This is a genomic window from Deinococcus aquatilis DSM 23025 (assembly GCF_000378445.1).
GTDB classification, from domain to species: Bacteria; Deinococcota; Deinococci; order Deinococcales; family Deinococcaceae; genus Deinococcus; species Deinococcus aquatilis.
The window spans coordinates 1-53,105 of record NZ_KB899730.1 but is presented as its reverse complement, the minus strand read 5'-3'; the positions used below and the strand labels follow the sequence as shown (position 1 = coordinate 53,105).

Below are 53,105 nucleotides of genomic sequence, written 5' to 3'. Positions count from 1 at the left end.
CCGACCTTGGGGGGTCAAAAACCTTAACAGGCTTGATGGCTCGAGGGGGAGTGACAAGCACAGCTTCCCACAGCTCTGCTCAACACACAAAAACCCTCTGGCAAAAAGAAGCACAAAAGCAATAGGGTTTTGCAACAAGAAAATACCGTGTCCATCACAGCCCTCTCGCCTTTGCAAGTGCCTTCCCTTTTGCACGTTTGCTCTTCTCTGAATCCGGCATTGATAGTGCTCAGGTCGAGAGCTCATAGTTTGACGCCCTTGACCTGTGTCCATGAAATCCAGCCATTCTTGTGATCGCGGGCATTGACAATCAGATAGCGCTCTTTCCGAACCGCCTTGATGCGGTGCAGCAGCCACCGCCCTTTAAGCCGAACCAACACAATGATCTCCAGCGATTCATCCGCCTGTACAGGGTGGAGAGTCACTTGCCCTCTATGACGGATGAGCAAGGTCACCAATTGCCCACTGGGCCGGGAGATCGTTTGGTGCCCTTGAGTGAGCTGCTCAGCAATGTGATTAATGGAAGCTCCTCGGAACAGGGGGCGGGCCTCGTATTCCCCCGCTGACACTTGACTGGGTTGAACAAGGAAATGAGGGCGTCCCTGACGTCCCATTCCCCTGTTCTCATACCAAACAGCTCTCTGAACACGGACCAACAGCTTCAGCCCTCCGTCAAGACATCATGGAGGGTCTGCCGTTCCGCTGGAGTCCAATGAGATTGGTAGAGCCCGGCCTCCATGGACAACAGGCAGGACGCTCTATTCTCTGGTCCCCACAAGCGTCGCTTTGCCCGTCTGGTCCACACGCTGGTGAAAGGTGCATCTCATTAGGTGACGCTGATCTGCACCTTGCCGCTCACCTGTGTGATCTGCCCTCACCGGCGAGCTTTTAGTCAGGCCTTCACACTGGAAGTCGCCTCTCCACACAACCCTAACAATAGAAGTTCATGACAGAGTTACCGGCTCAAACCGCGCAAGAAGGAGCAGATGACGCTCAGTGGCGTGAGACTCGTCTGGCTTTACCTGCGGTCCTTGTTCTGGAATGGGCAAAGTTGCATGGACATCCGCGCTCGACCGCGCTCAGGTGGGCGGCAGAGGGCCAACTCGGGGCGTGGCGCAGCATGTCAACGTGGCTGTGCAAACCAGATGCGCCTACCCCTTTGACGCCATCTGTTAATCGACCTCAACGATTAAAGAAGTGAACGGGAGCCGCTGGACTAACAGACTCAGCCTGAGCGTGGAACTGAAACTACACATGGGACTCGCTGTACTCCCAGTTGGTGCGGTCAAGACCCAAAAGCCATTTCCCTGGGAAACACGGGTCAGGAGGAGTGTCAGAAAAACATGCATCGTGAGTTGCTCGTCCCCGAGGCCGCGTTATACGCGTCGTCTTTTAACTCCCACACTGCTGTTCCATGGCATGGGGGGAAATTACGTTTTGGGCAGTGATCATCGCCAAGACAATGTCAATCAGGCGCTGGAAAGTGTCGATACAGAGGCAAGGAACCATACGCCTGAACTGGACGGCAAGTTGGGTCCTGTGGGGACAGGCAGGGGACGGGGTCTGCACATCTCCAAGACTCCCGCCTGTCCAAGTTTCCATCGCAGTCAAGAGCTCAAATTTGCGAAAGTTGCCGCCTGGAGCGACGTAGAACATAAGTGGTCGACCACTGAATTCTGAGCAGGAACGGTCAGCAAGCGTAAGACATAAAAAAAGACTGACTCTCAACTCCACAGTGAGAGTTTTGCGACTGGATGGATATTTAACACAATCTGTAAGCTAGGTGTAAGAAGTTCGACATTAACGTGGTTGAAGTCACTCGACAGTCCAGTGACTTATTGACCTTATGAGATGTCAGCCCGTCATCTGGTGGAAAAACTGTCACCGTAGTTTTTTTATCTACAAAATTCTATAGAGTCAGCTGAAAAGGTATACCGGGCTGAGTGTTAATAAACGCTCCTTGCTTCATTCTTCCAAGTTCGTAATGAACAGTTCCCGCTTAATTCGTTTTCTGCTTAAACATTGAGAGCGATGGAGGGCAAGTCACCTTACCAGGTGGCAAACGCAATGACGACTGTATTCGTACTTTCTGTAAGGCGCAATTAACCGTACAGAATTGCCTCCCTCATAAGCAATGCAAAGGAGTACTTGATGAACCGCCTGACCACCACTCTGCTGATTACCACCCTGAGCATGGCTGCTGCTGCGGCCACCCCCCCCCAGCCGCTGCTGACCATCCGGCAGGTGCTGACCAGCATGGTCGACGGCAAAACCGTGGAGCGCCTCGTGGACGTCAAGAACGCCGCTCCCGGCTCGGTACTCCAGAGCAGCAGCGTCCTGACCATCCCCGAAACTGCCCGCGACGGAGCGCGCTACACCGTCCCTGTGCCTCTCAATACCACCTTCATCGCCGGCAGCGCCAAAGCCAGCCGCAGCGGCGTCGCCATCACCTACGCCTTGAAGGCCACTGGCCCCTTCAGCGCTCAACCGCTGAAGACGGTCACCGTCACCGAGAACGGTCAGAGCGTCACCAAGACCGTGCCTGCCCCCGCCAACGAGTACCGCGCCGTCCGCTACGACTTCGGCACGCTCAAAGGCGCCATCACCATCTCTCAACGCATCCGCGTCAACTGAGGTTTTCATGCGCAAATTTCTTCTCACCGCCCTCCTCGTCTCTGGTCTCGCGTCCGCCGTCGGCACCCCCGTCGGCACGCAGATCAGCAACATTGGCACCCTCGAACTCAGCGACACGGTGGGCGGCACGACCACCACCACGCTGAGCTCCACCCCCGTTGTGATCAACGTGCAGCAGGTCTACAACGTCAGCATCACCCCGGACGGCACCACCGCCGCGCCCGGCCAGACGGTGGGCCTCGCCCCCGGCCAGACCGGCTTCCTGACGTACACCGTGACCAACACCGGCAACGGCACAGATGCCATCAACCTCGCGGCCATCACCGCCAACGCCACCGCGCAGGGCGCCAACATCTTGGGCATCTACCTCGACAACAAAGCCACCGGCACCGTCGGCAGCTACGACGCGGGCGACACCCTCGTGACCAGCCTCACCAACGTCGCCGCCGACGCCTCCAACACCGTGTTCGTGCGTTACAGCATTCCCTCAGGCACCACGGGCGGCAGCGCGGCAGGCAGCGCCCACCAGCTCAACCTCACCGGCACCAGCGTCGGCGACGGCACCAAGACCGACACCAACAACGTCGGCCAGTTCACGGTCGGCAGCGTCATCGACATGACCCTCACCAGCACCCAGAGCAAGACGGTCGCCGCGGGCACCACCGTGACCTTCACCGACGTGCTGACCAACACCGGCAACGTGACCCTGCTGGCCACCGACGTCACCGCCGCTGTGGTCGCCACCGCCACCAACAAGCTCGGCACCACCATCACCAACACCTTCACGACGTCCTACACCGTCACGGGCGGCCAGGGCGGCACGGCCACCGGCACCGATCTGGAAACGGTCCTGAACACGGCCATCGGCACGGGCCTCCTCAGCGGCAGTGCCCTGACCATCACGGTCACGAACACGCCCGCCACCGGCACGACCCCCGCCACCGGCGCGGCGGACGGCGACGTCCTGATCCTGAGCCTGGAAACCTACAGCCCCACCACCGGCGTGACCAACAACGCCCTGCAGGGCGACGCGCAGGGCCGCATCACCAACACCACTACCGTGCAGCGCGGCGTGGGCACCGTCACCAAAAAGCTGGCGCTGTGCACGACCACCACCACCTGCCCGGACTTCAGCGCGGCCGGAACCACCACCATCAACGCCAAACCCGGCGATTACGTCGTGTACTACCTTGAAGCCCTCAACACTGGCACGGGCAGCCTGTACAACATCCGCCTGAGCGACGCCTTGCCCGCCAACTTTGTCCCCGTGCGGATCGGCGCCTCCACCACGGCGGCGGCGGCCACTGCCCTGCGCTTCAGCACCAACGGCACCACCTGGAACAACGACGTCACCACGCTCGGCACCCTGACGGGCGGCACCTCCAGACTGTACGTGGCCGTGGAGAACGGCGGCACCGCCACCACCATCGACAGCAGCGACACCTTCAACGCGGGCAACTCCCTGCGCCTGCGGATCGTCGGGTACGTCCGCAAGGACGCCGTGACGGGCGGCACGGTCACGCGCGAAGACATCGGCATCAACAACTGAGTCTGACCGTGTAAGAGATCTGTCAGGCCAATTGAACGATCTGATACTTTTTGCGCTTCAGCCCCAGCTTGCCGTCCCCAAGCCTTGCCCGGACCCTCCCAGACTCCCCTTGCAGGTGCAGGTCTTGTAAGGAAGTGTTGGGAATCCGGGCTCTACCATGAACACCAGATGAAGAAGAGGGCAGCGTCCCCGTTCTTCTTACTACAGCCCCAGGAGATCCAATGAAGAAACTGTTTATCAGCACTATCCTTGCCCTGAGCAGCGCTGCCTTCGCCGCAGGCACCCCTTCCGGCAGCACCATCAGCAACACCGGTTTGTTCGAATTCACGGAAGCCAACGGGACCAGCACCCCCATCCCCACCACGCCCGTCGACATCACGGTCGCTTCCGTCTACCAACCCAGCATCACTCCTGACGGCACGGTCGCCAACCCCGGCCAGACCGCCATGGCCCGCCCCGGCGAAACCGCCACGCTGGTCTACCAGGTCACCAACAGCGGCAACGCCACCGACACCATCAACCTGACCGTCACCAATGCCCAGGGCGGCGCGCCTCTGGCTGCCAGCATCTACCTGGACAACAACAACGACGGCGTCGTTAACGCCGGCGACACCCTGGTTACCAGCCTGGTCGGCCTGAACGCCGACGAAACCCGTCAGGTCCTGGTGCAGTACACCGTGCCTGCCAATACCACCGGCGGCGCGAGCACCTATGTCAACCTGACCGGCACCAGCGCGGGCAACACCGCCTCGGTCGACAACAACAACGTCGGCGAGATCGCCGCCCGAAACATCCTGCGCTTCACCCTCGCCAGCGACAACACCGTCACGGCGGCCCCCGGCGTCACGACCATCATCACCCACACGCTGACCAACACCGGCAACACCACCCTCTCCGCCGCCACCCTGGTGTTTGATGCCACCGCACCTGTGGGTTACGCCGTCTCCTACACGGTCACCAACAGCTCCACCGGCCAGAGCTCCACCAGCACCGTGCTGCAGACCGCCGTCACCGCCACCGGCGACCTGGACGCCGGCGACACCTACAGCATCAAAATCTCCTACACGCCCGCCGCTAACACGCCCGACGGCGTCACGATCGTGCACTCCATCGCCGGCTACATCAACTTCACGGACACCGTGGGCACCGACAACCAGGTCGAGTTCAGCCAGGTCCGCTCCAACACCGACACCCTGAACGTCAAGCGCGGCGTGGCGAGCGTCGGCAAAGTGGCTGACAACTGCGGCGACGACGCCACCTGCGCCGACCCCCTGAAAGTCATCCTCAACACCCCCAACGCCAAGCCCGGCGACTACGTGCGCTACACGGTTTCGGTCCTCAACACCGGCACGGCCGGCCTGGCGTTCCCCACCCTGCGCGATTACGTGCCCCAGTTCACGAGCTTCGCCAGCGTGACCGGCAGCACCAGCCAGAGCGGCGCGAAAGTCGTGTTCAGCAGCGACCGCACCAACTGGAACATCGCCGCCCCCACTACCCTGGCCACCACGACCAACCCCGCCAACGGCCCCTTCGTGTTCGTGGGCCTGGACGGCGCGGATGCTGGCGACAGTGTCACGACCGCTGACGAACTGGCCCCCGGCGAGAGCATGAAGCTCGTCATCATCGTCAAAGTCAACTAAACCCCACCCCCCCCTCGAATGACAAGGCAGGGAAGGCGTCCCCACGTCCCCCTGCCTTCATTCTCGGAACCCAACCTTTCACCGCTGCCCGCCCGCCAGCGCCCCTCTGGAGTCTCCATGAAACGACAGGCCTCCCTCTGCCTCCTCAGTGCCTTGATGATCTCCGCCGGAACGCCGGCAGGCGTGGTCATCGAGAACACCGCAGTCTACGAGGATGACCTGATCCGCATCCCCAGCAACACCGTCCGCGTCACGGTCACGCCTGTCTGCGCCGCCGACCTCGCCCCCACGCTCACGGAACGCTCCGTCCAACCCGGCGACACGGTCACCACGCCGTTCGTCCTGACCAACACCGGCAACAGCACGCAGACCTACCCCGTGACCCTGGGCACCAACGACCTCGGCGCACAGGTGGTTGCGGACCTGAACGGCAACGGCCTGCCCGACGACGCTGCCACCAGCAGCGTCACGCTCGACCCCGACGGCCGCGTCACCCTGCTCGTCACCGCCACCGCCCAAACCTCCGGCCTGCACACGGTCACGCTGACCACCGGCTGCGAAGGGAACCTCACGGCCACCCTGAAACTTAACAGCCGCCACATCGCGCCGCTGATCACCAAGACGGTGCTCGGCGACAACACCATTGAAGAGAACGCCACCGTGCAGTACCGCATTACTGTCACGAACCCCGAGCGCGTTGCCATGCCTGACGTCGTCATCGAGGACGAACTGAACATGGCCCTCGAGTTCGTCGAGGTCAACCCCGAATCTAGTGTGAGCGTCTCTGCCATTGACGGTGGACGCACCCTGTTGCGCTGGCGCACCGACCTGGCCGCCAGCGAAAGCAAATCGTACGTCCTGACCGCCCGCATTCGCCGGGGCATTCCCGACGACACCGAAGTCACCAACACCGCCAACGCCACCAACGAAGGCGGCACCGCCATCAGCACCCCGCCCGCCATCATCCGTGTGTTCACCAGCCGGATCCTGGTCAGCAAAGCCGTCGAGCCCGTGCTCGTGGATCCCGGTGGACAGGTCACCTACACCGTGACCGTATTCAACCCGTCCACCACCACCATCACCGACACCGTCATGATCGACACCCCCGACCCGGTGCTGAGCGTGGACCTGAACAGCGTCACGGTGGGCGGCAAACCCATGCCCGCCACGCTTGAGGGCCAGACCCTGCGCGTGCCCCTGGGCAGCCTGAACAGCAACACGGGCGTGACCGTCCGCTACACCGCCCGGGTGCCGCTGCAGGCGGCGGGCCGTCCGGTGGTCAACTCCGTGGTCGCGTCCGCGCGCGGCCGTCAGGGCACCGTGATCGCCACCATCGTCAGCAATCTGGCCGCCGCCAACGTCGTCATGCGCCCCAAGCTCAGCGCGTCGGGCAACGACCTGGTCGGCCGCGTCTACGTGGACCGCAACCGCAACCAACGCTTTGAACAGGGAACAGACACGCCCCTCCAGAACGCCCGCGTCCTGCTGGCCGGAGGCCGCGAGGTCACCACCGACAGCAACGGGTTGTACGCCTTTGCCAATGTGCCCAGCGGCATGCACGCCGTGCGGCTCGATCCGCAGAGCGTGCCGTACAAGCAGGCCGTCAATGCCGACAGTCTGCACGGCGCGTTCGAGGCGGGCAGCGCCGTCGTTCAGGTCAATGCCCTGACCGTGCAGGACTTTCCCCTGCTGCCGAACGTGGCGGGCGTGAGCCTTACGTCCCGCTGGACCGGGCCGAACACCACCGTGGCGTTCACGGCCGCGCCCGACATCATCTTGACCGCCGCCAACCGCAGTGACCGGGCCGTGTGCTTGCTGATCGGCAGCCAACGCGTGAACCTGAACCCCCGGCAAACCCTGAGCACACCGCTGCTGCCGTCCGGCCAGCCCACCGCTCCCACTCCCCAAGAGGTCACCTGCCCATGAACCGCAACACCGCTTTCCTGCTCGGTGCCCTGCTGCTCAGCGGCGCAGGTGCCCAGGACGCCGCGCCGGTGTCCACGCCTCCAGCCGACACGAGCGCCGCGCCAGCGACCGACCTTCCCGTCACCCAGAACATCCTGGCACTGACCCCCGCCGTGCTGACAATCGACCTGCCGGAACGCGTGCAGGAAGTCCTGATCAGCTTGCCTGCCGCCAGCCTGGCCGAACCGACCCTGAGGATCAACGGCACCGATGTCAGCGGCACGGCCCAGGATACGCAGGTTCTCTTCCGGGTCCGCACCCCGGCACGCGTCCTGAACATCACCTTCACCGGCCAGGTCTCCAGTGCGGCAGACATCGGCGTGGCCGTGCTGTACGACACCCAGCTCACCGAAACCCTGAGCGGCACCCTGAAATTCAAGGCCAGCGGCGCCCTGACCGCAGAATCCAGCCTGACCCGTGAGGGCGTCATCCGCACGCCGGTCAGCGGCAACGTCCAGCGCGGACGCTCCAGCACCAACGTCACCACCGTCAGTGGTCTGGACGAACCCTTCACCCTGCTCGTTAACGGCGCAGCGGTGCCCGATACCCTGGTCGGCCGCCGCGTGGACGACCCGAACACCAACTTGACCACCCGGGAGTTCATCGGCGTGCCGCTGCAACCCGGACGCAACGTCCTGACCGCCGTCACACCCGCTGGGGAAGATGAGGTCACCCTGCAGGTGGCCGGTCCCGCCGCTGGCGTGCAGATCACGGAGCAGCAGTTGATTGCCGACGGCTTCTCGCCCCTGAGCCTGACGCTGGACGTCACCGACGTGGACGGCCGTCCCACCGTCCTACCGACGATTACCGTCGAAGACGCGGGTCGCCTGACCCTCGCTACGCCGGATGCCGATCCCAGCCAGGCCGGACACCAGATCGCGGCCGTGAACGGCGTGGCGACGCTGCGCTTCGCGCCCCAGAGCACGCCACTGACCACCGTTCTCAAGCTGGACGTCAACAACCACGCCGTGACCCTGCCCGTGAACGTTCAGCCTGCCCGCAAGCGGACCGTGATTGCGATGGCCAGCGCCACGGTCAGCGGCCTAGGCAGCGAATATGAGGTCAGCGGCGCCCTACGCGCCACCGTCGAAGCGCCCATCCTGGATGGGCAACTCACCGTGCATGCCGACAGCGGCGGTGCCCACACCGACACGCCTGCCGAAACGCGCAATCCGTCTCTGGGAGACCGCAGCCGTGAGTCCCGCCCGCTGGAAGCCGACGGCCCCATCGCCGCCCGCTTCGATCATCCCAGCCTGACCGCCACCTACACGCGCAACGCTGCCGTGGATCCCGTCTTCGGCCAAGCTGACAGCGGCGACGCTCTGAACGTCATCACCACCGGCGACACCCGGGTCAGCGCGTATGTCGCGCCGTTCGCGGGCAACAGTCAGGACTTCGACGTGCCGTTGACCGGCACCCGCTTGGCCCGGTTGCCCGCACAACTGGATCCAGGCCGCGCACAGCTGTTCCTCCGCACCACCACAGACGGCGTCACGACCACCGTGGAACTGGTTTCCGGCCGGGATTACGCCATTGACGAGACCGGCCTGATCACCTTCAACCGCCCCCTGCTGAACAATCCAGACCTCAACGTCAGCGTGCAGCTGATCGCGCGCGGTCCCGTGCAGAGCGGCGTGCTGACGCCGGGCGCTCAGCTGGCCGTGACCCGGCAGTTTCAGACGGGCGAGGCTGCCAGCAGCCTGAGTGCTGGTGTTCACGCGGACGCTCAGGGCCTGACGTACGGCGTACGCTACCTGGCTGTGGATACCCGCGGTTCAGGCACCTACAACGTCGATGCCCGCGCAGCCGTCAGTGGAACGGGCTCGCAGGCGCAGGTCATCGCTCGGGGCAAGCAGGACCAGACCAGCTGGGCCGTGACCGGGCAACATGAAACAGCAGGCTACGCTGGACAGGGCGCCATCAGCACCGCCGGTCAAACCCTGACGGCGAGCGTGCAGCGTCCCCTGAATGACCGCTTTGGTGTGCGGGCCGAAACGCGCCTGCGCAACGACGCCCAGGGATTCGGTGGACGCGTGTCGGCAGAAGGGGTCTACAGCCCCAACGACCAGAGTCAGTACAGTGCAGGCCTGTTCACCGGATTCGGAACGCTGGACGGTACGGGGGTCAGTGGCTCAGCGCGCTGGAAGGCGGGGCCCTGGAGCACGGTACTGACCGCTCAGCAGCAACTGACGTCGCCCACTGGCAGCTACAGCGCCCAGGTGACCCGGCGTGTCCCGCTCCCGGAGCGGCTGGGCACCAGCTCGGAACTGGCGTTCGGCGTCAAGGCCACCGCCACGCTCGCCAGCGGCGCGTTCAGCTACCGCGCTGGCGCGGTCATCAACGGACGCAGTGGCCCGTACACTGCCAGCCTGGAGTACGGCCTGCCCACCACCCCCGACAGTGTCGGCGAGATTCGTGGCAGCGTGCAGGCCACCTTCCCGGTGACCCAGAACCTGAACGTTGGCGGCGCGCTGCTGGTCACGCCCGACACGCAGTCGCTCAGTGCTGACGCCCGCTATACCACACCTGCGACGGTGGCCACGCTGGGTGCTGACCTCACGCACGCGGAAGACAACGGATTCAGCAGCTCGGTGAAGTTCTCCGTGTCGCACACATTGCGCGCCGATCAGACTCCCTTCGGCGTGACCGCCGATGGCCTGAGCACCTTCAGCGCCAAGGGCAGCGGTCACCGGTACAGCGCGGGCCTGACCTACCGGGGTGAGGACTGGAACACCGCGGCGTACCTGCGCTACCGCGCGGGCCTGCTGACCAGCACCCTGACCGGGCAGGAACTTACGGGCGAACTCAACAGCACGTACCACACGCCCCGCTGGCAGACCCGCTTTGGGCTCGCTGCACAGGCCCGGCCCAACGACGCCCAGAGCCTGACGCTTCAAGGCCTCTTCGCTTCCCGTTACTGGCTCACCGAAAACGCTGCTGTGGGGGTCGCCTACCGCGGGCTCTACGCACCGGCCCAGCAGAGCTTTGCCCATTCGTTCGGCGTCGAAGGCACCTATAAGGTGTACGATACCGCCGCCGTGAGTTTGGGGTACAACTTCGGCGGCTTTGATTCACTGACCGCCGAACCGACCCGCAGTGGCCTGTATGTCCGGCTCGACGTGCTGCTGGATGACACCAGGAGGAACACCCGATGAGCCGCTTTTCCTTCCGCACGCCGCTCCGCCTGGCTGGGCTCGTTGCCCTGGCCCTTGGCAGCCACGCTGCTGCACAGGCCGCAGGTACCTCTGGCTGCACCGCGCTGTACGCCCTGGCCGGCGGCAACATCACCTACGTCAGCCCCGCTGGGCAATCGTCACTCGTTGTTGCCAGCGGCGGCACCACCGTCAACGGCGCAGCGCTCGATCCAGTGTCCGGCAACGTCTATTTGATCGACCGTAGCAACACTGGAACCACGCCGGCCCAGAATGACCTGAAAGTGCTGAACACCGACACCGGCGTGGTGACGACCGTGGGAGCGATCACACTGCCTACCGGCAACCCACAGGTGGTCGGTGCAAGCTTTGACAATACCCCCGGGAACTCACGCCTGTTCCTGCTGTACAGCAACTACACCCTTCAGGAAATCGACGAGGCGACAGGGACGGTCGTCCGGAACAACATCGCCATCACCCTTCCAGCCACCTACAACAATCAGGCCATGACGAAATCTACAGCCACCTCGGGTGACATGGTCTTTGACGGCGCCACGGGCAACCTCTATGCGGTTCTCAACGGCGTCGTGAACAGCAACGACAACCCGTACATCATGAATCTGGGAACGTTGCCAGGTACCGGCACTGCCGTCACGGCGACAAACCCCGTCCAGATGACCTTCAACGGACCGCTCGTCCGCTCCACCGTCAACGGCATCGCCATCAACCCGGTCCCTAATCCTGACGTCGTCTACGTCACAACCTCTGCGACGACTGCGACTGGAAACGCGGGTTCAACCCCCGCTGGCATCTTCACCGTCGACCTGGCAACCGGGGTACTGACCAACCTCAACGGCAACGGCACGGGCTACACCGACCTGTCGGACTGTGCCGTTGCCCCAGCACCGCCCACGGTCACCAAAGCCTTCGGCGCCAGCACCATCCGCATGACCACCACTGCAGTTCCGACCACCACGACGCTGACCATTACCATCAGCAACACCAATCCCGGGGCCTACTTCACCACAGCGCCCATCGTCGATACCCTCCCGTCAGGTGTCGTCATCGCGCCCAACCCGGGCCTCTCGACCACTTGCGTCCTTTCCAACAGCACCACGGCCACACCGGTCGCCGCTGTCCCCAGCGCGACCGCCGGGGGAACAACGGTGACCCTTCCGAAAGACGTGCGGATTCCCGGGCCTGGAAGCTGCACCGTGACCGTGTCCGTGACCGGCACGACCCGTGGTCTGAAGACCAACGTCATCCCCGCCAACACCGTCAGTACCACTGCCGGGTCGCCGACCACCGACGCCACTGCGACGTTGACGGTCAACGGCGTCGAGGCAACCATCAGAAAAACACAGAGTGTCCCTGGCGGGACGGGCGCAACGAGCCCACTGAACCGCAAGCCCGGCGAAGAAATCGAATACTGCATCACGGCCACCCATAAGGGAGCGCTTTACCCCGACGCCACCGCCGCGGCGATCAAAGACACGCTCGCCAATACTCTGGAATTCGTTCCCAACCGCTACAACGGCGCAACCCAGGACGTCCAGCTGATTCGCGGCACCGCCGCCCCCACGTTTTTCAAGTACGCCACAACCGTGACAGGGCAAACCCTGAGCCTCAGCATCATGCCGTTTAACGCCGCGAACCCCACCGCCCAGGTGTGCTTTTACGCCCGCGTACGGTAAGCATAAATCTTTTAGGAGTTCTGTTTATACAATGAAGGCCGCCTGGGAGCACCGTGCTTCTGCGCGGCTTTCATTTTTCCCTTTCCCCTGGAGACCTCTGCGTGCCTGCCTTGGCGCCACCGAGGCTGAGGCTCCAGCGGATGTGGCCCGGCTGCTCAAAGACCGCAATCTGACCGCCGTACGCATCAACGCCACCAAGGCCAAAGCCCGGGGCAGCCGCGTCTGGAGTGCCCCCCGAAAACTGGACGATCTGAAGTAGAGACGAAAGCTCGCCACCCCAGCCATCAGCCAGCGTTGAAGGGATCTCAAATTGGCGCGGTGAGCTCGAAACGTGGCTGCGCTGTGCTTCGAGCCTTTCAGAAACATGGAGGGGCAAAGGCGCGTAGATTCGGGCCTTCCCTTGGTGAAACCCCTAGGCGCTTCCCAGAGGTGTACCGAGGTGTGCCTTGCCCTGTGCAACAGTCAGGGTAACGTCAAAATCTCTGAAAACCGGTGCTCACGCTCATCTTTTGGATCCTTTCGTACTTCCGCCTCTTAGGACTCTATTGATTGTTGCATTCATCTGGGAAATAGAGGGGTAAAGGCGTCTGACACGTGTTGAGACGATGTTGGCGACTGTTGCGTCCTCCCTGCTGAGGGGCCGGTTTCCCTGTCACTTTGACGCCGATCCATGGCTAGGAGGAGCGACCAACTCAGGTAGGTTCTTTAGCTGGCAGCGGTACGGCGTCTGTTCGGCGGTAGAGACCACAGAGGTGTTCACGGTCGCCCGTGCGCAGGTTGAAGAGGGCGGCGACGGGTTGGCCGTCGGCAGGTTGCCGGCCTTCCAGCTTGAGGGCCTCAATAGTAACGAGGTCAGGGGGATGGGTGTGGTGGTAGCTGGGAATCTTGTCTTTGGGCATCCAGGTCGTGCTCCGTCCGCTGGAGCCGAGGCGGGGGCGGGGACACCGTCTCCCTCAGGGGACAGGGGCAGGCCAACGCTGAGGAAAGTGGGAGCTGGGGTGGTGATGCATCCGTTGGTTATTCCCAAGTATTAGCGCCGGGCTCATGGCATGCTGAAGGTTTGAGGCTGCTGAGAGCCTCCATTTGGCACAGTGCTGAGCCAGGCCGGAGCTCACCCCAGACTGGGAATACCCGTCCAGCAGTGTTGGCGAGCACGCCTTCAACACGTCGATGCCAGTGGAACCCTGCCGTCCTAACGTCCAGCAAAGAACTCTTGCATCCGTTGCAGGTCGTACTCGAGTAACCAAGGGCCAAATTCGGTGTACAACTCAGAGAGCACTTGGACGCCTGGTCCGATCACATCCAAGCCACGGTCGTCATACGGATGAAGCAACACGCCGCGAATCGGATCCGCCAAATACAGCTGCCCGAAGAGCCGAGGCCGCACACCAAGTTCCTGAGCAAGGACGCCCCATAACAGTCTGGGCACGACGTCCTGTTCGACCTCAAAGGCGACCAGTGAGCTTTCTGAACCGTCAGAGCCGCTGTCGGGTGGGATGGTTGCCCTTTCCCAAAGGGCAGGAAGAGCCACACCACATGAGCGAGCCGCCCGGAGCATGGCAGCGTGTTTCTTGATGCCGGAGCAAGCCAAAACAACCGTGACTTGTGGGGACGTTCTGAAAGCGGCCGTGGCGAGCTGCCGAGCACGGTCGTAGGCTTGAGAAAATTGATCGACTGGGACATCTCCGCCCGACAGCTCAAACCGTAACGCCGGGGAGTGGCTGTAGAACAAGGCGTGTCCGAGAGCGGCTGCCCCGAAGAGCTCGTTGATCTGGTGCAGGGACATGGAAGGACAGTCTAGTGATCCGAGAACGGATGCACTGGCCAACGTTGATGTTGAAGTCGTGCTAGGCGGCGCGGGCTTTGGGCCTCACCCCTACCCTTGAGGGTGAAATCTGACGCAGGGCCTCCAGCAAGCCACAGTTCCGCAGTTCGTTCACCACCAATGCACCGGGGCGCAGAACCGAGCGGTTGCGCATGGATTCGTCGTGTTTAATGTCGTGCAGGACGCGGGAGAGGATCAGTGCAATGTCATCGCTCCAGTCCTGGCCCTGATCGAAGGCCCGCAACACTTGCCACGTTAGCCACAGCCAGAAGCGCACGTTCTGATGGTCTTCAAAGGCCACTGCCAATTGCTGGGCCAAGGCTTCCACCGCTGCGCCCCGTTCGCGGCGGGACAGGCTGGTCAGCAAGGGCAGGGTATAGATGGCGTCTCTGCCGCTCCCGAGGCCGCGTGAAACAGTCAGAGTAACGTCAAAGTTCTCAAAGAACGGGGCCAACGCCCATCTTTTCAATTCTTCTTTGCTCACTGCCTTCAGACCGTCTAATGATTGTTGCACGACCTGCTTTTTCCGGACTGGGGGCGGATTTTCGGCCCGGGTCTTCGCGGCGTTGGCGGTGGCCGCGGCCCGGCCTCTGAGGGGCTTCTCTCCACGCTTGCGTGCCGCCTCACGGTCTTTGGCCCTCGCAGCAGCTCGTAGTCGCTCTTCGGCCTTCTTGTCGGCTTTGGCTTCGCGCTGCGCTTTCTCCAACGCTTGCTGCGCTTCGGTGCGGGTGGCACTGTAGGCCGTGCGGCCCTTGCGGGCGTCGGCATCCAGATCCCGCCACTGGAAAGCCAGATCATCTTTGGTCACCCGCACATGGGGGGCTTTGCCAGCCATCACCAGAGCCGGAGCGAGGCTGATGGCCCAGATCTTGCCGCTGATGGCCGTCGCCCCTCTGAGGGTGTCGTAATGGTCGCGATTGGCCAGAATGCCCGCCTCAATGAGGGGCTTGAGGTTCCGCCAGATCGTGATGCGCGAGACCTCCAGATGGGAGGCCAACAGTTCGACCGGCAGGTGGAAGACAGCCACATCCGGGCGGGTGGGCAAGTTCCGTGCCCGCACCGTTTCGAGCCCCAACTCGAAGAGGGTCTGGAAGATGCTCCGGGCCGTGGCCGGGCACTCGGCTTCCCTGAGGCAGGCCGTGAGGGTCTCGAGAATAGTGAAGGACAGTGCTACCCGGGGTGCAGGCGGCTGAGTGAAATTGCTGCGGGTGGTGTGGACTGCAGGGGTGTGGTGAACCGGACTGGGAATCGGAGCGGGCAACAGCGGGCGAAAGGTTGGCGCGGTCTGCGGCTGAGACTGCTCGGCTTTCGGCGTGATGCGGATCAATGCCTCTTTGAAGGGTCCTTCTGTTCCCGAGGCCTCTACGCGGGTGAACAGAGACGGCCCAGCGTTCAGTGGGGAGAGCCTACGCGGAAGGGTTTTGGCTTGTGTGGGCGCGGGTGGAGAGACTGGCGCCGCAGACTGAGGCTTGGGGTTGAGCGGAGCGTCTTGGGGACAGGGTAGGGGAGCAGGGCTGTCCCGATGCGGCCCCTGCAAAGTGTCTTGTGCTTTAGCCAGGAAATAAAGGGTGGTTGGGGTGACCGCGTCAAGCGGTCGATCATATTCAGACATGAGGGTTCCCTTCTTGCAACACAGGGGGGTGACCCGGTACACTGCCTTTATCTTCGTTAGGCACATACCGAACTTCTCGCTCTGAACTCCCGCCGGCTAGCGGGGGTTCTTCACTTGTGGATTGGTCGAACGCGTTGGGATGGGTGGGTGTAGACCTCCTGAGAGTTCATCATAGTATTTTTGTTCACCGTGTGCCGAGCAACGTAGCCGCGCGCTATGACATACAGCTTGGGAAGATCGCCTCTCCCCAAGTCGATGGTGCCCCTGCATTGGGTTTTGGCTGCGAGCCGACGCAGCGCCATGTCGTAAAAAACTTAAGAGCATATTATGTAAGCAGTTAAAAAATCCCAAAACCCATCCTGCAAATAAGCGACTAAAACGCATTATTTATCCAAGTATTTAAACTATATACATAATTTAGCTTACCTTGATACTTCGAGGACACCATGAGTCCGTCGAAGAGTCATAGGTTCCAGAGGGTGAGCGACTCATAGGGAATCCGGATGACACACGGCACAATGCACTTGTGAGTGATCTGCATTTCCTGGGACTCGGCGGCACCGACGAAGTCGGCGCGAGTTCATATTTGTATCTGCTGACTGAGGGCAATCTGCTGATCGACGCCGGGGCACGGCCCGGTTCCATCGGTGAGGCGGCCTTACCCCAGTTAGACCTCTTGACAAATAACCCACCCGCAGCCATGGTGCTCACCCACGCACACCTCGATCATGTCGGCGCGCTGCCCGTCGTCATCCGGCGCTTCCCAAACCTGCGGATCTATTGCACCGAGGCGACGGCCCGCATCGCGCTCTTGGTGCTGGGCGACACCCTGAAAGTCAGCACCATGCAGGGCCAGCCGCTGTTCAGTGCTGGCGAAATGAAGCGCACGTTGGAACGGCTGCGCCCAGTGCCGTACTTCACGCGGGTCAGTGACCACGGCTTCGCGTTCACGCTGTTCCCCAGCGGGCATCTGTTGGGGGCGGCCAGCGTCCTGATCGAAAGTGGGGGGCATTCCGTGTTTCACACCGGCGACGTGAGCAACGTGGCGACCCCCGTGGTGGACGCCGCATGGCTGCCCGCGGCTGTGACCCCCGTGGACGCGGTGGTCAGTGAGAGCACCTACGGCGATACGCTGCTGCCGGCCCGCAAGGAGCAGGTGCGCACCTTCGTGACGGCCATCGCCGAAACCCTACGGGGCGGTGGCCGGGTGCTGATTCCGTCGTTTGCCCTGGGGCGTGCCCAAGAGATCACGCAGATCCTCCAGACCGCGATGGCGGGTGGCCTGCTGCCGCAAGTCCCGATCCACCTCGATGGTTTGACACGGGGCATTACCGAAGCCTACGAGGAGATGCTGCCTCTGTTGCCGGAAGCCTTGCAGAACCGCTCGAAGGTGAGCAAGCAACGGCCTTTTCTGGCCGGCACGGTCAACCTCGTCAGAGACCGGCGCGAACGAGAAAGCATCTTGGCGTCGGATCGTCCAGCCGTGGTCATCGCCTCCAGCGGCATGCTGCACGCCGGGGCCAGCCCCCAGTACGCCCGGGCCTGGTTGCCGCACGCGGAGAACGCGCTGTTCGTGGTCGGCTATCAGGATGCCGAAAGCCCCGGGCGACGCCTGCTCGAACTCCAGCAGGGCGGCGAGGTCATGTTGCCGGACGGGAAGGGCAGCTTCGAACCCATCCCCGCCTACTCCCGGGTGGAACGTTTTTACCTCTCCGCCCATGCCGATCGGGGCGGGCTGCTGGCCATGATCGCCCGCTACCAGCCGGGCAAGGTGATCCTGACCCATGGTGAGGTGCGGGCCCGAACAAACATGGCGGGCTACCTGAACACCAAGCAGGATGTCAGCCTACCTAAAGCAGGCGAGGTGGTGGCTTTACAGGACAGTGGCAAGCGGCGCGGCTCGTTCATCAGCGCGGCACCGAAGAAGCTCGAAGCGCTCAAAGAGCGCCATGCGCGAACCACCGTGAGCGTGCGCTATGATCCAGAAACCCATCAACTCGCCGTCCAACTCCCGGCCCAACTGGACAGCGCTCTCTTTGGTGAGGGCGAGTACACGCTTGAAGTCCTGCGCGGCAAACTCACCCGCATCAAGCTCAAAGAGCAGGACATCGACACGGTGAAAGACCTGGGAGCAGACCAAGAACTGGCTGCATCCGACCCCCTTTCCTAACTGAGGTCACTTCAAGCTTGGCGCGCTTTACTTTGCTCAGTCAAAGATGGCTTCAGACATGACATTCAGCGTGAATGCTTCCGCGTCTGAAAGAGTCGAATATTGTACAGGCCACATCATAAAAACAAATATCTTAGAATTCAGAAAACATATTATTCCGATTTTTCCGCCAAATCGTCGTACACACCAGGATAATAAACCTGTATATTTGCCTTGCCGTCTATCATTCCAACAAGTGCCAGTATGTGGTGACGGTCTGTAAGACCAAGGGTCTCGGCTTTACTCGTAAGTACATCTTCTTCTTCCCCAGGGTGGTACTGGCCATCTGGAAACATGACCCAATGTCCTACCCAATCCAAGCCTTGAGACAAGGCTGCACCTAATGCATCTGTCCAGCCGAGGAGATATGCACTGTCCAGTCGAAACACCTCGTCAGCTTGGGGGGGAGTCGTCCAATACCCGGCTTGAGCGGCAAACATAACCGTAAGGGCGGAAGAGTCACGCGTCCCAAACAGGGGGCCACTCCGCCATGCCCCGCCCGTCGCCAATAAGGGCTGCAAAAACAGAAACACTTTTCGTGAGAACTGAACTTCCAAGCTGGACAACGTTGGGGCGTCATCAAAACCCACCACACTGTCGACCAGACCCAAGAAAACTCGATGTGCACGAGTGAGCCGGAAAGTGCCAGCCATCTCCCGAGCCGATGTCACGTTAGGAGTAGGCATTACTGCGTTACCCCTGCCACTTCCCAGCCCGTATTTTTGAGCACCAAGGTGTACGTTTTTTCCGTAGGTGTGCGCAGACTGGGCAGATTGAACACCTCCTGAAGTTCTGGGTTTGCGGCCCATCCCGTATAGACCTGCGATCCCACAACCGTCACGGCACTGACCTTCATGCCATCGACTTCTGCTGGCTCCGTAAAGTTTTTAACCGTTTGAGCTTGCCATTTCCCGATGCAGCGTTGGCCGTTGTAGGGAGTCTTAAAGTCTGTGGCCCATTTGGGGGTCAAGGCCACCTCCCACGCATCAATGCTTGCGCCAAAAAAGTCCGTCGTTTTGATCTGCTGGATGGTGACGTAACCGTTTTTCCGCAGGATTTTGTAATCTTGAAAGAATGGATCTTGATCGGCCTTGATCTCATATTTGGCAGGCAGTCGGTCTACGCCCGTAGTAATGTCGCGGCACACGGCCTGAGTGGCCGCTTTGTCGGCCTGGATGACCTGCTCAAAAAGCCCAGTACTGGGCGCATTTTTGTCACTGCAAGCCGTCAGCAGCATGAGGGGAAGCATCAACAGGTTCCTGATCATCTGTCCTCCGCAGAAACCCTTGGGACTCGGTAACGGTTCCCCACAGGGTTGTTCAGCACATTGCATATTGCACGAGATTGTATATCAAAGAATAAGGTATGAAGTTATAAGATATGAAGTGCATGGCTTGGGCCGACCGATCTCACGACGCTGAGGCAATGCCCCGTCTCCGCAAGAATCCCCTGCCCAAAGAAGCCAGCGCTTCACGTCTGAAATTCGCTGAACAACTGAGGGCAGAGCGGCATCGGCAAAAACTCACACTCGAAGACCTGGCGGAGCGAAGCGGACTGACGTGGAGCTACATCAGCCAGGTAGAGCGTGGCATCCGCAACATCAGCATCGACAACCAAGACGCCTTGGCACGGGGATTGGGCGTGACCTTAAAGGAACTCCTTTAAGCATCGGAGGGCATGTCAAAAATGCTTTGAGGGCGTTGATCAGCCTCTTGGGGACGAGGCGTTAGGCTTTCCAGAGCGGCCTCAATGCCCAAGTCAACTTTGGACGGCAGAACTGCAGTCGGGCTGATTTTCTCGCGTTTCCGAGTGACTTTTTGAGGGGTTGGCGCATCCGGTTGATCGGCTTGAAACTGCAGTACCCCGACACGCCGCACTGTCCAACCAATCGCTGTGATGGTGGCTCGCTCAATGCTCGCAAGTCGGGCAACGGCCTGTACCGCGTACGGGTCCAATTCCTGCAGGAGAGGTGCGAGGACGTCGCGGAGTTCTGCGGTGGTGGTGGCCTCGACCTGCATCGTGCCCTGCGGGCCTTTGACCTCATAAACCACGCGGGGCTTGTTACTGGTGGGGGTCTTCTTTGTTTTGGTCATGATGGGCCTCCAAAGAGAGGAATGAGGTCGGGGAGAGGGGCCGTCTGCGCCTGCGAAAACCGGGCGTATGGCATCGTCGGCCATACTGGATAGTGTTCTTGCGAATGGGTTGCGGTCCAAACGCGGGTGCTGTACTGCGCCAGATCAAAGACGTCCGACCGAATGCCGGACAGACCTGGGTAATGCTGCAGATGGGCTGCCAATTTGATGATCTGATCGTGGGCCGTTTGGGGCGGCAACTGATAGGGCCGCTTACCGTAACCCGGTTGCCCCCCTCGCCCGGTAATCAGGCGGGCGATCCGGGCACGGTAATGCTGCCGAGCCTCCGTAGATAAGCGCCAAGTGATACGCCCTGCGGCGGTCTGCGTCAGTTCATAATTTCGCCAAGTCAAGGGATATGGGGCGAAGGCATTGTGCCAATGCTCCCGACTGTCTGCAGGCACCACATTGGACAACAGCAGCATGGCCACCTCACCATCCTCCGGCGGCATGATCACTAGCTGCACTGCGGGCATCTTGATCTTGCGCAGTGCCGTCCGAGTGCCGTGATCCGTGTCGATCGTCGGGTAACGTTGCGCTTGACGCTGGGCAATCTGTACGGCCTTGGCAACCGGCGCTTCAATCACTGCGACAAATGGGCTGGAGTGGGCCAGTCGTGCCACGATCTGTAGGGCTGACGTCACTGTCGTGTGGTATCGATATTGCATACAGCCACTGTGCTGTGCTGTTGGGTTTCGGCAATTTACTGTCAAGACTGTCAAGGTGCTCTGGCCCCAAACCCAGCGACCGGGCGAAAAGCAGTGTCAAGTGTTCCCAGCGACAAGTCCTCACCCGCGTGGATCACATCAACTTTGGTGTGTCCCAACACTGCTCAAAATGGCAGTGGCTATCTGCGCTCAATCAACAAGAAGACGGCCCCAACTGAAGCGGTCGTCCGACAGATGTAACCCGGGCAGAGGGCCAGAGTTTGAGGCTTGTCAGAGCGGGAACAGGCCAGTGAGGAAGTTGCTGAGGGAATAGTCAGAATCTTAGCCTCCCACTGGGTTTGTCTTGCCTGCAGGTGTGTCCAGGTGTACCCTGATGTTGCTTTCGCATCAGGACACCTCCTCCTCTGTCGTGTCTGTTCCCGTTCTTGGCACCCGGACTGCAATTCGGGTGCTTGCATTTGCCCTTATTCTGCCTGCGCTCCAGCATCACAGCAGCCTGCCGCGTAGGGCGACGCTCCCTGGCAATAACCCTTCCCGCAGGTATTTCGAGAATCATCTGGGCCTGAACAAAGGAGATCGCATCTCTTTTGAGCTGATTTCAGATTGTTCATGCATGTGAATGAGGATTGAGCAAGAACATGTCTGGGACAATGTAATTTCACTACATATAATGAATGTTCCTCTTTTGAGGCAAAACCGGACTACAGTTTTCTTATGGTGCTGTCCTCGCAGACAACCATGGGGCTGGCTCGCCACCAGTTCCAAACCGACGTAGCTGCATGCTGGGGAAACCTCGCTCGTGCGGCTGCAACAGGGGCTCCTGGGTGTAACTCCTGGGTTCTACCTAATCCATTGAGGAGTGTTGGGCGACACGGAAACGGGAACACGGTGACGTGTGCAACCCTGTCATCTCGAAATCATGGGGTGGGGCGCTGGGAACGGTGCAACATCTCCCCCACAGGTGGGCGTCAGCATGTCAGTGATGATGTGAGCAGCAACGGATGGATACACGGTGATGTCGTGTACCAGAAGGGTGTTTGTGGTACTGGGTGTGGAAACGTGTCCAGATCGGCGAATAGCTCAAGCCTGTCATGGCGTTCAGTACGGACGCTCTGGGGTGGAAGGTGCAAGTGGTCAGAACCGAAAGGACACTTTCGGGCTATCGAGAGATATGGAATGCGTGCAGCAGGGTAAACCGCCAGTTCGGAACATTTGGGCGGCTAAAAGCAAAGGTTTTTTGCTGACTGTAGAGCGAGTGCTGCATGACACTGATCGGGCTACACCGCCGAGAAATCGGACACAAGAATGACTAACGTGGGAAGCTCTGCCAGAACATCAAACCAGTGCTCATGGAGACTGGTGCGGGCAGAGTGGGAGCGGTGGAGAGTAGGTTCAAGCAAGTCGAGTCGAAGTTGTTCGCCAAGCCTTGTGTACCGACAGCAATGTTGGGCCGAAAACCGCCATCGGTAAAAGGGTATGCCTCACCGGATACCTGGGAAATCTCGCGAGGACTTACGGCATGCAACGCCGAGCACCAGGACGCCGAGGGTTGGCCCCCAAGACGTCAGCAGTGGGCTCAGGATGACTCCTGCTCCGACTGTGGTTAAAAAATGCACCCACCCTCTGCATGGGGTTCGAAACATGACAGGCCGGGTCGGGCTAAGACACGCTGAACTTCGCTTCAGCAACTTTCAGTGCTGCTTCGGCGGCTGCGCTCTCAAGCGCTTTCGAGGGTTCCAATCACACTGCCTTTTGGTTGTTGTGGTTGGAATTCTTTTTCTCAACAGGAGCTCAAACTATGCCCAAAACGGTGGAATACTACTCCCTCAATAAAGCGGCAGATAAGTGCGGCATCCCGCGCCAGGAGTTCAGGAAATTTGTGGGGGAATTCGAAAAGCAAACGGCAACCTATCTGCCCAAGACCGAAGAGGGTGGAAAGCAGATCCCCGAGGATGTTCTGCAGATCTTCCAGCGGGCGGCGATGTGGGCCCAGTTGGAGGGTTGCTCACCCGCTGTTGGGATGGTGACTGCGCTGGAAGCGGGTCAGCAGTACAGACTTCAGGAACTCGCCCAAGCCGTCGCAAATACCGGCGAATTCCTGAAGCTGCCCGGCGAGCTTCGGCGGATTGTCTACGAACTCGACCAACTCAGTAAAAGGCCCCGACCGGTTGACGTCATCCTCAAAGACAGCAAAGACATCGCCAGGGCTCTGGCAGGCATTCCTCTCTGGCAGGGTGTCGTCTGTACCCTGTTTGGCGCCATCATCGGGATCATACTGACCCACCGATTCGGTTGGTAGGGATGAACCGAGCGAAGGCCTCCACCCACGGAGAGGACTGGCAACTGCAGGAGGACAGTCCGAAGGTCATCGGCAGCGACCTGAGCAACCTGCAGGCGGCTCTGGTGGAACTGCCGGAGGAGAACTGTTCACCCTCCTGTTCGGTCTAGAGTTTCACTGACCACGACGTGAGTGATTTCGCTGAGCGCAGCTTTGAGTGAAGGTCTGCCGAACCCATCTGAGTGGGCGACGCAGTCGATTGAGGCTGTAGCGCGTACCTGCAGTACAGTCAGGTCGCATGAGTGCCCTGCCCTCCGAACTGCTCGACGTCTTCCGCACCCAGTGGGCCCGCATGCGGGCGGAGCACCCAGACGGCCTGCCTGGTGACGTGTTCGACGCCACCAAGGCCGCGCTCACCGTTCACTTCGCCGCCGCACTCCAAGATCAACCTGGTCAGGTGCTCCCCGCCCTTCACCTCGCGGCCAGTGCGGGCCAGACGGAATACGAGGTGACGTACGAGTTCCCGATGCTGCTCATGGAGGCCCTGACCCGGATCGATGACGACGGCCACGTCCTCATCAAATTGGCAGACGACCAGGCCCAGCCGTGGTTCCTCCGGCGGGCCGCCCTACAGGCCCTGGGCACCCGAACCCGACCGGAGCTCCTCCCCCTCTTCCGCCGGATGCTGCGCGACAACGAGACCGAAGGGGAGGTTCGTACGGCCGCTCTCTTCGCCCTGGTGGAGCAGGACGACGTCCAAAGCCTGAACCTGATCCGCTCCCTGAGCACGCGTGGCGAACCCTGGCTCAGCGCCGCAGGCCCACTCCTCGAGGCGCGTGGTCGGCTGGGCGACCTCACCGCCACCCGTGACCTGATCAGCCTGGCCGCAGACCCCTGGCATCACCGCTTCACGGCGGGCCAGCGGGGGCTGGTTGCCTTGGAAGAGCGGGTGGGCGGGCTGGGACCGATGGTGCAGGAACTGCAGGCGGCCCCCCGACCACGCAGCTTGGGTGGCCTGCTGGGCCTGAGCCGCACCCTCCGCCCAACCCCGCTCCCCCTGGTGGATCGCCTGCAGGCACTCGCGACGGTCGATCCTGTGGGCGCAGTGCGGAACTGGGCGACGACGCGCCTCGCGGAGCTCGAACCTGCCCGCGCGGCCGAGGTACTCCTGCAGGCGCTCCAGGATCCCGATTGGCAGGTGCTCAAGGACGCCAGCGACGCCCTGAGCACCCTGTCACCCGCCCCAGTGGCAGAGCTTTACGCCCGGATGAGAAATCCAGAGCTGGCCCTCGACGAGCGGCGCTGGGCCGCCCGCACGCTGCTCCTGCTTGGAGAGGCTCCTGACCTGAACATCATTCCGGACCTGCAGGTGACGTTGCCCGCGGTGGTGCCCCCGGCGGTACGGTCAGCCATCATCCGCGCCTATGCACAGCAGGCAGAGGCGGGCACGGATGTGCGCTGGCTGATCGAGGCCCTCACCCTGCCCCGCTGGGATGATGCTGAAGCGCAGACCCTGCAGGCTGAGCACGAACAGGTGGTGGAGGCCCTCCGGGCATCCGGGCTTGAGGTCGGGCAGCCCATCGAGGCGGGGGTGTGGCACGGGCAAGGCGGCGGCACCTACGTCGTCCTGCCACTGGAGGGCGGAGACCTGAGCCTCAGCACGCTGGGGCGTTTCGCGGCGCCGCACACCTGGGGTGCAGACGCCAACCACCTGCCGGCCGCGATGGACCGGATCCGCCTGGCCCTGACGTCTGTCGGATGGCAGTGGCTGGATGACGACCTCCTCTCCGTCAAGGTGCCCGGCCTTAACGTTTACTATTTCGGCGCGCGGGAGCCGCTCCGTGTGGGGGAACTGCTGTACTACTGGCAGGACTGACGGAGTGGGAGGGCGGGCCTGCAGCTTTGAACAAGGCCAGGTCGCCTTTGCTCAGCACAAGAAAGGTTCAGGCCAAGGGGCGGCCAGAGGTGGAGATCGGGAACGCCCGGTCATCCCATCACCGCAGAGAGGAACGTCAATTCCTCGACGTGTTAGGTGCTGAGATTCCGGTCAGCCGGATGTCTGCGAACGGGTTGGGCCACAGGCAAGACGAGGCAGCCGCGGGCGTCACATTTGATCCGAAACCCAAAGAAGAGTAGGGAAGAAACCCTGACAGAGAGGCACCGACAGAAGCTGGGGCGCCGAGCCGCAAACCACCCAAAGGGGAAGCAGCGAAAGACCTCAAGCGGGGAAAGAGAGCGGGAGGGGCAACAGGCAGGCAGAAACAGACGCCCCTCCGGGACAAACGCACAGGGCCCGCAGGGGCCGTATATCTGACCACCACCGCTCTGGACTTTTTAGACTGATGAGTACAAAACTATTGACTCCATACGTCTTCGTGGTTGTAAATCGTCTGTTTGCTGTGGTTGGTGATCAAGATCAAGCCCTGAGCAGTGACGGGTTGTCCCTGTGCCCGCAGTGTACTGACTGCAGCCCGCAAGCTGGCTCTGGTGGTCTCACGGCGGCGCTCAGCGGTGTGCTTCCCCCCCGCAGCCTGCCGTGCCTGTTGCACAGGCACAGGGGCCACCGCCGGACGGTCGGTGCTGTAGATCTGCGATCGATCCACTGCACCGGGGACTTTGGGTGCTCTGCGTGGCTCCGCATGGCGATGGGCACTGCCGTACCCCACGACACTGGCCACAGTAGACCGCACCTCGCTCAAAGGCAGCGGGCCGCTTGGGTGTTGGGCCAGCAGGCCTTGAAACTCGGCGGCCTTGTCCACCAAGTGTGCCCGGAGCTGGTCTGCATCCGCAAAGCGATCTGTCCATCCTCTCAGCTCCCCTCGTAAAACTTCGAACAGCGCGGTATTTCTGCCATCCACATCAGCAACGTCAGGCAAATCGTGTAGCGGAGCAGCCCTCCTGAGGTCGAGCCCCTTGGCCAGATCGGCCAGCTCATAGGTGCGGCCACTGATGACCTCCAGCAAGTGACCGGGGGCGAGTGGCCCACGGGAGAGATCGTGGGTGTACCGGGCGTCGGCGCCCATGACGGCCGTCAGCCCACGCCGGACAGCGTCCATGTATTTGATTGGGCCAAGTTTGCTTTCTTGACCGCGGCTGACAGGATGGGTCAGGATATACAGTGCATGGCTGTGCCCATTTTCTTCATTCCACACGACGGCGGTGGGGGGCACAATGTGACCGCCCATGACACGCTCGACAGGATCAACGTGGTCACAGTCCAGCACGATCATGCCTTGGCGTTGCTTGGGGGCAAATTGCCAATAGGGGGCGTAGAGCGCGTCCTCCAAGGGAACGCGATTGGGTCGGTGGGCCTCGGCTGGTGTGGCACCGGCCATGGGCCAGGCCGGGGCGCGATTCATCAACATCTGGAGGACTGTTTGACTGCAGGACGGGGGTATGATTTTCTTACCCCCTTTTACGGGGGATAGTCATAAAGAACCTCAGGGTGGGGTTGATTTTCTGGGGATGAGCGACTGTGGCGGTCGCTCTTCGTTTTGGCAAACGAAGAGCCCAGGAAGTTCAGTGTGTGTGCGCTTTGGGTTTTGAAACTCGATTTCAAACCGCAGCAACGGCGTTCAAGTCCGCATGAGCCGGAGTTAGAGTCAATTGAGGTCAAGGGTCAGGCCTGACCCATCCGATTCCAGTGCGGCAACCACGACGGCTACACCTCCCTGGTGAGCGGCGAGGTGGCCAGCGACCCTTGACCTGCAGGCCGCGTCCTGCCACAACCCGTACGCCCCGGTTTCGCAGCGAATCGGCCAGCCTCTCGGTGCAACGCTGGACTCAACGCGAAAAGGGCGATTTCAGGCAGCACGAGGCGCGAGACGCAGAGGCGAAAACCCGGGTGACAGTTCCCTCCACCCGAAGTCGGACGGTGAGGAAGCGGTCATAGGGTTATATGACTGCACATCACGGCCAGAGGCAGGCAGGGGGCAACAGACGAGGAGAGAGGCCCACTTGGTGCAGAAGCAGGGAAACTCCTGCACCAAGTGGGCCTTGCGTGGCCTCCATCCGTTGCGCTGAGGTAGATATGCTAGCGGGTGGCGAACAAGGGCGCGGTGGCATGCTGCTGGAGGACAGCGGCAGCGTGCGCCTGTGGGGTGACGCTCAGGCGGTGGGCATGGGCTTCAATCATGGCCCAAACCGCACGGGAGAGCTGGAGCGATCCCCGCAAATCGGGGCTGGGCTTTCTGCCTGCACCTTTGCGGGGGCCGCCCCAATTCGGAGAGCTTGAATCCATTGGGGTATTCAACTTGATTTGGATGGGGGAATCCGGGAAGACAGTGACATGGCTATCTGTTGGTTCCCCAAACCTCTTCTGGGAGTTCATAAAAATCTTCATCGTATTGGTAGGACACGATCACAGGGCTAAAAGTGTGGCCACAACGTAAGCAGGCGAAATCTTCCATCCATTGGAGAATTTCCAAATGATGCTCTGCCTCCTTACGGGAGAGGCCTATTAAATTTTTCTTGAGAGCATCATCTAGCCAAAAGTACACAAACACCGCCAATCCGAGACCAAAGAACGACAGTAAAGGTACATAGGGCAAACCAACTACACCGCAGATGACGATCAACAGGGGTAAGCCCCCACGGGCAAGCCTGATGTTATCAACTATGCCATTCATTTCGGTTACTCCCTTTGCACTCGGCGGCGCGTACCGCTGGGCTAAAGCAGAGATCGTCTGAGACTTCGTTTCTGTCACGCCGAACGTAGGAATGAGATTTCCATTTGATCCAATCGAAGCGGCGACGACTGTACCCTGACTGGTGCCGATGCCCACGCCTGAGCTATAGATAATTTCTAGGCGCTGGGTATTTTCGCTCCGGCACTTGGGGCAACTGAGATCGGGCATGGCCTTGACTATGCCCGTTGCGGTGTTGCTGGAGCGGCACAATTGCGGTGTACCCCCAGTGTCTAAAAACAGGCGAGATGCACGGGCGTGTCCTGCTCGGCGGCATCTGGAGTTAGGGAAGGGCCGTTTTCCCGCCGCTGTGGTCACTCAGCCTTCTGCAAAGAGTCGCAGCCCCTCGGCGTGGGTGGCCTGCTGTTGCCGGGTATCGAAGGTCAGGAAACGTAGGCCCTCAAACGCCTCTGCCGCGCGCAGGGCACTCGCCACATGAACGGCGTCCATCGCCCGCAGACCGAATGCGGCTTGGCGAATAACGAGCGCCGACGCTTCCAAGAGCAGGGCTTCATCCACGGGCACGACGTACAGAGTGTCCCAGTCTTCTCGAAACTGTTCCAACAGGGCGTTCACTTGATCTGCCCTAAGCCGTCCCGCATGGTCGCGGTGTTGGCGCTGGGTCAGGGCGACCACCACTTCGGTATGGGCCAGCCCGCTGACCACCACAGGGTCGGCCTGCGCGATGGCCGTTTGCACTTGGGCATGGAACTGGTCTTTGGTCAGGTAGGCCCGCAGCAACGCGGATGTATCTAGAAACAGTGGAGACGCTTCCCTCAAAAGTCACGCTCGCGCATCTCGGTGAGTTGATCGGGCACGCTCCAGTCTCCCTCAGGGGCGGGGAGGGCACTGCCCTGCGCTTTACCCGCTGCGGGGCGCAGCGATGCGGCGGCGGGCGTCTTCGCGCCGCTGGTCGCCCTCGGCATCCAGGGTTTCTAGGACGTCTTGCACCTGCACGGGAGAACCCGTGAGTTCTGAGAGGGCTTCGAGCACTGTGCCTACCGTGGCTAGGTCAATGCGCTGGGCGGGTTTGGCGGCCAGCCCGTAGACCGTGACAGGGGCCAGCCGCCCTTCGGTGGCTTTGACCAGGCGGTAGGCCGTGATGCCCCGGCGCTCCAGATAAGCTCCTAAATTCATTTGCAGGCCCATACTGCTAGCTTGCCAGAGCAAGAGATCAAACGAAAAAGCGACCCAGAGGCCGCTTTTGATTTCTTCAATCTAGCCCGATATGCAGCCCATGCACAGGAGATGCATCACTTTTGACCAAATACCGCCTGAGTGCCGTCCTGCACGCACAGAATCACTTAACCTGAGGGTGCGCTGACCTCACTGCATTCTCCAGCAGCGACTGGCCGCCTCTCAACCAACCTCGGAATGCACACCTTCCCCATCAATGCAGGTGTTCAAAGAGGGTACCGGGGCGTTGTTGCTCCACTCCGTACAGGAGTTCTGGAAACAGGAAAGGCATGCCGCGCTTTCCGCAGCGCAGGTGATACTCAATGTGAGCGTGGTAGCTCTGGTTCCGCAGAACCATCAGATTGCTGGGAGCGTTGTTCAGAGAGTTGCCGTCTTTGTGATGCACGACTTCACCGCTCAAGAGCGGCCTTCCCAACAGTTCCTCAGCAAGCATCCGGTGTAGCTGCCTCCGGCGACCCGTGCGCACGTCCTGTACCCTGACATAACTTTTAGATTTCCGCATGGCGTTCCTCGCAGATGGCCTTCAATCCATTCCTGTCAAGTGGTTTGCAACGTTATTCTGACATACCTTTCAACGTTACTTTTGGTATGAATTATCATTCTAAATCTGGCTCTCTTCCGTCTATTTTCACTTATTTCATTTAGATGCGGTAGACTGAGCATATGACCCAGGCCTTCACTCCTTCACGCACGGAGCAGGAACAGCTTCAGGCCCTGGCCAAGACGCTGGCTCAGGCCGGCGAATCTGTCGAGCTGCTCTTTGGCAGTGGGACTCAGGCGCAGCGCATCAAGCTCACGCCCCTCCTGGCCCGCTTGCTGCAAGCTTCCGTGGCGGAACTGGGCGCGGGCCATACCTTGGCCTTGGTGGCGACTGAGGAAACGGTCACTCCTGCCCGGGCGGCCCGATTGCTGGGGGTCAGCCGTCCCCATCTGGTCAACACCCTGCTGCGTACCGGACAGCTGCCCTTCCGCATGGTCGGCAAGCACCACCGCATTGCCATGAACGACCTGCTGGCCTATCAACAGGAGCGCGACCAGCGCCGTGCCGCTGCCGACGCTCTCAGTCAGTTGTCTGAGGATCTGGACCTGTACGAACAGGATCAAGCGCCTCGGTGACAGCGGTTCCCCCCAGCAGCCCCGAGGCCTTCTGCGACGCCAACGTGCTCTACCCTTCCCTGCTGCGCGACCTCCTGATCCGCTTGGACATTGAGGGCCTCTGCCGCCTGCGCTGGTCAGACGAGGTCAATCACGAATGGATCAACGCGTTGGTGCGAGACCGGGGATTTGAGCCCGAGCCTTTGCTGAGGACCCAGGCACTGATGGACCGGGCATTGCCGCACGCGCGGGTCACGGGCTTCGGCCATCTGATTCCTGACCTGACGCTGCCGGATCCAGATGACCGACATGTCTTCGCGGCGGCCCTACACAGCCGGGTTCCTCACCTGCTCACCTTCAATCTGAGTGATTTTCCTGCCCATGCTTTGCCCACTGGAGCTCCCCAGGTCATCCATCCAGATGCCTGGCTGGCTCCGGTCCTGAGCCAGGATCTCCAAGTCACCTGCCAGGTCTTACGTCAGCTGGTAGCCCCATTCCGGAAGCCACCCCGCACGATCTCGGATGTCGCCCGTCAGCTGACCCAAATTCTAATGCCCCAGTCAGCTGAAGTCCTTGAGAAGATGGTCGCGCAGGACATCTGCTAGGCTGGCCCAGTCAAGTTGATTTCAACGTTATCGGTGACGTTCAATCTCAAATGGAGGACAACATGATTTATGTGGTGGGTGGAATCAAGGGTGGCAGTGGAAAAACAACGGTGGCAACGAATCTCGCCGTCGCTTTGGCCCTGGATGGTCGGGACGTGCTTCTGGTGGACGCAGACGATCAGGAGACGGCCACCGACTTCTCCGCCTGGCGCAACGAACGACAGGGGGGGCAGACGGGGTACACCGCCGTTCAGCTCACGGGTCAGGCGGCCCGCGAGGAACTGCGGCGGCTCTCCAAGAAGTTTGAGGATGTCGTCATCGATACCGGGGGCCGCGACACCACCAGTCAGCGCGCCGCCCTCACCGTGGCCGACCTCTACCTGGTGCCTTTCAATCCCCGCAGCTTCGACGTCTGGACACTGGAGAAGGTGGCCCGGCTGATCCACGAGATCAAGACCGTCAACCCGGAGCTGAAGTCCTACGCCTTCTTGAACCGGGCCGATCCGCGCGGCAGCGACAACGATGATGCGGCCGAAGCCCTAAGAGACACGGACGCCTTGGCGTTTCTTGACGCCCCTCTGGGGAACCGCAAAGCGTACGCCAATGCAGCCGCGCAGGGTTTGGGCGTGCTCGAACTTCACCCCGACGACCGCAAGGCCACCCAAGAGTTCGCCCACCTGTATCAGCAGATCACTGGCCGAATCCCGCAGTTCGCTCTGGCGGAGGGCAAGTAAGCATGGCCGTCTCCCGTGCCCCCAAACGCACGCCTGCTGCAATACCTGAAATTCCCGAAGACAAGGTGCAGGAGATCATTCGGCGCGGCGGCAGCGTCGCGGCTGACCTGCCCTCATCTCGGGATCAGGCGCCGGACACAGCAGAGCCGAACGACATACCCCTAACGGACGAACTGAAAAATGTCCAATTGCGGCTCTACGAGAGCACCCTACAGGAGATCGACCAGCTTCGCCGCGCCCATGCCCGGGGACGGCGGCCCATCTCACGTCACTCCTGGCTACTGGAAGCCATTGAAGAGAAACTTGAAAAAGAACGTCGAAAGCGACGTTAACATCACGTGAGTTTTGATGTTGCTCCTAACGTTGTAAATATGGACTTTCGCCTGATCCAGCTGCCGGAAGCAACCCGCCCCCCTCAAGGCCTCTGCGCTGCGAAACCACTGTGCCGTACAGCCCGCAACTGAATGTTCCACTCCGCCGCAGGAGCCGTACTGTAAAGCGTCTGGCCTGCTCAACGCCACTGCGCCGCAGAGCGTTTTCTGTCGAACTTACGCCCAGGTGGTCGGACGGTTCTCCCAAAACCTGCGCACGGAGTTCCCGGAGCTCAAAGGGTTCTCGCCCACCAATCTGAAACACATGCGCATGTTTGCCAGCGCCCATCCTGGCTTCGAATTCGGTCAACAGCCTGTTGACCAATTGCCCTGGGGCCATCTGGTGACGCTGCTGACCAGTGTCAAAGAGCCAGCCCAGCGGGAGTGGTATGCCCGAACCACGGTTCAACAGGGGTGGAGCCGCAACATCCTGGTTCATCGGATCGAGAGCCGTCTCTATGAGCGGCAGGGGCAAATCCGCCCCTAAAGCAAGGGGTCTGGCAGCTCGACCAAGCGGTTGAGTCGTGCCCGTTTGGCCTTCCAGTCTGGCAAGACCCGGCCCAGGAGCACGTAGTACGCTCGGGAGTGACTGAATTCGGTCGTGTGACACAGCTCGTGCAGGAGCACGTAATCGATGCATTCCTTGGGCGCTTGGATCAGCAGGGGATTGAAGGTGAGCCGGCCTGCCCGGCTGCAACTGCCCCAGCGGGTCGTCATGCGGCGCAGGCGAAATTCACCGCTGTACCGGATGCCGTGGTGAGATGCTTTCTCTTGACAGACAACCATCCGCTCGGCCAATACCTGCTCGGCCCGTTCCCGCAGCCAGGCTTGCAACACCCGCTCAGCCCGTTCAGGGGCCTTGGCCGTGACCAGCAATTCGCCCCGGGTCACCCTGACCTCTTCCTCCCTCCCGATCAGCACCCGCAGGCGGTGTTGCCGGCCCAGATACCGGTGGGTTTCCCCACTCACATACTTCCGGGGCGGCAGGGGAGGGGGCAGTAGAGCTAATTCCCGCTGCTGGCGCAGAATCCATGCTCCCCGTTTCTCCAGCCGCCAGCGAATCTCTTCCTCCCGGGTGTCCAGGGGGGCCACCGCCTGCACCGTGCCGTCCGGCAGCACTTCGATGCTCAGGGTGTTGCGTTCACGGCGCACGACCTGGTAGGGAATCCGGGTGGTGCCGTATTCCGCGACCCGTTGATCCGGGTTGGGCTTCTCCTTCATGCCCCGTCGCGGTGCCGCGCCACGGACAGCACTTTCTCGAACACCGCGTCCCGCAGGGTATGGGGAATCCGGCATTCCAATTGCCGTTCCAGGTCATAGAGATGGTCGTCCATCGCGTCAATCATGGTGTTCCGGACGCCCTGATTGGTGTGCCAGTCCCGAATCTTCAGCCGTTCGATGTGGCCGTCGAAGGCCAGGGCTGCCGTGGTGAGGTGTTCATCCAAGGCCGGCACGTCTTTGAGCGTCTCCCCCAGTCCGTCGTGGAGGAGCCCCAGGTAAGCTCGGGCCGTATCACGGCCCTGCAGCCGGGGATCGCCGGCCCCTCCACCGCCTTCCTGAGCCAGCCGGGTCAGTTCTTGAGCACGGCGCAGGTATTCCAAGTCACTCAGACGCTGGGCACGGTGGTCGGCAATGGCTTCATCCACCAGTTCCGAGAGCCGCTTATAGAAGGTCGGGTCTTCTTCCAAGCGCTCGGTGATGGCCCGGCGAATCCGGCCGGCCATCGTGTCGGCCCGGGCCACCTCTCCTTCAAGGATGTCGACCTCGTCTTCCACCGCTTCCAGATCGAACAGGCTGACCGGCGTAGACAGTTGCACCACGCTGTCGGCCCCCACATGCTCCTGCACCAGTTTCTTGAGCTGAGCTTCCAGGGGGCCGAAATCCACGCTTTCCCCGTAACGGCGTTTCACGGTAGTACGCAAGTTCAGGAAGAACCGCAGATCACGGATGTAGATCTGCCGCTCAACTTCTGGCGTGGCGTCCAGAAAGCTGGGCGTGGCCAGGGCCAGCTGCAGCGTTTTGGCAAACGCGGTCAGGGCCTCGTAGAAGGCATCCCGGTAATCCTGCGGTTCCAGATGCCGCTGCAACGCTTCGAGGTCATGACGGTCCACGCCTCGGAACACGTCCCAGACATGCCCGTGCCGGGTTTTCAGGAGCCCGATTTCCACGTCCACGCTTTCCAGCGTTCCAGCGACATCGGCGGGGTCAAAGCCTTCGGCTTCTAGAGCAGCGTAGATGTCGAGCGCTTCGGTGAGCTCGCTGAAGATGCCCCGGTAATCCACAACCAGGCCGTAATCCTTGCCGTCGTACAGGCGGTTGACGCGGGCGATGGCCTGCAAGATGCTGTGTTCTTTCAGGCGCTTGTCGAGGTACAGCACCGCGTTGCTGGGTACATCGAAGCCGGTCAGCAGCTTGTCCACCACGATCAACAGTTCGGGATCGCCGTCGCCTTTGAAGGCCCCAATCAACTTCTTCTGGTAGTTGTCTGGTGTGCCGTAGCGGTTCATCATGTCGCGCCAGAAGGCCTGCACTTCCGGCACATCCGATTCATCCACACTCTCGCGCCCTTCCCGGGTATCCGGCGCACTGATGATGACGCCCACACTGACTGTGCCCCAACGCTCGAAAATCTTTTTATACCTTACGGCGTCCAGCTTGCTGCTGACCGCGAACTGGGCTTTCAGGCCGCGGCCCTGATAGGTCTGGCGGTAATGCTCACCGACGTCGTAAGCGATCTCCTCTAACCTTGAGGTGGCCCCCAGCACCGTCTGGGCGGTCTGGAACTGGCGTTTGAGATCGACCTTCTGGGCGTCCGTCAAGTCTCTGGTCACGCGCTCGAACCAGCGGTCAATCTGCTCCTGTGCGCCGCGCAGCTCGGCATGCCGAGCCTCATATTTCAAGGGTGCCACGGCCCGGTCTTGCACCGCCTTCGCCATTGAATAGGCGTGCACGATGCCGCCGAACTTTTCCGCCGTGCTTTTGTCCTTTTTCAGCAGGGGCGTGCCGGTAAACCCGATCAGGCAGGCATTCGGGAGCACGGTGCGCATCAGGGCATTGGCCGAGCCGTACTGACTGCGGTGAGACTCATCCACCAGCACGAACACATCCGGGCTGAGGACTTTGAGTTTCTCGCGGGCCACGGTCTCGAACTTGTCGATAACGGCCGTGATGACCTGAGTGCGCTCGGACGACAGAAGTTCCAGCAGATGGCGACCCGAGGTGGCCTGCACCACCTGTGCCCCGGTATCTTTGAACGTGCCCTTCAGTTGGTCATCGAGATCGATGCGGTCAGTGACCAGCACAATCCGGGGGGCCGCCGCGTCTGATAAGCGGGTCAGGGCATGAGCCAACATCACCATGGTCAGGCTCTTGCCACTCCCCGTGGTATGCCAGATCACCCCTCCCCGGCGGCTGCCGGTGGGCGTGCGTTCCTGCACCCGCCGCACGGTTTCTTTCACCGCGAAGTACTGCTGATACCGGGCGGCTTTCTTGACCCCGGCATCGAAGACGATGAAGCCCCAGATGAAGTCCAGCAGACGGGCCGGGGAGAGCAGGGAGCCGATCATCCGGTCTTGGACTGAAGGGAGGCGTGGCCCCTCATGGAAGGCGCGGTCGAGCTGGGTCCGCAGCGGTTCTTCTCGCCAGCCGAGAATGCGGGCGCGGATTGGAGCGGGCATGGGCGTACTCACCTGTGCGGCCAACTCTCCCTGGACCTGCAAATCTTCTTCGCGCCAGCTGGCCCAGTACTTGGCATCTGCCCCAGTGGTGCCGTATCTAGCGTCATTTTGGGCCACGGCCAGCAGCAGTTGAGCAAAGGAGTAGAGCAAGGGAATCTCGTCACGGGCGTGGTTGCGTAGCGTCTGTGACACCGCTTCGGCCACCGCGCCGTCCAGATCGGGGCGCTTGCACTCAATGACCACTAGGGGAATCCCGTTGCAGAACAGGATGAGGTCGGGCCGCCGGGTGCGACTGCTGCCCGTGCGCTCTACTTCGTATTCCTCAGTCACGTGCCAGAGGTTGTTCTCCGGCTGTTCCCAGTCGATGAACCGGACGCTGAAGGCTTTGCGGTCGCCGTCCACGGTCTGCTCGACGCTGGTGCCGAGGGTCAGCAGGTCATAGGCCTGTTGGGCAGTGGTGTACTGGGCCTCGAATGGCAATTCCAGCAGGGCATTGGCTGCTTTTTGCAGGCCCTCAGAGGTAAATGGCAGCACGCGCCCCAAATAATGAACCTGATTCAACCGCCCCAGCGCCTCCAGCAGCACGTCCGTCAGAATGACCTGCCCACGTCGGCCCCGGCGCTTCTGAACGGTTTCGGCAGGGGTCAGAAACGTATAGCCCAGATTCACCAGCTGAGCGAGTGCAGGCAGCTGACTGGAGAGGAGTTCACGGAAGTCGGCGGAATGCGTCATAGCGGCCTCAGGTGGAAGGTAGGGAGGGGGGAAGCAGCAAGCCTTTGCCGAGCGTCCACAGGAATTGATCGATGTCCCGCAGCGAGACCCCGGTAAGGTGGTAGTGCACCTGAAATTGCAGCACCACCGCTTTGAAGGTCAGGTAGTCCCGCAAATCAGTGTCCTTAAAGTTGACGGGGCTGAAGCTGTCCTGCTTCTGGTACGCCAGCAACTTGCTGGAGATCAGTCCGTCATAGATGGGGTAATGCTGGGGTTGATGTAGAGCGCAGTATTTCGTAGCAAACGAGTAGATGCTGCGGTCAATCTGTTTGCCCTGCGCCGTGATGAATTGCAAGCGATCAATGTGGTGGACCACGCTAGGATCGCCCACCTGAAGAGCTGCATCGATGTTGGCCGCTTGGATCCGCTCAGCAACGGGCTGCACCGCAAAAATTCCGGTGCTGTAGATCTGATTGATGACCACGACTTTCAACAGGATTTCTGCCGTGACGGTGTTGGCGGGGAAAGCTTGCAGCAGACTCTGAAGCGCGGCTTCTGTAGTTCGGCCCTGAGTTGCAAAGAGCTCTTTCCCCCGAAGAACAAGCTCGGGGGTAGGCATAGGCAAAGGAGATCCTGGCTGGGAGGACGCAGAGTCTGTCAACTGAGTGGCCATCTCAGGCGTTGGTAGCTGCAGAGCAACCAGAATTGGAGGTTTTTGTCAGCGACGTTTTCCTCTGACCTCACACTTCCTCCACTTTGACCCGCACTTTACCCGTCAGCAGCAGATCCATCAGCCCCCGCTTCTGCTCCTGCACTTTGGCTTTGAGCGCATTGAGCGTGTTGACCTCCTCATCCAGCGTGGAGAGGATGGAGACAATGGCTTGTTGTTCGACAAGCAAGGGCGGGATCAGTAAAGGAATCTTAGAAAATTCGCCCCAGCGGAGACTCCCGCGACGATCTACAGAAGCAGAAGTGCGAGAAGCGAAAACCAACCGATATTCTTCTGTCTTCAGCAGCATAAATAGAAACTTTTGATCAAAATTAGACTTGACCTGCATTACAGTATACATCGGGCTGATGACGGCTGAGTCTTCTAAATCCTGCAAGCCAATGGATCCTTCATCTAAATGATTGGTAGCATAGGCGATCATGCCACGCTTTACTAATTTATAATTAGAGGTGTCCTGACTGAATATTTGTTTCCCAAAGTATTCCAACGATTTCACAAGTCCAAAATGCTTGGTACAAGAAAGGACAGTTAGCGATTTGTCACGCCCACGTTCAGAGAATTCAGACGCTACATCACTTATTTGGCCTTTTCGCCATTCCCCCCCAAAGCCCTTCAATCTCCGTTTCCCCGTCAGCAGTTGCTCCGCCAGCCCGCGCTTTTGCTGGCGCTTGGCTTCTATCAACTTGGTGAGGATCGACAGAGAATCATCCCATTGCGAGAGGATGGCAGCAATGCGGCGCTGTTCAGGAAGGGGGGGGAGCGGAATTCTGATCTTTTGTGCTGAGCCAGTGTTGAACACTCCTTGTGCACCACCTACTGCGCCCCCAAAAATTTGGTTTTGTCCAAAAGCTGAATTCAAAAAGAAAGAACAGTAGTCTGAGTCAAGATCTTTGTTTGGGCGAATTATTATTACGTTCGCTGAGTTGGCTTCTCCTTTCAACCCATCTACTTTGGCCACCATGCCAAGATTTGCTCCGACTCGAGCAATTAATATATCCCCATTTTTTATTGACGATTTTTTATTCTTCATGTGGAATTCTTTTGTTACATATTCTAAATTTAAATGAGAAAACCTACCAGACCTAACATTTTGGGTTCTATAGAATGGAATTCCATCTATATCGGTGTAATAGTTGTTAACATTTCCTACATAACCCACAACTATGTTCGCAATGTTCCCCAAATACAGCTCTTCCCAAATACTGGATGAACCCAACATTGAGCCACTTTCAGATTTAGATAAAATATTATCGTCCGCTTCTCTCCTCACAGTCCCAACTCCTGCAAGTGCTTTTGCATCCGCGTCCGGGCCTCTTGCCACTGGGCTTCAAGGTCATCAATCTCCAGTTGCAGGGCCGCCACGTCGATCTCTGCGCCGACTTCACTGGTGTCCACATAGCGTGGAATGTTCAGGTTGTAGTCGTTGGTCACCAGTTCAGACAGGGGAACAGCGCGGGCGTACTTATCCACGTCTTGTCGGGCACGGTAGGTGTCCACAATGCGCACCAGATCGACTTCCCGCAGCGTGTTCTGGTTCTTCCCCGCAGCGAAATCCCGGCTGGCATCAATGAACAGCACGTTGTCCGGCTTTGCTCCCCGGCGAAATACCAGCAGCGCGGCGGGAATGCCCGTGCCGAAAAACAGGTTGGTGGGCAGACCGATCACAGCGTCCAGCAGACCTTCTTCAATCAGTTGCTGGCGAATCTTGCCTTCCGCAGCGCCGCGAAACAGCACCCCGTGCGGCACGACAACCACCATACGTGAATTGGTTTCAGTCAGGCTGCCGATCATGTGCGTGATAAAGGCGTAGTCACCCTTGCCCTTGGGCGGCAAGCCCCGGTGAAAGCGTCCGTAACGGTCCGTGCTCACATCGTCCGCGCCCCACTTGTCGAGGCTGAAGGGTGGGTTGGCCACGACCACTTCGAACTTCATCAGGCGGTCGTTCTCCAGGTGCAGCGGATTGCGGATGGTGTCGCCCCATTCGATGCGGGCGTCGTCCACATTGTGCAGAAACATGTTCATGCGGGCCAGCGCGTAGGTGGAGCCGTTCTGCTCTTGGCCATAAATCGCGTAGTTGCGGCTGCCCCGGCGCTGCACCCACTGGGCACACTTGATCAGGAGGGATGCACTGCCACAGGTGGGGTCATACACGCGCTCGCCGGGTTGCGGATCGGCAATCCGGGCCATCAGCTCGCTGACTTCGGGCGGCGTGTAGAACTCGCCAGCTTTTTTGCCTGCCCCTGCAGCGAAGCGTGAGATCAGGTACTCGTAGGCGTTGCCGATGATGTCGAGATTCCCAATGCGGCTGGGGCGCAAGTCAAGCTTGGGATGGTGAAAGTCTTCCAGCAGGTTCTTCAATCGCACATTGCGTTCCCGCGTCTGGCCCAGGGCTGATTCGCTGTTGAAGCTGATGTTGCGGAAGACGCCGTTGAGTTTGCCCTTGTTGGCTTCTTCGATGGCGAGCAGGGCCTGGTCGATGATCTCGCCAATGTTGTCGGCTGTGCGCTGGCGGTAGAGATCCATGAACAAGGTGCCGGGGGGCATCACGAAACGGTCGCGCTCCAGGCGGCGGCGGATGCGGTCCTCGTCGTCCCCGTATTCGGCTTTCAGTTCATCATAGTGATCCTGCCAAGTGTCGCTGACGTACTTTACGAACAGCATGGTGAGCAGGTAATTCTTGTATTCGCTGGGGTCGACCGTGCCCCGGAAGGTGTCGCAGGCCCGCCAGAGAATGGCATTGATTTCGGATTGGTCCGCTGGAGCAGGCGGCGTGGATAGAGGAGAGTCGAACAGCGTCATTGCCGTCAGTCTAGAGCTTGCCTAATGCAAAGGCTGAAAGGAAAGGGGCTCACCCTCACAAGGTCGGCTGGATAGGGCAAGGTGTTTCAGCTCCTCTTGGGCTCGCCGTAGGGGTAACGCTCTGCCTCAACACGGCTCGCACTTCCATTAGCAGTTCCTCCGCTTCAGGGGCGACTGGCAGAGTGCCCAGGAGCAGCCGATCCAAGAGTGTTCCTAGCCTTCCAGCAGCGTACTCTTCTCTGCCCGAAGCCGAGATGAATCGCAGGGCATAGTGCTGGAAAACGTAGCGTCCAGACGCCGTTTCACTCAGAACCCGTGGGGGCAGTTGACCGGGATGAACCAGCAACCGTACCCCTGTACGGTGACGTGGATCGGTGCCCGGTAGCTGGCCGACTGAGGAGTAAAGACCGTAATCCATGAGTCGGGAGCTTGCGAGGCGTGCTGCAATCGATCAGCCTCATCCAAACGGCGTGCCTCAGCTTCTCGCTACGCCGCCTCTTGGGCCAGCCAGAGGCCTACCACATGGTACGCAGCAGCAACGTCGCCAAAGGGCTGCGCTGGGAAGATTTGGGGTTCTCACAGTATCAGCCTGCTCAGACGTCGTCTCCCCCACTGTTTTCAGCGTGGAGCGTTCCAGAGGTCAGGGTGGCTAGAAAAATACCGGTCACTTGTATTCAGACGCGTTGTAATTCGTGACGCCGCGGCCTGCGCCATCCCACTCACTGCCCCATTCCGATGCCCTATACACTTTTGAGGCCTTTGCCGCTCTGTCGCGGAGTTTCTCGCCTTTACTGAGCAGAGCGGCGGAACGTTTGGCAGTTTGAGCCGCCAATTCCTGTGATCGGTGCCCAAACGTCTCAGCGCAGCGGCGTCTACGCCAATCGAGCTGACGGGTGAGTTCAGGCAGTTTCTCCTTCAAAAACACCTGCTCCCGTGATTTTTTCTCAATGCGGCGAAAAAGCGACTCAAGAAGTTCCAGCACGGGGGGAGTGGTCTGGAGGTCTTTACTCTCCAGACAATAGTGCAAGAGAGAAAAACACTCTTCATCGCTCATGCCTCGCTGAGCGGCGCGAATGTGATGACAAAGTTCCGAATCATTTTTCAGGAGAACGACCAGCGGTACAAACAGGGTTCCATGTTTCGTGGCAAGTTCCAATTCCAGTCGCGCAGGAAGCCAATGAATGAACGTTTGCGCACCGACGGGCTTGTAATGGATGGGGACAGGGAGGGTGATGAGCTGAACTTTGTTGTACAGCAGGGGCAAGCGGAGATCCTGTTGTCTGGCTTCTCGAATGGCTTGCCAAGCGGCCAATTGCTGATCCTGCTTTGCCTTGGCTTGCTCTTGGGCTGCGTTTTGCTGACGGCGCTGCTGTTCTCGGTCATCCTGAACTGACTGGGCGCGTTTCCCGTCCTGCCTCTGGCGTATCTTCTGCAAGCGAAGAGCCTCCAGTTGCTGTGCACGCCGCTCGCGCAAGCGCATCTCGTTTTCGAGCCGCTCCTCATTTTCACGCCGTTTTTGCTTTTTTTCATTTTCCGCAGCGCGCATGGTTTGGTAAGGCGTCAAGCGAGCAGAAGACGTTGTTTTAGGTTGAGGAGTAGCAGGCTGTTTGTGAATGGGAGGATGATTTTTTTTCGGCGTAGAGGGTGCGAGTGGCTGTGGTGCTGGCGATTGAACCACCGGGAGCTGGTGATGGTTTGCGATGGCCTTGAGCATTTCGCGGTAAGCCTTCGTCACTTGGCCGCTCCATGGAGCCTGAAGCTTCAGCTGTGCGGCTGCCCGCAGTAGAGCTTTTGCTTGTTGTAGCGAGAGCATTTGAGGTTTATTTTTGATTTGTAGACAGGCGGCTTTCGAGAATGGCAGGTGTTCACTGAGACGGACTTCGACCTGTTTTCCATCTTCCATAACGGTCGCTTGATCGTGCACAGGATTCCAGCGCAGCAAAGGGCATGGGATCAAACGACGACCCCGGCACACATTCATCACTAGCGTCATGCTCAATGGTATAGGAGCTACTGAGTCATCGTACGCATAAATGCTGTCGGGGCGGACAGTACTTCTTGAATACCCAGAGAACCTTGCCAATTATGGTGAGATTTTGTCAGGCTGCAGAAAATTGATTAGTCCTGCTTGCCTACAACACCACGTCGGAGGCGAGGCTATTTCACCCCCTTTCTGTTGGATCTTGTTGTGCTGCAAGATCAGCGGAGCAGAGCCAAGATTGAGACCACTCCAGTCTTCCAGATGTTGGTGTGCGCCTGCCAGGCGTTCAGGAGCTTGCGGCGTAAGCCCCGCAGGCCGCACTTGCACTCAAGCACGTGGACGATGAGCAAGACCTCTCCGCACGGGAGTGCGTTCGGATCCTGAAAACAGCAGGCACGACCACGATGTTCGAGGACAAGTCCTAGGGATCCATAGTCCGCGTGGAATCGGCACCTGTCTCGTCTGACTAGGATTTCAGCTAGTCAGACGAGACAGGTGCATTAGGGAAGCGTCTCGTCGCGCGCGTATGTGAACGCCGAGCATTGAAGTCGAAGCTCTCCTGCCGCTGCCTCAGAATTAGCAGTCCCAACAGCTAACTCTCCTCCCCTTGTGCTAAGGGGTGTTAGCATAAGCTATTCTGATGAGGTAGATGACGACCTCTGATCCCAGTCGCGCTCTCGTTCGCTTCCAAGGAGATGCGCTCGCCTCCGCCCGAGGCTGGACTGACCTGACGTCTGAGGAACGTCGCCGCCGAGCCATCGTCGCCGCTCAACAGTTGGATGCTGCAATGCTCTGGTCCCTGACCGAAGCCCACACCTCTTTATATGGCTCCGCAGGCGCGGGCTTGTCTGCTCGAACAGCCCGTGCTTACCGGGAAGGGATTGGCAAACTGCTTCAGCATGCTGATCGGACTGGCTTCAGCCTCATTCGACCCGAACGGGACGCTGGCTCCTTATATATACGGTCACTGGAAGTCACAGGCTTGTCCCCTTCCAGCATCCGCGTTCAGCTGGCTGCCGCCCGGGCCCTCTTTCGCGCCCTCCGTTGGGCTGGCGCCACCGCCCTCGATCCCTTCAGTGATGCAAAACCCGTGCAAGACAAAACCGCCCCCTGGGACAAGCGGCAGCCCTACACCGACCACGAAGTCCAAGCCCTGCTCAAAATGGCCGCTCCCCGCGATCAGGCCCTCATTCTCCTCTGCGCCCACGGCGGTTTGCGAATTGAAGAAGCGTTGATGTTGACCTGGAATGATGTTGACCTGCCCGCCGGAGTCCTGACCGTTCAGCACGGCAAAGGTGGCAAAACCCGCCGCGTGACCTTGACCCGCACCCTGATCACCGCCCTGCAAGTCTTGCCCCGAGAAGGCCTTGTCATCGGTGGCACGCAGACCGCCGCTCGCCAACGCCTACAAGTCATCGCCAAGCGGGCCGAGACGCGCTACAGGGGCTGGCACGCTTTCCGCCATTACGCGGGTACACGCCTCGTTCGGCAAACCGGCAGCCTCGAGTACGCCGCCCGGCACCTCGGCCACAGCAGTATCGAAACCACCCGCGTCTACGCCAAATGGAGTGATCAAGCTCTCGATGACGCACTCGCGGGCTGGTAAGAGCTGGGCCGTGCCCTGCTTTCAATAGCGGGGGACGTTTCGGGCAGAGGCACGCATCGACGGTCTTCCCTCAGATGGAGCCGCGTGGATTCGCTCTTACTCCGATGTCTGCTGCGCTGCCTTTGCCTTTCGGGGGCGTTTCTGGACGCCTACATTAGAGAGAGGCGTCATCTGTGGTGCCTTGATACGGACGCCGGGGGACTGCGTGATGTCCCACGTGGGACAGCCAGTCAGCCGCTGGTAGAGCAGGATCACTTCCAGCGCATCTTCCAGAGAAGAAGTGAAGTACAACTTCTGCTGGTGCTCCAGAACCGGGCGCTGCCAGTCGGGACGCAGTGTCTCCTCCGCCGTGTTGTGGCGCGTCAGGTAGACCTCGTACTCGCGGGGATCATCGCTGTTCTCCCGAGCGGGGGATTCCAGCGCCAGGCTCAGCCCATCGAAGTGTCTGCGTTCAGTCCAGGCCCTGGGGATCCGTCCAGATTGGTCAATGGAGTGCCGCAGTTCCCGTGTCTCGAAATCCAGCCAGACCCAACGTTCCTCAGCGTTGTAGGGCGTTTCGAACACCTTGCGGTACACGTAGTGCCCAGTACCGATTAGGGAGAGCACCACCAGGAAGAGCAGTCCTCCGGGGCGGTTCAGATCCAGGTTGAGGAAAGCCACCAGGAAAGCGAGGCCCATCAACCCAAGGAAGCCGTAGCCGACGAACACCAGGACGGCGCTGAAACGGACATCCTTATAAAAGTCTTCACGGGTGCTTTTGGAGTGGGACAGCGTGACGGCGGGGTGGCTTTCCAGGCAGCTGCGCAGCAACGCAGGAGGCCCGTTCCGGTTGACTCGGGGCAACGTGGTGGCGGGAGAGCTAGGGTCAGTGGGTGTCATGTCGGATCGTCCCTTTGCCTCGGGTTTCAGAGAGGATTCCTGTGCTGGTTTCGGAAAGTTGATCGGCAGTTCCGAGAGGCATCAGGAGTGTGGTAGGTGACAGAGGCGTTCTCCTTCATGTTCAGGCACGATGCTATCAATCCAATGATTTGCCACTGAGTTCAGACTGGCTTCGTCAATGGAAGACTTGAGTGAGAAGGACTGTACGAATCCAACCCAAAGCTCTGCCGCGATCAAGAGAAGTCATATTTGAGTTGTGTGGGACAAGGGAAAGAGGGACACGCGTGCCGACTCGGGCGCTGGTGAGTTTTTCAGAATATCTGGTTTCAATTGAAATTTGAGAACGGCACAATGCGGGCATGACCGTTCCCCAGACCACTGCCTTCCAAGTGAGGACGCCCGCACAGGCTGAAGCGCTGTTGGACTTCACGTACGGGGCACGGCTGTTAGAACAGTTCCTGCACCCCAGCACGTCCAGCCAAGCCGCACACGCCCTCGCAGAACCGGCCAACCGCGTCGCCTACCATGTCCGCAAGCTCGCCGATGCCGGCCTGTTGCGCGTCGCTGGCCATCAAGGCAAACGCGTCCTCTATCAGGTGGTCGCCCAGACATTCCATGTCCCGCGCGTGCTTGTCCGGCTGGATGAGCCCCTCACGCTGATCGAGCCCGTGATGCGGGACATCACCACGGCCTACGCGCACGCCATTTTGGAGTGGCAGGCCCGGCGTGACCCCCAGACCCCCGCCGGCGACGGCTCCTTCCTCACGGTTCAACTGGACGGACGCGAACAGGGAGATCCGAATGAGACCCCTGTCGAAATCCCTGAAGGGCCGCATCCTCCCGCCATGCGCCTGCGCACCGTCCGTGTCACACCCGAGCAGTACCAGAAAGTTCAGGCGGCCCTTGACTGCCTGCTGACGGAACTTGCTGCAGAGGACGACGCCCCCAGCGCAAAGGAAAGCACGTTCATCGTGATGAGTTTCACCGGGAGCCTCCACAACACCTGACGCTTCCTGCGCCTCAATCCACTCACATGCTCGGCTGGTTCTACAACCCGCTGCGGAGGTACCTATGTTTTTAGAAGAACGTTTTCAGGCTGCCCTTGACCGTCACGTGAAGTTCCTTGAAGAAGCCACCACCGCACGCTTGGTTCGGGAGCGTCCCGTTCCCCTGCCCTGGTGGCGCCGGGGCGTCGTGTGGCGGCCCGTGCAGTTCACGGTGCGCCTGCCCGTCCTCATCACGCCACGCGGTGGGCACAGCACCTAAGGGCGAAGAACAGCAAGGCAAGGTTTTGCCACCACCCCGCTCCCCGCTTACTCCATGGAGGCACCATGAACACCATCAACGTTTCACCGGTCAGCACCTCACCTGCACCCCGCACCTGGCACCGCTTTATCCTCATCCGCATCGTCTTGGGGATACTCGCCGTCACCCTGCCCGTGGTCTTGACCATGTTCCTCGCCCAGCACTTCGTCCCCGAACCATTGCGCGGATATTGGCCGCAACTGCTGGCCGCGCTCCTGTGTGTTGCCGGTTACTGGCTCTACATGCACCGCGTCGAACGGCGTGCCATGGACGCCTTTTCAGGGGAGCGCGCAGCCCGTGAGCTTGGGGCCGGAACGCTCCTGGGCGGTGGACTGTTCCTCGCCGTGATGGGCGTACTGGCCGCCACGGGTGCTTATCAGATGACGGGGAACAATGGTTGGGGTGCAGTGCTGGCGCCGATCACCGGGATGATCCTGGTGGCGTTGTTCGAAGAAATCTTGTTCCGGGGGATCCTGTTCCGAAATCTCGAACGTACCCTAGGAAGTTGGGTGGCCCTCCCCGTCTCCGCCCTCCTGTTCGGACTGGCCCATCTTCCCAACGCCAACGCAGGACTGATCGCCATTGGCGCGACCATCGTCGCTGGCCTGTGTTTCAGCGCGGCCTATATGGTCACGCGGCGCCTGTGGCTCGTGGTCGGCATGCACTTCGCCTGGAACACCATGTCCGACGCCATTTTTTCCATGACCACCTCAGGTCATTCGGCTAAAGGTTTCCTGCAGGGACGGATCAGCGGTCCGGAATGGTTATCGGGCGGCGCCTACGGCGTTGAAGCCTCGCTGGTCACACTGCTGCTGTTTTCACTGGTGAGCGTGGCGTTGCTGGTCTGGGCGCATCGTCGGGGTCAGTTTCTGAGCCAGGGCGCAGGAGAAGAGCGGCAAGGGGCATGAGGGCGGAGCCGGGAAGGCAAGAGAGTTCCCTGAGACAGCTGCTGACCGGTGCAGGTACGGAGAGGAAGCACTGCTTAAAGGTGATGTCGACCTTCTGATCCTTCGGCGGGGTGGAACAGCAGTCGAATGGACGTTCAAGAGCTGTTATAAGCGCCTGGATGCACGGCCCAGCCAACTCCCGCCACTTCGCTGCGCCTTCCGGTCAACCACAGTCCCAGATGGCCAATGACCCGACTTTCAGGCTCCCAGCCTAGGGCTAAGGCCCTTGGGTAGGCTCATCCCAAGTGTTGATTGGTCATTGAGTGCTTCCGCTCAAGGCAAGCGGGGCACTTCGACCTGCTTGACCTTCCCGCCAGCATCAAAGCTCACGCGGGCCGGAAAAGGGATGTTGCGATACTGCCATTCCGAGAGCCGCAGCAGCTCACTGAGACTGCCGAAGGTGCTGCTGGGAAAGCCCGCCAGCCAGGCGTACTGCCAGCGGGTTAGCCCGGTAGGGTCTTCGGGCATCTTCACTGGCACTTGTGCAGTGGGAGGCGTGCGGCTGAAGACCCGTGGCACCGCCCAGGTGTCCATCAGGAAGATCGGCACCGTCGAGCCACACACCCCCGGCGACTGGGCCGTCTCGATCTGCGCCAGCAGCTCCTCCTCCGAGACGTCCGGCTGATTGGGCGAACTGGAGAACCCAAACGACCCATCCGATTGGAACGGAGCCGCATCTAGGAGGAACACCAAGGGCGTCAATGTCACGGCGTCAGCCCCATGTCCCAGTTCACTGCCGAAGCCGCCCTGAACATTGAGCGACAATGGGGTTCCCAGGCGGGCGACCCGCTGCACGCGGAGCGCTTGGGTGTGGGGCCCTTCAACGCCCACTCCGGCTTGCTCCGAGGGCGCACAACTGGTGCTCAGACCGCCATAGCCCCAGACGTCATGGCCTTCATAGGTGCGTTTCAAGGTGGCCAACTCCGGATCAGGAATCAAGGGGGCCAGATCGGGAAAGCCCCGGCTGGGTGAGCCCAATCGTTCAACTTCGCCGAGACCGGCCACGGTGAACAGCGCGCGGCCTGCTTCCAGCCGCTGGAGGGTCAAGACCCGCCCATTCAATTGAGGGACAGACAGTGAATGCCCTCCCTGTCGGTAGTTGGCGTCCAGAGACACCCGCAGAAACACTTGACCCGGTGGGAAGCGGGTCGGCACCGACAAGCCGGGATGGACGGCGACGGCCCCTGGCCCTCGCAGGCCGGGCCCCAGATCCACGATCGCCGGCGCACTGACGGGGAGGGTCAACGCAACCGGGACTTGCCAGGTGCGACTCACCTGCTGGGGCAGACCAGGAACGAGTGAAGCGGTACCGACACGCACCCCCGGTTGAGCGGCCCACACCACCTGGGGCGTCAGTGGAAGCGGCACTCGGCTCCAGCCCGCAAGGGGTGGGCCAGGGGCCTGGAAGTCTTGCTGGAACAACAGGGGGTGGGCAAAGCTGGGGCCGACCTCTAAATAGCCGCTTGACCAGGGAAATTCTGCAGGAAGGCCCGCAGCCCCACCACTCAGCAGGACTGACCAAGCTAACCATTTGAGAGGACGCATGACTCAGCGTACTCAGGAAGGGATCTCGGGTCATCCGCCGAAAGAGGGAAGGGGATGGGGAGGCTCATCCTTGCGGCCCTTCAGCCGCTGCCTCCTCCACACACCGCAGGATGGGCGTCATGCTGCCTGGATCGTTTCCCTCAACGGAACACCATCACCACTCGCGATTTGCGATCAACTCTTCGACGTCCTCTTGGAAGCCGTAGGCCTGCGCGATGAAGTCAATATCCTGCGCGATGTTCTCCCGGGCGACCGTCTCAAGTGCGCTGCCGTGCGCTTCAAATTCAGTCTCGAGTTGGTTGAACTGCTCCGTCGCGGCCTGGGTCAGTTCAATCAGCTGCTCAGATGTTTGTGGGCGTTCCGCTTCAATCTGGAAGCAAAGGTCTTGAAGGATGAGTTTTCCCTTGGCCACGAGCTGGAGTGGGAAATAGCCGTCATTCTCCAAGTCACTCAGGAATCTGTACGTACTGGTCTTGTCATTCGTTAGCGTCACTTATCGCTCCTTCTTGCCCGAATCAAGTCGGCATGTTATCTGTCTTTGTCGTGCTGTTTTCTCCTATCTAAATCCTCTTATGAGAGGAAAAATCTTCTGTGGCTTACGCTCAGCGCGCTCTAGACCTTCGACTGGCTCTCAAGAACGAAGACATCACTTGGTCCCGTGGTCAGTGCCTTCAAATCTTGAACTATGAAATGGACACCGGCTACCTCCCGGGCATGGCCTTACTGGAACACTTGCCTTTCCAAGCGCGGCCTGTGCTCCAGCAACTCAGACTCCGCACGAACTATTCGAAATCGGCACAACGCTTCTAGCTCACTGAAAAAAGTCGGTCACCGATTGGAGGTGCAATTGCGCTTCACTCGGATCCACAGGTTGGTTGGACAGTAGCCAGGTCGCGGCGGCTTGATGATCATAGGCCACCTGCCGCTGCTCTACCGCCCATCTGCCCTGTCGTCGTGTGAGCAGCGCCCATCTGGCCCGCGGATCCCCATCGTTCTGATACGACACTGCACCTACACTGACCAACAGCCGTCCCTCCAACTCCCGCACTGCGGCCCGGTGCATATGGCCGACCAACACCACCTCGACCTGATCCGCCACGTGCAGCCGATCCTGAATCTCTTGCTCTGTGCGGTGCCAGTAGGTCTGGCCATCCCAACCCAAAATCAGACTGTCCCAGGGGGAGGCCGGTGTACCGTGAGCGGCCAGCACTGTCCCTTCTGCGATCAAGGCGGTCAGGGGCAAGTTGGCCAGGCGAATCCGCTCAGAGAGGGGGAGTCGCTCCGCCAACCAGCCTTGAAGTCGAAGATGGGCCAGGCTCAGTTGGTCGAGAGGAAGCATGAGCCGCTCGTCGTTGTTGCCTCGCACCTCCACGGCACCTAAGGCCCGCTGCAAGGCAAGCGCCTGTTCTGGATTGGCCTGGCCCCAGACCTGATCACCGAGATTAACGATCAGGTCTGGCTGGCAACGGTAGATGTCTGTGATGACCGCTTCAGCAGCCTGAGCATTGCCGTGGACGTCCGTGAGTACCGCGATGGTGAGGTCTTGAGGCACAGTAGGGAGTCTAGCGGTTCCGATGTGGAGCGCCACTTCTAATCGAAGGAGAAAGGGAAGTGCTTCCTGCGAAGGGGTGGAATGCGTGGTCGGCCTCAGCGTGTTCCTGAGCCATCGGTCAAAACGCGAATAAGGGCAGACACCCGGTTCGCCATTGCCCCTCTCCGCGTTCAATTCACGAGTTTGAGTTTGAAAGTCAGACTGGCCTTGCCCCCCGCGGGCACATTCACCTGCCGGTACACGATGACCTGCCCGTTCTGTACGGCCTGTCCATTGACCGAGACGCTGCGCCCATACACTTGTTCCCGCACGTTCACCTGTGTGGCTGCTGTCTTCGTGCTGACAAAGAGGTACGTCACCTGGGAGGTCGTGCTCAGCACCTGACCTTTGGCGTCTTTTTCGATTCCCGTGCGCTTCACGGTCTTTTCGTACCGGAGTTCAGCATCCGTTCCCAGATCCAGGTCAACCGCTTTGCCCGCCTGGACAGCAGGAAGCTGCAAACTGCCCACCAGCACGCCGTTTTCACGCACATCGACCACCCCCGTAGGCAACGACTGGGAAGACGTGAACTTATACCGGCGGCTCGCCTGTCCGGAGCGGTTCTGGGCGTCGAAATATGCCTGGACATAAGCGTAGCGGAGAAAATCTTTGACCTGCGGCTTCAAGAACGGCAGGGTGCGGCCTTCACCTCGGCCCAGCGTGAGGCCACCGGGCAGGGCGTAGCGTTGCAACCCCCGCACCTCGCCCACACTGCGAACCTGATTCCCAGCGCCCGGGATGGTAGGCAATGCGAAGGTTCCGCCCCCGACATTCGTTGAAGAGACGGTGCCGGCGTTGGCCATGACCGGCGCGGGAAACGCCTGGTTCTGCTGCTGCACGCTGCCGCCGAACAGATCCACCTTTCCTGCGGTGAATACCTGGTCACTCTGGTTGGTGATCTGCGCCAACGCCGCCAGATTCGCCGCCGAGCCGTTCAAGGTCAGTTCATAGCGTGGTGTCCAGAACAGCGCCTGCGTGCGGTAGATCAGGGTGGAACTCTTCGCCGGATTTACGCTGCCCAGCCGCAGGGTCATGCCCCCCTGAACTGGGGGCTTCTCGCTGAACGCCAATTCATTGCGCTGGACGTTGATGTATTCCCCTGTGCTCAACTGGATCAGCAGATCGTCGGCCCGGCTCAGAACAGCCTGAACAGCGGGTTGACCGGCCTGCATCCAACTCACCTGCTGACCTTCCTGGGTGCGCAGCCAGTCAAGTTCCGCTGGTTGCCAGGAGAGGGTCGGTGGAGTGGGGCCCATGACCGAGAAGCTGCTGGGCTGAATCCAGCGCCACTGGGCGAAGGGAAAGGTGAGGGTCTGGCTGGCAGGCTGCTGCACTTCTGTAAATGCGGGGTAGATGCGGAGGTCAGTCGCGAGAGCGGCGGAAGGAGCCAGACTAAGCAGCAGGGCCACAGCGATTCGGTGGAGGCTGGACATGGAGGGAAGTCGCATAGCTCAGGATGACAACTTTCTGCTGCAAGCACTGGCAAGCCGGTGAACTCAGCCTCTCCTAGCGAAGGGCGACTCAGAGTAGTGCAGCTTCAAACACGCCGAAGCAGGGGAATGGGTCGGACTGTTCTGAGCGCCTGCATGTGCGGCAGAGCGGCCTGAAGCCGGCTGCTATGGTCAGAACACGAAGCGGTTGCTCCTCACCTTGACAGCCTGCCTGTCCCTGCTCACCGCCTGCCCGGGCCCACCGCCGGAACTCCTTAAGATCCCGGATGGCCCCGCCGCTCTGAACGGCTCCTGGCAGGGCAATCTACTCACCGTGAACTGCCAGCCCGTCGCTGCTGGGGAAGGGCGGCTGTGTGTGGTGGCCTACGAGCAAGCCTTGCCCCAGCGGTTCGACGATGTCCAGCCGCCCCGATCCGCTCGGTTTCTCGTGGCGCTCGATGAACGCACGGGGCAGGAGGTGCGCCGAGTCCCGTGGTCGGAGGTCGTCAGCAACTTCAGCTTTCAGGTAGCGTCCGGCACCCATCCAGCCCGGTTGCTGAGTATCGAAGCAAAGAACAGTCGCGTGGGCTTGATGAAGCGTGACCCCGCGTTATAGCCTCAATCGCCCGAAAACCCCCGTTAAGGGTGTTCAGCCTGTCGTGGTCAGTCTCAAAGCGCATCTCGATGCGATAACACCCAAAAGGGTTGAAGGAGGGCCATGGGCAGCATCAATGCCTCGTCCAGCAGTTCCACGTCTTTTGCCTGAACCACTCCCGCCACACGTGTATGCCTCATCCGTTGTAGGAATCACCTTGGCACATAGCAATCGACACGGTGATAGGGTCAGGCTGTGCCAACCGCCACCGTCGTTTGATCTGGAGACTCGTCACCACTGACTGCATGGATTCGTTTGACGTTTTCAGCGCAGTTAGTCAGACCCCTTCTGTCTTGGACATACGAGGTGAACACGGATGGCAATCTTACACTTGATTGTTGGGCTTCCCTGTGCAGGCAAAACGACCTACTCAAAGAGACTCGAACTTGATCAATCTGCGCTGCGGCTCACGCTGGACGAATGGCACATTCGCCTCTTCGGCCAGGATTTTACTCTGGAGTTCGTGCACCCGGAACACGACGCGCGGCACAGGCTAATTGAAGACGTGATGTGGGATGTCGCTGCCCGAGCTTTACAGCTTGGAATCAATGTAATTCTCGATTTCGGCTTCTGGGGCAAAAGCGAGCGTGAAGACTACCGAAGTCGAGCCACAGAATTAAATGTTCAGAGCGTCATACATTTCTTGGACGTGCCCCAGGACGTGTTGCTCGCACGGCTTGAGGACAGAAATGCGCGGCATCCAGAGGGAACATTTCAGATCCCCGCATCGAAACTGCTGGAGTGGATGCAGACTTTTCAAGCGCCAACCGAAGAAGAGTTGGCGTAAAAGAGCTGAGTGGATAATAACTATGTCCGCTGTCAGTTGAGCAAACTTCGTCGTTTAAGATAAAGTTCGCAGAATGTTAGTACTGCGAACTTTCCCTACTGCTTTACCAGCTTAAACCGAGCTCAGCGAGTACTACAGCGGTTAAAGTTCGAGGTCAGATTTGAAGTGCGAACTCTCACCCCACCTTCCAACATGTCAAGACCAGTTCGTGTGAGTGTCGGCTAGAACGGCGTTCACACCCTTAACGGGGGTTTTCGGGCGATTGAGGCTACAACGCGGACCCCTGAACCTGGAGGAACTTGACCATTGGCGGGGGCCGGAGATGGATGGGGCACTTGAGCTGCTGGAAAAAAGCTTTCCTGCGTTCGCTCACACTTGAGAAGACTGAGCCTTTGCGCATCGCATTAATTCTCGAAC

47 protein-coding genes are annotated in these 53,105 nt (G+C 60.2%); 22 read left to right on the top strand and 25 right to left on the bottom strand.

Annotated features, from left to right (window positions below; translation table 11 throughout):
• Positions 1 to 242: 242 nt before the first annotated feature.
• Positions 243 to 425: a hypothetical protein gene (locus F561_RS29000; protein WP_157451963.1), complete on the bottom strand. Its 183-nt coding sequence runs from the start codon at positions 423 to 425 to the stop codon at positions 243 to 245.
• Between the two features lie 1,726 nt (positions 426 to 2,151).
• Here F561_RS29000 and F561_RS0117365 point away from each other — a divergent pair.
• The 7 genes from F561_RS0117365 (at position 2,152) to F561_RS0117335 (ending at position 12,893) form a co-directional block, all read left to right on the top strand.
• Positions 2,152 to 2,634 (top strand): hypothetical protein, encoded by a 483-nt coding sequence (locus F561_RS0117365; protein WP_019011239.1) that lies wholly within the window; start codon positions 2,152 to 2,154, stop codon positions 2,632 to 2,634.
• Positions 2,635 to 2,641: 7 nt separating this feature from the next.
• A complete protein-coding gene (locus F561_RS0117360) occupies positions 2,642 to 4,183 on the top strand; it encodes a hypothetical protein (RefSeq protein WP_019011238.1) in 1,542 nt (513 codons plus the stop codon).
• 221 nt (positions 4,184 to 4,404) lie between these two features.
• Positions 4,405 to 5,823, top strand: coding sequence for a hypothetical protein (locus tag F561_RS0117355; RefSeq protein ID WP_019011237.1), 1,419 nt, complete (start codon positions 4,405 to 4,407; stop codon positions 5,821 to 5,823).
• Between the two features lie 117 nt (positions 5,824 to 5,940).
• Positions 5,941 to 7,749, top strand: a complete 1,809-nt coding sequence (locus F561_RS0117350; protein ID WP_019011236.1) for a DUF11 domain-containing protein — start codon at positions 5,941 to 5,943, stop codon at positions 7,747 to 7,749.
• The gene (locus F561_RS0117345) at positions 7,746 to 10,943 is read left to right on the top strand and encodes a hypothetical protein (protein WP_019011235.1); all 3,198 of its coding nucleotides are present in this window, start codon (positions 7,746 to 7,748) and stop codon (positions 10,941 to 10,943) included. The genes F561_RS0117350 and F561_RS0117345 overlap by 4 nt, the downstream gene beginning before the upstream one ends.
• A complete protein-coding gene (locus tag F561_RS0117340; RefSeq protein ID WP_019011234.1) occupies positions 10,940 to 12,634 on the top strand; it encodes a DUF7933 domain-containing protein in 1,695 nt (564 codons plus the stop codon). Before F561_RS0117345 ends, F561_RS0117340 begins: the two co-directional genes overlap by 4 nt.
• 31 nt (positions 12,635 to 12,665) lie before the next feature.
• The gene (locus F561_RS0117335; RefSeq protein WP_019011233.1) at positions 12,666 to 12,893 is read left to right on the top strand and encodes a hypothetical protein; all 228 of its coding nucleotides are present in this window, start codon (positions 12,666 to 12,668) and stop codon (positions 12,891 to 12,893) included.
• A gap of 433 nt (positions 12,894 to 13,326) precedes the next feature.
• On the opposite strand, the gene F561_RS0117330 is transcribed toward F561_RS0117335, so the two are convergent.
• The 3 genes from F561_RS0117330 to F561_RS0117320 form a co-directional block, all read right to left on the bottom strand.
• Entirely contained in the window at positions 13,327 to 13,533 is a 207-nt protein-coding gene (locus F561_RS0117330) for a hypothetical protein (RefSeq protein WP_019011232.1), read from the bottom strand.
• A 293-nt stretch (positions 13,534 to 13,826) separates the two neighbouring features.
• Entirely contained in the window at positions 13,827 to 14,420 is a 594-nt protein-coding gene (locus tag F561_RS0117325; protein WP_019011231.1) for a DUF3885 domain-containing protein, read from the bottom strand.
• A gap of 61 nt (positions 14,421 to 14,481) precedes the next feature.
• On the bottom strand, positions 14,482 to 15,786 hold the full coding sequence (locus tag F561_RS0117320) for a hypothetical protein (RefSeq protein ID WP_019011230.1): 1,305 nt from the start codon (positions 15,784 to 15,786) through the stop codon (positions 14,482 to 14,484).
• An 811-nt stretch (positions 15,787 to 16,597) separates the two neighbouring features.
• Between F561_RS0117320 and F561_RS0117315 the strand changes: the two genes are divergently transcribed.
• Positions 16,598 to 18,241 (top strand): MBL fold metallo-hydrolase, encoded by a 1,644-nt coding sequence (locus F561_RS0117315; RefSeq protein ID WP_019011229.1) that lies wholly within the window; start codon positions 16,598 to 16,600, stop codon positions 18,239 to 18,241.
• A gap of 152 nt (positions 18,242 to 18,393) precedes the next feature.
• Here F561_RS0117315 and F561_RS28995 read toward each other — a convergent pair whose 3' ends face one another.
• Positions 18,394 to 18,720, bottom strand: a complete 327-nt coding sequence (locus F561_RS28995) for a hypothetical protein (RefSeq protein WP_157451961.1) — start codon at positions 18,718 to 18,720, stop codon at positions 18,394 to 18,396.
• A 245-nt stretch (positions 18,721 to 18,965) separates the two neighbouring features.
• Positions 18,966 to 19,547, bottom strand: coding sequence for a hypothetical protein (locus tag F561_RS0117305; protein WP_019011227.1), 582 nt, complete (start codon positions 19,545 to 19,547; stop codon positions 18,966 to 18,968).
• Between the two features lie 158 nt (positions 19,548 to 19,705).
• Between F561_RS0117305 and F561_RS0117300 the strand changes: the two genes are divergently transcribed.
• Positions 19,706 to 19,945, top strand: coding sequence for a helix-turn-helix domain-containing protein (locus F561_RS0117300; protein ID WP_019011226.1), 240 nt, complete (start codon positions 19,706 to 19,708; stop codon positions 19,943 to 19,945).
• On the opposite strand, the gene F561_RS0117295 is transcribed toward F561_RS0117300, so the two are convergent.
• Complete coding sequence (locus F561_RS0117295; protein ID WP_019011225.1) at positions 19,942 to 20,373, bottom strand: hypothetical protein; 432 nt, start codon at positions 20,371 to 20,373, stop codon at positions 19,942 to 19,944. The two genes, F561_RS0117300 and F561_RS0117295, sit on opposite strands and share 4 nt — an antisense overlap.
• A complete protein-coding gene (locus tag F561_RS0117290; protein WP_245556563.1) occupies positions 20,370 to 21,056 on the bottom strand; it encodes a hypothetical protein in 687 nt (228 codons plus the stop codon). The genes F561_RS0117295 and F561_RS0117290 overlap by 4 nt, the downstream gene beginning before the upstream one ends.
• 1,822 nt (positions 21,057 to 22,878) lie before the next feature.
• Here F561_RS0117290 and F561_RS0117285 point away from each other — a divergent pair.
• Both F561_RS0117285 and F561_RS0117275 read left to right on the top strand, forming a co-directional pair.
• Positions 22,879 to 23,379, top strand: a complete 501-nt coding sequence (locus F561_RS0117285) for a hypothetical protein (protein WP_019011223.1) — start codon at positions 22,879 to 22,881, stop codon at positions 23,377 to 23,379.
• A 277-nt stretch (positions 23,380 to 23,656) separates the two neighbouring features.
• Positions 23,657 to 25,234, top strand: coding sequence for a HEAT repeat domain-containing protein (locus F561_RS0117275; RefSeq protein WP_019011221.1), 1,578 nt, complete (start codon positions 23,657 to 23,659; stop codon positions 25,232 to 25,234).
• A 478-nt stretch (positions 25,235 to 25,712) separates the two neighbouring features.
• Here F561_RS0117275 and F561_RS0117265 read toward each other — a convergent pair whose 3' ends face one another.
• The 6 genes from F561_RS0117265 to F561_RS0117240 all read right to left on the bottom strand — a co-directional run bounded on the left by F561_RS0117265 (position 25,713) and on the right by F561_RS0117240 (position 29,673).
• Positions 25,713 to 26,693 carry a replication initiation protein gene (locus F561_RS0117265; RefSeq protein WP_169389534.1) on the bottom strand — a complete coding sequence of 327 codons (981 nt, stop codon included), beginning with the start codon at positions 26,691 to 26,693 and terminating at the stop codon, positions 25,713 to 25,715.
• A gap of 698 nt (positions 26,694 to 27,391) precedes the next feature.
• Positions 27,392 to 27,598 carry a hypothetical protein gene (locus F561_RS28990; protein ID WP_157451960.1) on the bottom strand — a complete coding sequence of 69 codons (207 nt, stop codon included), beginning with the start codon at positions 27,596 to 27,598 and terminating at the stop codon, positions 27,392 to 27,394.
• 52 nt (positions 27,599 to 27,650) lie between these two features.
• On the bottom strand, positions 27,651 to 28,214 hold the full coding sequence (locus tag F561_RS0117255; RefSeq protein WP_157451959.1) for a hypothetical protein: 564 nt from the start codon (positions 28,212 to 28,214) through the stop codon (positions 27,651 to 27,653).
• A 147-nt stretch (positions 28,215 to 28,361) separates the two neighbouring features.
• Positions 28,362 to 28,823 carry a type II toxin-antitoxin system VapC family toxin gene (locus F561_RS27315; RefSeq protein WP_083922522.1) on the bottom strand — a complete coding sequence of 154 codons (462 nt, stop codon included), beginning with the start codon at positions 28,821 to 28,823 and terminating at the stop codon, positions 28,362 to 28,364.
• An 81-nt stretch (positions 28,824 to 28,904) separates the two neighbouring features.
• Positions 28,905 to 29,180, bottom strand: a complete 276-nt coding sequence (locus F561_RS25840) for a hypothetical protein (protein ID WP_169389533.1) — start codon at positions 29,178 to 29,180, stop codon at positions 28,905 to 28,907.
• Between the two features lie 253 nt (positions 29,181 to 29,433).
• A complete protein-coding gene (locus tag F561_RS0117240; protein WP_019011214.1) occupies positions 29,434 to 29,673 on the bottom strand; it encodes an HNH endonuclease in 240 nt (79 codons plus the stop codon).
• Positions 29,674 to 29,903: 230 nt separating this feature from the next.
• Between F561_RS0117240 and F561_RS0117235 the strand changes: the two genes are divergently transcribed.
• From F561_RS0117235 to F561_RS27980, 5 genes are all read left to right on the top strand, one after another.
• The gene (locus tag F561_RS0117235) at positions 29,904 to 30,356 is read left to right on the top strand and encodes a helix-turn-helix domain-containing protein (protein ID WP_019011213.1); all 453 of its coding nucleotides are present in this window, start codon (positions 29,904 to 29,906) and stop codon (positions 30,354 to 30,356) included.
• The gene (locus F561_RS25835) at positions 30,353 to 30,940 is read left to right on the top strand and encodes a VapC50 family PIN domain-containing toxin (RefSeq protein WP_019011212.1); all 588 of its coding nucleotides are present in this window, start codon (positions 30,353 to 30,355) and stop codon (positions 30,938 to 30,940) included. Before F561_RS0117235 ends, F561_RS25835 begins: the two co-directional genes overlap by 4 nt.
• 62 nt (positions 30,941 to 31,002) lie before the next feature.
• Positions 31,003 to 31,674 carry an AAA family ATPase gene (locus F561_RS0117225; protein ID WP_040381088.1) on the top strand — a complete coding sequence of 224 codons (672 nt, stop codon included), beginning with the start codon at positions 31,003 to 31,005 and terminating at the stop codon, positions 31,672 to 31,674.
• 2 nt (positions 31,675 to 31,676) lie between these two features.
• Positions 31,677 to 32,006, top strand: a complete 330-nt coding sequence (locus F561_RS0117220) for a hypothetical protein (RefSeq protein WP_019011210.1) — start codon at positions 31,677 to 31,679, stop codon at positions 32,004 to 32,006.
• Positions 32,007 to 32,232: 226 nt separating this feature from the next.
• Positions 32,233 to 32,532, top strand: coding sequence for a DUF1016 N-terminal domain-containing protein (locus F561_RS27980; RefSeq protein WP_169389532.1), 300 nt, complete (start codon positions 32,233 to 32,235; stop codon positions 32,530 to 32,532).
• On the opposite strand, the gene F561_RS0117210 is transcribed toward F561_RS27980, so the two are convergent.
• The 6 genes from F561_RS0117210 to F561_RS28985 all read right to left on the bottom strand — a co-directional run bounded on the left by F561_RS0117210 (position 32,529) and on the right by F561_RS28985 (position 41,955).
• A complete protein-coding gene (locus F561_RS0117210; protein ID WP_019011208.1) occupies positions 32,529 to 33,266 on the bottom strand; it encodes a M48 family metallopeptidase in 738 nt (245 codons plus the stop codon). The two genes, F561_RS27980 and F561_RS0117210, sit on opposite strands and share 4 nt — an antisense overlap.
• Complete coding sequence (locus F561_RS0117205; RefSeq protein ID WP_019011207.1) at positions 33,263 to 36,454, bottom strand: type I restriction endonuclease subunit R; 3,192 nt, start codon at positions 36,452 to 36,454, stop codon at positions 33,263 to 33,265. Before F561_RS0117205 ends, F561_RS0117210 begins: the two co-directional genes overlap by 4 nt.
• 7 nt (positions 36,455 to 36,461) lie before the next feature.
• Positions 36,462 to 37,052, bottom strand: coding sequence for a hypothetical protein (locus F561_RS25830; RefSeq protein WP_019011206.1), 591 nt, complete (start codon positions 37,050 to 37,052; stop codon positions 36,462 to 36,464).
• Between the two features lie 121 nt (positions 37,053 to 37,173).
• Positions 37,174 to 38,433 (bottom strand): restriction endonuclease subunit S, encoded by a 1,260-nt coding sequence (locus F561_RS0117195; RefSeq protein WP_157451958.1) that lies wholly within the window; start codon positions 38,431 to 38,433, stop codon positions 37,174 to 37,176.
• Positions 38,430 to 39,962 (bottom strand): type I restriction-modification system subunit M, encoded by a 1,533-nt coding sequence (locus F561_RS0117190; protein ID WP_019011204.1) that lies wholly within the window; start codon positions 39,960 to 39,962, stop codon positions 38,430 to 38,432. The genes F561_RS0117195 and F561_RS0117190 overlap by 4 nt, the downstream gene beginning before the upstream one ends.
• A 664-nt stretch (positions 39,963 to 40,626) precedes the next feature.
• On the bottom strand, positions 40,627 to 41,955 hold the full coding sequence (locus F561_RS28985) for a hypothetical protein (RefSeq protein ID WP_157451957.1): 1,329 nt from the start codon (positions 41,953 to 41,955) through the stop codon (positions 40,627 to 40,629).
• Positions 41,956 to 42,592: 637 nt separating this feature from the next.
• On the opposite strand from F561_RS28985, the gene F561_RS30545 reads away from it, so the two are divergent.
• Positions 42,593 to 43,549 (top strand): tyrosine-type recombinase/integrase, encoded by a 957-nt coding sequence (locus F561_RS30545; RefSeq protein WP_026299011.1) that lies wholly within the window; start codon positions 42,593 to 42,595, stop codon positions 43,547 to 43,549.
• 96 nt (positions 43,550 to 43,645) lie between these two features.
• On the opposite strand, the gene F561_RS0117165 is transcribed toward F561_RS30545, so the two are convergent.
• The gene (locus F561_RS0117165) at positions 43,646 to 44,428 is read right to left on the bottom strand and encodes a hypothetical protein (protein WP_019011199.1); all 783 of its coding nucleotides are present in this window, start codon (positions 44,426 to 44,428) and stop codon (positions 43,646 to 43,648) included.
• Positions 44,429 to 44,787: 359 nt separating this feature from the next.
• Here F561_RS0117165 and F561_RS0117160 point away from each other — a divergent pair, with 359 nt between their 5' ends.
• From F561_RS0117160 to F561_RS25825, 3 genes are all read left to right on the top strand, one after another.
• Entirely contained in the window at positions 44,788 to 45,435 is a 648-nt protein-coding gene (locus F561_RS0117160; protein ID WP_019011198.1) for a helix-turn-helix domain-containing protein, read from the top strand.
• A gap of 64 nt (positions 45,436 to 45,499) precedes the next feature.
• Positions 45,500 to 45,694: a hypothetical protein gene (locus tag F561_RS0117155; RefSeq protein ID WP_019011197.1), complete on the top strand. Its 195-nt coding sequence runs from the start codon at positions 45,500 to 45,502 to the stop codon at positions 45,692 to 45,694.
• Between the two features lie 65 nt (positions 45,695 to 45,759).
• Positions 45,760 to 46,641, top strand: coding sequence for a CPBP family intramembrane glutamic endopeptidase (locus F561_RS25825; RefSeq protein WP_019011196.1), 882 nt, complete (start codon positions 45,760 to 45,762; stop codon positions 46,639 to 46,641).
• A gap of 312 nt (positions 46,642 to 46,953) precedes the next feature.
• On the opposite strand, the gene F561_RS0117145 is transcribed toward F561_RS25825, so the two are convergent.
• From F561_RS0117145 to F561_RS0117125, 4 genes are all read right to left on the bottom strand, one after another.
• On the bottom strand, positions 46,954 to 48,225 hold the full coding sequence (locus tag F561_RS0117145) for a hypothetical protein (protein WP_083922514.1): 1,272 nt from the start codon (positions 48,223 to 48,225) through the stop codon (positions 46,954 to 46,956).
• A 154-nt stretch (positions 48,226 to 48,379) separates the two neighbouring features.
• Positions 48,380 to 48,718 (bottom strand): DUF5713 family protein, encoded by a 339-nt coding sequence (locus F561_RS0117140; RefSeq protein ID WP_019011194.1) that lies wholly within the window; start codon positions 48,716 to 48,718, stop codon positions 48,380 to 48,382.
• 318 nt (positions 48,719 to 49,036) lie between these two features.
• A complete protein-coding gene (locus F561_RS0117130) occupies positions 49,037 to 49,777 on the bottom strand; it encodes a metallophosphoesterase family protein (protein ID WP_019011192.1) in 741 nt (246 codons plus the stop codon).
• Positions 49,778 to 49,947: 170 nt separating this feature from the next.
• A complete protein-coding gene (locus F561_RS0117125) occupies positions 49,948 to 51,264 on the bottom strand; it encodes a hypothetical protein (protein ID WP_245556562.1) in 1,317 nt (438 codons plus the stop codon).
• A 316-nt stretch (positions 51,265 to 51,580) separates the two neighbouring features.
• Here F561_RS0117125 and F561_RS0117120 point away from each other — a divergent pair, with 316 nt between their 5' ends.
• Positions 51,581 to 51,862 carry a hypothetical protein gene (locus tag F561_RS0117120; protein WP_157451956.1) on the top strand — a complete coding sequence of 94 codons (282 nt, stop codon included), beginning with the start codon at positions 51,581 to 51,583 and terminating at the stop codon, positions 51,860 to 51,862.
• A 355-nt stretch (positions 51,863 to 52,217) separates the two neighbouring features.
• Positions 52,218 to 52,688: a P-loop nucleotide/nucleoside kinase family protein gene (locus F561_RS0117115; RefSeq protein WP_019011189.1), complete on the top strand. Its 471-nt coding sequence runs from the start codon at positions 52,218 to 52,220 to the stop codon at positions 52,686 to 52,688.
• Positions 52,689 to 53,105 lie beyond the last annotated feature (417 nt).

Bases quoted from the DNA above. Each gene is read 5' to 3' on its own strand.
- F561_RS0117365 (WP_019011239.1), top strand. From the start codon at position 2,152: ATGAACCGCCTGACCACCACTCTGCTGATTACCACCCTGAGCATGGCT.
- F561_RS0117360 (WP_019011238.1), top strand. From the start codon at position 2,642: ATGCGCAAATTTCTTCTCACCGCCCTCCTCGTCTCTGGTCTCGCGTCC.
- F561_RS0117355 (WP_019011237.1), top strand. From the start codon at position 4,405: ATGAAGAAACTGTTTATCAGCACTATCCTTGCCCTGAGCAGCGCTGCC.
- F561_RS0117350 (WP_019011236.1), top strand. From the start codon at position 5,941: ATGAAACGACAGGCCTCCCTCTGCCTCCTCAGTGCCTTGATGATCTCC.
- F561_RS0117345 (WP_019011235.1), top strand. From the start codon at position 7,746: ATGAACCGCAACACCGCTTTCCTGCTCGGTGCCCTGCTGCTCAGCGGC.
- F561_RS0117340 (WP_019011234.1), top strand. From the start codon at position 10,940: ATGAGCCGCTTTTCCTTCCGCACGCCGCTCCGCCTGGCTGGGCTCGTT.
- F561_RS0117335 (WP_019011233.1), top strand. From the start codon at position 12,666: ATGAAGGCCGCCTGGGAGCACCGTGCTTCTGCGCGGCTTTCATTTTTC.
- F561_RS0117330 (WP_019011232.1), bottom strand. From the start codon at position 13,533: ATGCCCAAAGACAAGATTCCCAGCTACCACCACACCCATCCCCCTGAC.
- F561_RS0117325 (WP_019011231.1), bottom strand. From the start codon at position 14,420: ATGTCCCTGCACCAGATCAACGAGCTCTTCGGGGCAGCCGCTCTCGGA.
- F561_RS28995 (WP_157451961.1), bottom strand. From the start codon at position 18,720: ATGTTTGCCGCTCAAGCCGGGTATTGGACGACTCCCCCCCAAGCTGAC.
- F561_RS0117305 (WP_019011227.1), bottom strand. From the start codon at position 19,547: ATGATCAGGAACCTGTTGATGCTTCCCCTCATGCTGCTGACGGCTTGC.
- F561_RS0117300 (WP_019011226.1), top strand. From the start codon at position 19,706: ATGCCCCGTCTCCGCAAGAATCCCCTGCCCAAAGAAGCCAGCGCTTCA.
- F561_RS0117295 (WP_019011225.1), bottom strand. From the start codon at position 20,373: ATGACCAAAACAAAGAAGACCCCCACCAGTAACAAGCCCCGCGTGGTT.
- F561_RS0117285 (WP_019011223.1), top strand. From the start codon at position 22,879: ATGCCCAAAACGGTGGAATACTACTCCCTCAATAAAGCGGCAGATAAG.
- F561_RS0117275 (WP_019011221.1), top strand. From the start codon at position 23,657: ATGAGTGCCCTGCCCTCCGAACTGCTCGACGTCTTCCGCACCCAGTGG.
- F561_RS0117265 (WP_169389534.1), bottom strand. From the start codon at position 26,693: ATGGCCGGTGCCACACCAGCCGAGGCCCACCGACCCAATCGCGTTCCC.
- F561_RS28990 (WP_157451960.1), bottom strand. From the start codon at position 27,598: ATGGATTCAAGCTCTCCGAATTGGGGCGGCCCCCGCAAAGGTGCAGGC.
- F561_RS0117255 (WP_157451959.1), bottom strand. From the start codon at position 28,214: ATGCCCGATCTCAGTTGCCCCAAGTGCCGGAGCGAAAATACCCAGCGC.
- F561_RS25840 (WP_169389533.1), bottom strand. From the start codon at position 29,180: ATGAATTTAGGAGCTTATCTGGAGCGCCGGGGCATCACGGCCTACCGC.
- F561_RS0117240 (WP_019011214.1), bottom strand. From the start codon at position 29,673: ATGCTTGCTGAGGAACTGTTGGGAAGGCCGCTCTTGAGCGGTGAAGTC.
- F561_RS0117235 (WP_019011213.1), top strand. From the start codon at position 29,904: ATGACCCAGGCCTTCACTCCTTCACGCACGGAGCAGGAACAGCTTCAG.
- F561_RS0117225 (WP_040381088.1), top strand. From the start codon at position 31,003: ATGATTTATGTGGTGGGTGGAATCAAGGGTGGCAGTGGAAAAACAACG.
- F561_RS0117220 (WP_019011210.1), top strand. From the start codon at position 31,677: ATGGCCGTCTCCCGTGCCCCCAAACGCACGCCTGCTGCAATACCTGAA.
- F561_RS0117210 (WP_019011208.1), bottom strand. From the start codon at position 33,266: ATGAAGGAGAAGCCCAACCCGGATCAACGGGTCGCGGAATACGGCACC.
- F561_RS0117205 (WP_019011207.1), bottom strand. From the start codon at position 36,454: ATGACGCATTCCGCCGACTTCCGTGAACTCCTCTCCAGTCAGCTGCCT.
- F561_RS25830 (WP_019011206.1), bottom strand. From the start codon at position 37,052: ATGCCTACCCCCGAGCTTGTTCTTCGGGGGAAAGAGCTCTTTGCAACT.
- F561_RS0117190 (WP_019011204.1), bottom strand. From the start codon at position 39,962: ATGACGCTGTTCGACTCTCCTCTATCCACGCCGCCTGCTCCAGCGGAC.
- F561_RS28985 (WP_157451957.1), bottom strand. From the start codon at position 41,955: ATGACGCTAGTGATGAATGTGTGCCGGGGTCGTCGTTTGATCCCATGC.
- F561_RS30545 (WP_026299011.1), top strand. From the start codon at position 42,593: ATGACGACCTCTGATCCCAGTCGCGCTCTCGTTCGCTTCCAAGGAGAT.
- F561_RS0117165 (WP_019011199.1), bottom strand. From the start codon at position 44,428: ATGACACCCACTGACCCTAGCTCTCCCGCCACCACGTTGCCCCGAGTC.
- F561_RS0117160 (WP_019011198.1), top strand. From the start codon at position 44,788: ATGACCGTTCCCCAGACCACTGCCTTCCAAGTGAGGACGCCCGCACAG.
- F561_RS0117155 (WP_019011197.1), top strand. From the start codon at position 45,500: ATGTTTTTAGAAGAACGTTTTCAGGCTGCCCTTGACCGTCACGTGAAG.
- F561_RS25825 (WP_019011196.1), top strand. From the start codon at position 45,760: ATGAACACCATCAACGTTTCACCGGTCAGCACCTCACCTGCACCCCGC.
- F561_RS0117145 (WP_083922514.1), bottom strand. From the start codon at position 48,225: ATGCGTCCTCTCAAATGGTTAGCTTGGTCAGTCCTGCTGAGTGGTGGG.
- F561_RS0117125 (WP_245556562.1), bottom strand. From the start codon at position 51,264: ATGCGACTTCCCTCCATGTCCAGCCTCCACCGAATCGCTGTGGCCCTG.
- F561_RS0117115 (WP_019011189.1), top strand. From the start codon at position 52,218: ATGGCAATCTTACACTTGATTGTTGGGCTTCCCTGTGCAGGCAAAACG.